This is a genomic window from Terrabacter sp. NPDC080008 (assembly GCF_040702505.1).
GTDB lineage: Bacteria > Actinomycetota > Actinomycetes > Actinomycetales > Dermatophilaceae > Terrabacter.
Window position 1 is genome coordinate 1,187,155 of sequence record NZ_JBFBLC010000001.1, and the last position, 44,592, is coordinate 1,231,746.

A 44,592-nucleotide genomic window follows, 5' to 3' on the forward strand; every position below is an offset into this window, starting at 1 on the left:
GGCTCCGTCGTGGCCGTCGGCGTCTGAGACCGGGCACCGGGAGGCCTCCGTGCGGGCGGTGCTGCAACGCGTCACCAGGGCGCAGGTCGAGGTCGACGGGCAGGTCGTCGGCGCCATCGACGAGCCGGGCCTGCTCGCGCTCGTGGGCGTCACCCACGGTGACGGAGCCGAGCACGTCGAGCGGATGGCCCGCAAGATCTCCGAGCTGCGCATCCTGCGCGACGAGCAGAGCCTGCTCGACGCGGGTGCTCCGGTGCTCGTGGTCAGCCAGTTCACGCTCTACGCCGACACCCGCAAGGGGCGCCGGCCGTCGTGGAGCGCCGCGGCGCCCGGGCCGGTGGCCGAGCCGATCGTCGACGAGCTCGTGGCCGCGCTCCGGGCGCGCGGCCTGCACGTCGAGCAGGGCCGGTTCGGCGCGATGATGGAGGTCTCCCTCGTCAACGACGGACCGGTGACGCTGGTGGTCGACGCCTGACGCCCGGACCGTCCGCCTACGCACCCGTTTGAGGCGCGCGCCCCTGATTTCCCGTCCGCCGCCCCACCGGGCTGCATCGGTGGGGCGGGTTACGCTTTCCCCATGCAGCTGTACTCGGGGTTCCAGAGCATCGTCCTCGTCGTGCTCGGCGTCGTGGCGCTCGGGTGCGAGGTCTTCTCGTTCGTCGACGCGCTGCGCCACCCCGAGGGTGCCTACGTCGCGGCCGGCAAGCGCACCCGCACCTTCTGGCTCGTGCTGCTCGGGGTCGCGCTCGCCGTCGGCTTCGTGACGCTGTTCAACCCGCTCACCATCTTCGGCCTGCTCGCCTTCGTCGGCTCGGCCGTCTACCTCGCCGACGTGCGGCCGGCCCTGCGCCAGGTGCGGGGCCTCGGGGGGCGTTCGAACAACGGCTGGTGAGGCCGACTCGCGCGGTCTGGCTCCAGGCGCTGCCCGGCTAGGGCACACTAGGGGCTCATCCACGAGGGGGAACCATGACCCAGCTGCACAGGAACGGCGCGACCGCACCGGCGCTCGAGGCCGAGCTGCACGAGCACGACGACCTGGTTCCGGCGCACACGCCCGACGACTACGACCTCGGCGACCGCAACCCGGCCGAGGACATCTTCGTCGCGGAGCGGCCCTGGGGCCAGTTCCAGCAGTTCGTGTCCAACGAGCAGGTCACCGTCAAGATCATCACCGTCCAGCCGGGGCACCGCCTGTCGCTGCAGCGTCACGACCACCGCGGTGAGATGTGGCAGGTGCTCGACGTGCCGATCGACGTGACCGTCGACGACCGCAGCTGGTCTGCCCAGCCGGGCGAGACCGTGTGGGTGCCGCGCAACGCCATCCACCGCATGGGCAACTCCGGCGACAAGCCGGGACGCCTGCTGGAGGTCGGTTTCGGCCACTTCGACGAGGCCGACATCGAGCGCCTCCAGGACGACTACGCCCGCTGCCCCGACTGAGCCGACACACCAGATCACGTATGCCGCCGGGTCCCCCCGGCGGCATACGTGCGTTCCGGGGGTGGCTCGGTGGCGAGCGGGTCAGCCGGTGGGCGCGACGGCGGCCCAGTCGACGGTGAGCTCGCCGAGGCGCCACCGCGCCGGACCGTCGAGCAGCGGCCAGCTCTCGCGCACCTCGGCCACCGTGGCGAGGAAGCGCTGCCGTGCGCCCCACGAGGAGTGGGAGGCGCTGCGGTCCCACGCGCGGTCGAGGTCGGCGAGGAAGGCGTGCACCGGCTCACCGGGGACGTTGCGGTGGATCAGTGCCTTCGGCAGCCGCTCGGCCACGGCGGACGGACGTTCGAGCCCACCCATGCGCAGCGAGATCGTCAGGCTCACCGGGCCTGTGGCGTCGACCGCCACCCACGCGGCGCGGCGGCCGATCTCGTCGCAGGTGCCGTCGACGAGCAGCCCGTCGGGGGCCAGCCGCTCCTGCACGAGGGACCAGGCGGCCTGCACCTCGTCCTCGGCGTACTGGCGCAGCACGTTGAAGGCCCGCACCACGGTCGGTCGGGCCCCCGCCTCGAGCGGGACCTCGAAACCGCCGAGCCGGAAGGTGAGGCCGTCGCGCTCGAGCGGCTTGCCCGCGGCCACGCGGGCCGGCTCGATCTCGATGCCGACGACCCGCACGTCCTGCCGCACCACCCGGAGCCGGTCGTGCAGCTCGACCGCCGTGATCGGTGAGGCGCCGTAGCCGAGGTCGACGACGACGGGCGGCCCGGGGCTGCGCCGCAGCCGCCAGGCCTGTGGACCGGCGATCCACCGGTCGCACCGGCGCAGACGGTTGGGGTTGGTCGTGCCTCGGGTCACGGTCCCCACGGGGCGCTGGCGGGAGGGCACGCGGGCAGGGTACGCGGATCGCCCCGGTTCGCGGTATTCCGCGCTCGATGCGCCGGTCGATGTGTTCCGGAGTCACCGGCGGCGCCGGAATACATCGACCGGGGGACGGGTTGTCCGGTGTTGCGAGCAGTTGGTGCAGGACGAAGGGATGCCGATGACGGCCGAGCCGAAGCGCGTGGCGATGATCAGCGTGCACACCTCGCCGCTGGAGCAGCCGGGCACCGGTGACGCCGGCGGCATGAACGTCTACGTCGCCGAGAGCGCCAGGCAGCTCGCGGCCCGCGGGGTCGAGGTCGACATCTTCACCCGCCGCACGACCGGCGAGACACCGGTCGAGGCGGAGCTGGCCCCCGGCGTCCGCGTTCGGCACGTGACCGCCGGACCCTACGAGGGACTGGCCAAGGAGGACCTGCCGGGCCAGCTCTGCGCCTTCTCGGCCGGCATCATGCACGCGGGACTGTCGGTCCCCGAGGACCACTACGACCTCGTCCATTCGCACTACTGGCTCTCCGGCCAGGTCGGCTGGCTCGCCGCCGACCGCTGGCGCGTCGCACTCGTGCACACCATGCACACCATGGCCCGCGTCAAGAACCTGCACCTGGCCGACGGCGACCGCCCCGAGCCGCGTGGCCGCGAGATCGGCGAGGTCCAGGTGGTCGAGGCTGCCGACCGCCTCGTCGCCAACACCGACGACGAGGCGCGCGAGCTCATCGAGCTGTACGCCGCGTCGCCGCGCCGGGTGTCCGTCGTGCCGCCGGGCGTCGACCTCGACACCTTCACCCCGGGTGACCGCCGCGCCGCCCGTCGTGAGCTGGGGCTGCCGATCGACGGCGAGCTGCTGCTCTTCGTCGGCCGGATCCAGCCACTCAAGGCGCCGGACGTGCTGCTGCGGGTGGCGGACGAGCTGCTCCGGCGCGACCCGGGCCGCCGCGAGCGTCTCACCGTCGCGGTGCTCGGGGGCCCGAGCGGCAGCGGCCTGGACCGGCCGGACGAGCTGGAGGAGCTGGCCCGGGCGCTCGGCATCGCCGACGTCGTCCGCTTCGTGCGGCCGGTGCCGCGACCGGTCCTCGCGCAGTGGTACCGCGCCGCCGACCTCGTCCTCGTGCCGAGCCACTCCGAGTCTTTCGGGCTCGTCGCCATCGAGGCCCAGGCCTGCGGCACGCCCGTCGTCGCCGCGCGGGTCGGCGGTCTTCCGACGGCCGTGGGGGAGGCCGGCGTGCTCGTCGACGGGCACGGGATCCCGGACTGGGCCGACGCAGTGGGGTCGCTGCTCGCCGACGAGCGTCGTCGCCTGGCGCTGGGCGCGGCCGCCGTCCGACACGCGGGGCAGTTCGGCTGGGGCGCCACTGCGGACCGCCTGCTCGACGTCTACCGTCAGGCCATGCGAGAACGCGCCCGCGCCGGCACCGAGTCGCCTCTCGACGAGGCCCGCAGCCTTGTCGGGGTCCCGACCGCGGTGATCCCGTGAGCGGCCTTCCGGAGCCGGGGCCCGAGCCGGGGAGCCAGCAGGGCACGGGCCCGGCGGCTGCTGCGGGGGCCCGCCTGACGGCATACCTGGGCTCCGTCGGCCTGGAGTGGGAGCTCGGCGGGCGGCCGGGGGAGTACGTGGTCACGCTCCCCGGGGAGAAGAAGCTCAAGACCGTGGTGTCGGTGCTCGTGCGCGACCGGACGACGAGTCTCAGCGCGTTCGTCATCCGCAACGCCGACGAGAACCACGAGGCGTTCTACCGGACCCTGCTGCGCAAGAACCTGCGGCTGCAGGGCGTCGCCTACGCGATCGACGGCGACGGGGACGTCTACCTCCGTGGTGAGCTCCCCACGGTGGCCGTGGACGCCGAGCACCTCGACCAGCTCTTCGGCGTCGTGCTGGGCGCGAGCGACGACGTCTTCAACGAGCTGCTGGCCCTGGGCTTCCTCGGCTCGATGAGGAAGGAGTGGGCGTGGCGGGTCTCGCGGGGCGAGTCGACGCGCAACCTCGACGCCTTCCGTCACCTGCTGGACGACGGCGCGGAGGCCTGAGCAGCGCTCGCTAGGCTGGCCGACATGACCTACACGCTCGTGCTCCTCCGCCACGGCGAGAGTGACTGGAACGCCAAGAACCTCTTCACCGGCTGGGTCGACGTCGACCTCAGCGACAAGGGCCGGGCCGAGGGCGTGCACGCCGGTGAGCTGCTCAAGGAGGCCGGCGTCCTGCCCGACATCGTGCACACCTCGCTGCTGCGGCGGGCCATCACGACCGCGAACGTCGCCCTCGACACCGCCGACCGCCACTGGATCCCGGTCAAGCGCGACTGGCGCCTCAACGAGCGGCACTACGGCGCGCTGCAGGGCAAGAACAAGAAGCAGACCCTCGAGCAGTTCGGCGAGGAGAAGTTCATGGAGTGGCGTCGGTCCTACGACGTGCCGCCGCCGCCCATCGAGGAGGACGACGAGTTCTCGCAGCACGGCGACCCGCGCTACCAGGGGCTCGGCCCGGCGATGCCGGCCACCGAGTGCCTCAAGGACGTTGTCGCACGCCTGATGCCGTACTGGGAGAACGAGATCCAGCAGGACCTCGCCGACGGTCTGACCGTCCTCGTCGCCGCGCACGGCAACTCGCTGCGGGCCCTCGTCAAGACGCTCGACGAGATCAGCGACGAGGACATCGCCGGCCTCAACATCCCTACCGGTATGCCGCTTGTCTACGAGCTCGACGAGTCGTTCCGTCCCGTGACGCGCGGGGGCCGCTACCTCGACCCTGAGGCTGCTCGCGCCGCCGCCGAGGCCGTCGCCAACCAGGGCCGCTGAGCGGACACCCTCACTTTCCGTCGAGAGGCCAGAGTTCGCGGGTCTCGCCACGTCGAAAGGCCACTTCTCGTCACCGAGAAGTGGCCTTTCGACTGCCCCGCACCCGCGAAGAGTGGCCTCTCGACGGTGGAGTGGGCCGTCCGCCCCCCGCGGCGGACGGGTCGCGGGGTCAGAGCGAGGGCGTCGCGCCGCTCTCGAGGCTCGCGATGACGTCGGCGTCCTCGGCGTCCTCGTGGTCGTAGCTGACCTCGGAGTCGTACTCGCCCGTGACGAGGTAGACCACGCGTCGGGCCACCGAGACGGCGTGGTCGGCGAAGCGCTCGTAGTAGCGGCCGACAAGCGTCAGGTCGAGGATCGCGCTGCGCGACCACGACGTGTTCTCGTCGAGCAGGGCGGCGAACAGCTCGCGGTGGAGGTCGTCCATCGCGTCGTCGTCCTTCTCCAGCGCGATCGCGGCCGCGACGTCCTTGCTGGCGATGATCGAGCCGCACTTGGCGACGATCGCCTCGGCGACCTGGCCCATCTGCAGGATGTGCGAGCGCAGCTCCGGGGGGACCGCCGACTCGGGGGTGCGCAGGCGGGCCACCTTGGCGACGTGGCGGGCGAGGTCGCCCATGCGCTCGAGGTCGGAGCTCATGTGCATGGCCGTCACGACGATGCGCAGGTCGGTGGCGACCGGCTGCTGGCGGGCGAGCAGGTCGATCGACAGCTCGTCCAGCTCGATGCGGATGTCGTCGAGCTTGCGGTCGGCCTCGATGACCGACTCGGCGAGGTGGACGTCGGCATCGAGCAGTGCGGTCGTCGCGCGGGAGATGGCCGACCCCGCGAGCCGGGTCAGCTCGACGAGCTGGTCCGAGATCGTGTCGAGGTCCTCGTGGAACTGGTCGCGCATGCTCTTCCTGTCGGTTGCCGGGCTGGTTGGAGTCCGCGGGCGGTCACGTGTGGGACGAGCGTGCCACCTCCCATGGTGCGCTGACGGCACACGGCGGGGACACGCGCCCGGTGTGAAGGGTCGCAGAAGTGCGTGAATGCGTGTGGACGCCAAGGTGAACACTGGGTTCGCGTCGCGCACGGCGGGGCGCCGCGTGGTCGGTGGCAGCCCGCCCCGTGCGTACGCTGAGTGTCGTGGACCCGACGACCGCGGCAACGCTCGGTGGCATCGCCGGCCTCGCCCTCGGGGGCGTGGCCATGGTTGCCGTACGCCTGTCCGACCGTTCCTCTGCGGCAGAGACGCCCGCTCCTCCCGCCCCGCCCCTGCCGCCCGGTGTCGGGGACGTCATCGCGGTGCTGCGCTCGAGCGGGATCCTCGTCGACTCCTCTGACCGGGTCGTCAACAACTCCCCGGCCGCGGTGGCGCACGGTCTCGTCCGCGGGCAGGAGCTCGTCCACCCGGAGCTGCTGCACCTGGCCCGGGCCGTCCGGCGCGACGGCGTCATCCGCGAGTCGGAGCTGACGCTGCAGAAGGGTATCGGGGAGGGACGCCTCGTCGTGGCCGCGCGCGTGGCGCCGCTGGGCGCCGACCACGTGCTGCTGCTCGTCGAGGACCGGTCCAAGGCCGCCCGCGTCGAGGAGATCCGGCGCGACTTCCTGGCCAACGTCAGCCACGAGCTGAAGACCCCGGTCGGCGGCATCTCGCTGCTCGCCGAGGCGGTCCTCGACGCCCACGACGATCCCGAGGCCGTGGCCCGCTTCGCCAAGCGCATCAGCGTCGAGTCCGCGCGGCTCACGCGCCTGGTCAAGGAGATCGTCGAGCTCTCGCGACTGCAGGGAGCCGACGTCATCAAGGACCCCGCGATCATCGACGTCGGGGCCTGCGCGCGCGACGCGACCGAGCGCAGCCGCCTCATCGCCGACGAGCACCGCATCGAGCTCGTCACCGCGATCGACGAGGGCTGCGAGGTCTGGGGCGACGCCGAGCTGGTGACGACGGCGATCAGCAACCTCGTCGGCAACGCGATCGCCTACTCCGACTCCGGCACGCGCGTCGGCGTCATGGTGCGCCGCGGCCGCGCCGGCGTCGTCGACGTGTCGGTGACCGACCAGGGCCTCGGCATCGCGCTCGAGGAGCAGCAGCGCATCTTCGAGCGCTTCTACCGTGTCGACACCGCGCGCTCGCGGGCGACCGGCGGCACCGGGCTCGGCCTGGCGATCGTCAAGCACGTCGCCGACAACCACGGCGGCAACGTGTCGGTCTGGTCCGAGGTCGGCCGCGGGTCGACGTTCACGATCGAGCTCCCTGCGGCCAACGCCTCCGCCCCGATCGAGCCGGCTGAGCCGAGCGTGCCGGCGGCGCGGTCGGCGAGCGCGGAAGGGCCCGTGACCCCGTGGTCCTCCGAGGTTGGTGAGGTTGCCGAGCAGCCGTATGCCGCCGTCCCGACCTCGGCCGGGCCGCCGGGCGGAGCGCCTGCCGAGCCGGTGCCCGAGCCGCCCTCCCGAGCCACCCATCCGGCCTGAGCGCCACCCATCCCGCCTGAGCCGCAGCCGGACCGGCTGCGGCCCGACCCCGAGAGGTCCGTCTTGAGTCGCATTCTCATCGTCGAGGACGAGGTGTCGTTCTCCGACCCGCTGTCCTACCTGCTGAAGAAGGAGGGCTACGACGTCGCGGTGGCCGAGACCGGTCCCGACGGCCTGGCCGAGTTCGACATGAACGGGGCCGACCTCGTGCTGCTCGACCTGATGCTGCCGGGGCTGTCGGGCATCGACGTATGCCGGGCCCTGCGCCAGCGCTCCTCGGTGCCGGTGATCATGCTGACCGCCAAGGACAGCGAGATCGACAAGGTCGTGGGCCTCGAGATCGGCGCCGACGACTACGTGACGAAGCCCTACTCCAGCCGCGAGCTGCTCGCCCGGGTCAAGGCGGTGCTGCGCCGGCTGGCGGAGCCGGAGGACCTGCTGCCCTCCACCCTCGAGTCAGGACCGGTACGGATGGACGTCGAGCGCCACACGGTCACCGTGGACGGCAGGTCGACGCCGTTGCCGCTCAAGGAGTTCGAGCTCCTGGAGATGCTGCTGCGCAACTCCGGCCGGGTGCTGACGCGCATGCAGCTGATCGACCGGGTCTGGGGCAGCGACTACGTGGGGGACACCAAGACGCTCGACGTCCACGTCAAGCGCCTGCGCGCGAAGATCGAGCCCGACCCGGCGAACCCGGTGCACATCGTCACGGTGCGGGGGTTGGGCTACAAGTTCGAGGCGAGCTGAGCCCGCTCGTCCGGCGGACAGCCGAGAACGGCAGACGCCCGGCCACCTCGTGGTGCCGGGCGTCTCGCGTCGGACGGGTCGCGCTGGTCTCAGCTGCCGGTCGGGGCGGGCGTGACCGTCGAGTAGTAGTCGGTCGGCGCTAGCACCGGCACCTTCACGACGACGGTGCCGCCCGTGCTGGCGGTGATCTTGACCGGGACCAGCCGGCCGGGCTTGGCACTGACTTGGTTCAGCTGCAGCCCCTTGGACTCGAGCGTGACCTGCTGCGAGGGCCCCACCTGCAACTCGGAGCCGGTAGGCGGTGTGGCGGCGTTGGGGTCGCCCTGCGCCGAGATCTGGACGGTCACGTCCTGCTGGCCGGAGTTGTACGCCGAGCCGTTGACCACCACGGTGCCGTCGCCGTTGCCGATGAGGGCGAGGTCGCGCAGCGCGAGGTTGCCGACGTTGGCGCTGATGCCGTCGGCCGGCTGGTAGGACGCCTGGGTCTGCAGGGGCGAGTTCAGCTCGCAGCCGGCCGTCACGGCGGCGAGGGCGACACCGGCGAGCGCGGCCGACACGCGGCGGACGGAGGGACGACGCGCGGGGGCCGGGGCGGGGAATCGACGCTTCACGGGGCACAGCCTACCCACGCACGTCCGCGCGCACGCCGTGGGCTGCCAACGGTGTGCCGCGCGGTTCCCGGGGGCGGCGACCGGGGCAGTTGCGGGTGGTTGCCGCCGGGTCGCCGGCTGCCGAGGCGGCATCCGGGCGGGCCCGGGAGGCCGCGGCGGGGGCCCTTCCGAGCCCTGTGGATGCATGCCGACTGCGGTTCTGTCAAGACGCCGCGGTGTCCCTTTTGCGCCGTCACTGTGGCTCTGACCTGCGCAGATGCCCGATCCTGAGATCGCTATGCACGGCTGTTCGTGATAATCTGGGGGTCGCGAAAGGGGAAAACAGCACATGGTTTTCAAGGTCGGCGAGACGGTCGTGTACCCCCACCACGGGGCTGCACTGATCGAAGAGATCAACACACGCACGATCAAGGGAGAGGACAAGCTCTACCTCAAGCTCAAGGTCGCCCAGGGTGACCTGACGATCGAAGTGCCAGCCGAGAACTGCGACCTCGTGGGTGTCCGCGACGTGGTGGGCCAAGAGGGTCTGGACCGCGTGTTCGAGGTGCTGCGCACCCCGCACACGGAGGAGCCGACCAACTGGTCCCGCCGCTACAAGGCTAACCTCGAGAAGCTCGCGTCGGGCGATGTCATCAAGGTTGCCGAGGTCGTTCGTGACCTGTGGCGCCGCGACCAGGACCGCGGCCTGTCCGCCGGCGAGAAGCGGATGCTCGCCAAGGCGCGCCAGATCCTCGTGTCCGAGCTGGCGCTCGCAGAGAAGACCGACGAGGAGAAGGCCGAGACCATCCTCGACGAGGTCCTCGCCTCCTGACTCGGGCAGTTCCCTGAACAACGAGACCGGAGCCGGTCGCGTCGGCGTCATCGTCGTCGCGGCCGGCTCCGGTTCGCGTCTGGGGGCCTCGGTGCCCAAGGCGTTCGTGCCCCTCGCGGGCGTCCCCCTGCTGGGGCACGCCCTGCGGGGGGCACTGTCGTGCCCGGCTGTCTCTGAGGCCGTCGTCGTCGCTCCTGCCGCCCACTGCGCCGAGGCGCAGTCGCTGGCCGAGGACGTATGCCGTGAGCTCGGGTCGGCAGCCACCGTGACCGTCGTCGTTGGTGGGGCCCAGCGGGGCGACTCCGTCGCGGCCGGCCTCGCAGAGCTCGGTGACGACATCGACATCGTCTTGGTCCACGACGCCGCCCGATGCCTGACCCCGGTGCAGGTCTTCGACCGGGTCGTCGCCGCCGTGCGGGCCGGGGCACCCGCGGTGGTGCCCGGTACGGCCGTCGTCGACACCGTGAAGCAGGTCGACGGCGACGGGCACGTCGTCGCGACTCCCGATCGGTCGACGCTGCGGGCCGTGCAGACGCCCCAGGGCTTCCGGCGTGACGTGCTCGAGCGGGCCCACGCCGTCTCGAGCGCGGCCACCGACGACGCGGGACTGGTCGAACGCCTCGGCGAGCGCGTGCTCGTCGTCGACGGCGACCCCCGCGCCCTCAAGATCACCACTCCGGCCGACCTCGAGGCCGCCGCCCGCCTGCTCCCCGCCCACCCCTGAACCCGGACGATGTGGGCCGCGTCATCGGAGACGCGTCAACACATCGACCGGCGCCACGGCCCTGCGCGGCGACGAGGTGGTCGGCGCGCCTATTCTCGGCAGCGTGACGAGCGAGCAGACGACAGCGCAGACCCGTGAGAACCCCGCAGGCCAGGACCGGCCCGTGGCCCTCATCACCGGTGGCGGCACCGGCATCGGTGCGGCGATCGCCCGGCGGCTGGCCCACGACGGCTTCGAGGTCGTCGTCGCCGGGCGCCGGCGCGAGAAGCTCGACGAGGTCGTGGCAGCCGTCGAGTCCGAGAGCGGCGCAGCCCGGGCCCTGGTCATGGACGTGACCGACGCCGACTCCGTGTCCGCCGGCGCGGGCGCCCTCGAGCGCTGCGACGTCCTGGTCAACAACGCCGGTGGAGCGCTCGGGGTGAGCCGCGTCGAGGACGGGGACCCCGGCGAGTGGGAGCGGATGTACGCCACCAACGTCGTCGGCACGATGCGGGTCACCCAGGCCGTGCTGCCGCTGCTGCGCCGGTCCCCGCGGGCGACGATCGTCGACATCAGCTCGATCGCCGGCGAGCGCGTCTACGAGGGCGGCGGTGGCTACGTCGCCGCCAAGCACGGCACCTCCGTCGTCTCCGAGACCCTGCGTCTCGAGCTCAACGGCGAGAACATCCGGGTCGTCGACATCCGTCCCGGCATGGTGCACACCGAGGAGTTCTCGCTGACCCGCCTGCACGGCGATCGGGCCGCGGCCGACAAGGTCTACGAGAACGTCGACCGGCCGCTCGTCGCCGACGACGTCGCCGAGTGCGTCGGCTTCGTCGTCGGCCTGCCGCAGCACGTCAACATCGACACCCTGGTGGTCAAGCCGGTCGCCCAGGCCGCGCCGCACAAGGTGCACCGCGGGCCGATCGACTGGAAGAACGGGCAGTGACCGCCGCCGCGTCCGAGTCCGAGGCGTCGGAGCCGCGAGACCCGGCGGCGACGCTGCCGCGCGTCGGCATCGGCGTGGACGTGCACGCATACGCCCCCGAGGGCTCGGGGCGCGAGCTGTGGGTCGGCGGGCTGCTCTGGCCGGGGGAGCGCGGGCTCGAGGGGCACTCGGACGCCGACGTTGCGGCGCACGCGGCGTGCGACGCCATCTTCTCGGCTGCGGGCATCGGCGACCTCGGCGCGCACTTCGGCACGTCGCGGCCCGAGCTCGCCGGCGCCTCGGGGGTCACGCTGCTCGGTGAGGCCGCCCGGCTGGTGCGGGAGGCGGGCTACGAGATCGGCAACATCGCGGTGCAGGTGGTGGGCAACCGGCCCAAGGTCGGCACCCGCCGTGGCGAGGCCGAGGCCGCGCTGTCGGCGGCCGCGGGGGCGCCGGTATCGGTCAGCGGAACGACCACCGACAGCCTCGGCCTCACCGGCCGGGGAGAGGGCGTGGCCGCCCTCGCGACCGCCCTCGTGGTGCAGCGCACCCGGCGCTGACCTGCGGCGACGCGGTTGCAGCGGGGGCCGGACGGGTACACCGACGGTGAAGCGGCGACACGCCGCCCGTCGGCACGACCAGGAGGACGGCATGACCACCAGCACCATCATCTGGATCATCGTGGCGGTGATCGTCGTGATCGCCATCATCGCCCTGGTGAGCTCGCGCAGCCGGGGACGGCACGTGGAGGCCCAGCGTGACAAGGCGGCCGAGATCCGACAGGAGGCTGCCGAGCACGACCAGCACCTGCGCGAGCGGGAGGCGAACGCTACGGAGGCCAAGGCCCGTTCGGACCTGGCACGCGCCGAGGCCGAGAAGCGCCAGCTCGAGGCCGAGCGCCTCGAGGCCGAGGCACGCGAGCACTCCGGGGACGCGGAGGCCGTCAGGCGCGAGCGCGACGAGCGCATGCGCCAGGCAGACCTGCACGACCCCGACGTGCGCACCGACAAGGAGGGCTACCGGCTCGACGAGGACGGCAACCGCCTCGAGGAGCAGCGCGCCGGCGAGGGGCTGGGCGGCGAGAACCACCTCGGGGAGAACCGGCTGGGCGAGAACCGCCTGGGCGAGCCCCGGGGGACCGAGCGGCTCGACGAGACGCAGGCGCGCGATGAGACCGGCGAGGTCACCCGCGACCGCTGAGGCAGCCACCCGGCATGCGGAATCGGCGGCTGGGGACCGACCCACTGCTGTCGCAAAGTGCCCACTCGATGTCGCAAAGTGCCCACTCGATGTCGCAAAGTGCCCACTCGATGTCGCAAAGTGCCCACTCGACTCTGAGAGTCGAGTGGGCACTTTGCTGCGCGCCGTGACCAGGCGCGAGGCCACACGACCGCTGCAGCCCACCGGCTGCCCGGTGCCTGAGCGCGTTTGGGAGGATCGGGGCGACCATACCGACGAGGCCTAAGGAGCCGTCATGCCGCAGACCGTCAAGGGTGTCATCAGCCGCGCGAAGGGGGCGCCGGTCGAGGTGGTGGATGTGGTGGTGCCGGACCCGGGGCCGGGTGAGGCAGTCGTCAAGATCGAGACGTGCGGGGTCTGCCACACCGACCTGCACTACCGCGAGGGCGGGATCAACGACGACTACCCGTTCCTGCTCGGGCACGAGGCGGCCGGCTACGTCGAGGCCGTCGGCGAGGGCGTCACCGACGTCGCGCCGGGGGACTTCGTCATCCTGAACTGGCGCGCGGTGTGCGGCCAGTGCCGGGCGTGTGCCAAGGGCAAGCCGTGGTACTGCTTCAACACCCACAACGCCACGCAGAAGATGACCTTGACCGACGGCACCGAGCTGACCCCGGCCCTCGGCATCGGCGCGTTCATCGAGAAGACCCTCGTCGCCTCCGGGCAGTGCACCAAGGTGCCCGAGGCCGACGCCGCCGCGGTCGGGCTGCTCGGCTGTGGGGTGATGGCCGGCTTCGGCGCGGCCGTCAACACCGGCGGCGTCACCCGGGGTGACTCGGTGGCCGTCATCGGCTGCGGCGGGGTGGGCAACGCCGCGATCGCGGGCGCGCAGCTGGCGGGGGCGACGACGATCATCGCGGTCGACATCAGCGACGCCAAGCTCGAGCAGGCCAAGGCGTTCGGCGCCACCCACACCGTCAACAGCAGCGACACCGACCCGGTGGAGGCGATCCGCGGCCTGACCGGCGGGAACGGCGCCGACGTCGTGGTCGAGGCGGTCGGCCGGCCGGAGACCTACGAGCAGGCCTTCTACGCCCGCGACCTGGCCGGCACCGTCGTCCTCGTCGGCGTGCCGACGCCGGACCAGCAGGTGACCCTGCCGCTGATCGAGATCTTCGGCCGCGGTGGGGCGCTCAAGTCGAGCTGGTACGGCGACTGCCTCCCGAGCCGGGACTTCCCGATGCTGGTCGAGCTGTACAAGCAGGGCCGCTTCGACCTCGACGCGTTCGTCTCCGAGCGGATCGGCCTCGGTGACATCGAGGCGGCGTTCGAGAAGATGCACCGCGGTGAGGTGCTGCGCTCGGTGGTGGAGCTGTGACGACCGACGAGACCATGCAGTCGCCGGCCTCCGACGGCGGGGTCCGGATCAACCACACGACGACCGAGGGCACCTTCAGCCTCGACGGCGGCACGTGGGAGGTCGAGAACAACGTCTGGGTCGTGGGTGACGACAACGAGTGCGTCGTCATCGACGCGCCCCACGACGCCGCCCCGATCCTCGACCTCGTCGGCGACCGGCGCCTGACGCACGTGCTGCTGACCCACGCCCACGACGACCACGTCACCGTGGTCCCCGAGCTGCTCGAGGCCCACCCGGAGGCCGTGGTGGCGCTGCACCCGGACGACCGGGTGCTGTGGGACCAGACCCACCCCGACCTCGCCCCCACGTGTGACCTCGCCGACGGCGACGTCGTGCCGGTCGGCGACGTCGAGCTGACGGTGCTGCACACCCCGGGTCACGCGCCCGGTGCGTGCTGCTTCTACGCCGCGGACCTCGGCGTCGTCTTCACCGGAGACACCCTCTTCTCGGGCGGTCCCGGGGCGACAGGGCGCTCCTTCTCCGACTTCCCGACCATCGTGGAGTCGATCCGCGAGCAGCTGCTGTCGCTGCCGCCCGAGACGGTCGTGCTCACCGGTCACGGCGACTCCACGACCATCGGGGCGGAGAAGGACGACGTGGAGGAGTGGCTCCGCCGGGGGCACTGACGCACGCGACCCGGCCACCCGGCATACGCCATCGTCGCCCGCGTGGCGGGGAGGGGCGTATGCCGCGTGGTCGGGTGCCGCGCGCCGCGCCGATAGACTGCGCCGGGTGAGCCTACGACTGTTCGACACCGCGACCCGGGAGCTGCGCGACTTCACGCCGCGCGAGGCGGGCAAGGTCGGCATCTACATCTGCGGGCTCACGACGCAGGGCGCCCCGCACATCGGGCACATCCGCTTCGCCGTCGCCTTCGACGTGCTGCGCCGCTGGCTCGAGGTCGGCCACGGCTACGACGTCACGCTCGTGCGCAACGTCACCGACATCGACGACAAGGTGCTGCGCAAGGCGGCCGACGCCGGCGAGCCGTGGTTCGCCCTCACGTACCGCAACGAGCGGCTCACCGCAAAGGCCCTCGACGCCCTCGGTGTCGAGCCGGCCACCTACGAGCCGCGCGCCACCGGGCACGTGCCCGACATGGTGACGCTGATGCAGACCCTCATCGAGAAGGGCCACGCCTACGTCGCACCCGACGGCAGCGGCGACGTCTACTTCGACGTGCGCTCCTGGCCCGACTACGGCTCGCTGACCGGCCAGTCGATCGACGACATGGCGAGCGCCGACGACGCCGACCCCCGCGGCAAGCGCGACCCGCGTGACTTCGCCCTGTGGAAGGGCCACAAGTCCGACGAGCCCGAGAGCGCCTCGTGGCCCACGCCGTTCGGCGCCGGGCGCCCGGGCTGGCACCTCGAGTGCTCGGCGATGGCACGGCGCTGGCTCGGCGACGAGTTCGACATCCACGGCGGCGGCATCGACCTGCGCTTCCCGCACCACGAGAACGAACAGGCGCAGTCGCGGGCCGCGGGCCTGGGCTTCGCGCGCTACTGGCTCCACAACGCGTGGGTCACGGTCAAGGGCCAGAAGATGGGCAAGTCGCTCGGCAACGCCCTCGAGGTGCGCCACCTGCTCGAGGACACGCGTCCGATCGTGCTGCGCTACTACCTCACGGCCGCGCACTACCGTTCGACGATCGAGTACCACCCCGGCTCCCTCGACGAGGCGGCCGCAGCGGTCGAGCGCATCGAGGGCTTCCTCGAGCGGGCCGGGCGGCGCGGCGAGATCCGCCCGGTGTCGGCCGCCGACCTGCCGGCCGACTTCGTCGAGTCGATGGACGACGACCTCGGCGTCAGCGGTGCCCTCGCGGTCGTGCACGACACGGTCCGGGCCGGCAACAGCGCCCTCGACGAGGACGACGACGAGGCGGCCCTCGCGGCCGCCGGCGCCGTCGTCGCCATGACCGAGGTGCTCGGCATCAACCCGCTGGCGACCCACTGGGGCTCGGGCACGAGCCGTGAGGACGTCGCCGCCGAGCAGGCCCTCGAGGCGCTCGTCCGGGCCCAGCTCGACGCGCGCCAGTCCGCCCGCCAGGAGCGCGACTTCGAGCGGGCCGACGAGATCCGCGACCAGCTGACCGCCGTCGGCATCGAGATCACCGACACCCCGTCCGGCGCCCAGTGGTCGCTCGCTCGTCCCGCTCGCGGCGACGTCGCGGCCGCCGCCGACGCCACCCGAACCACCGACCTCACCAGCGCGACCCCCGGGGTCGAGAAGGCACAGGGCTGACATGCCAGGCAACTCCCAGCGTCGCGGCGCCGTCCGCAAGAGCAGCAAGGGCGCGACCGTCGGCTCCGGCGGCCAGCGTCGCCGCGGGCTCGAGGGCAAGGGCCCCACTCCTAAGGCAGCCGACCGCGAGTACCACCCGGCGCACAAGCGCGCCAAGGCCGCCGCCAAGCGGTCGGGGTCGCCGTCCTCCGGCTCTCGTGGCGCCACCCGACCCCGCAGCCGCACCAAGGGCTCGAGCGAGATCGTCTACGGCCGCAACTCCGTCGTCGAGGCGCTGCGCGCCGAGGTGCCGGTGGCGACGATGTACGTCGCCACCCGCATCGACACCGACGACCGCGTGCGCGAGTCCCTCAAGCTCGCCACCGAGCGCGGCCTCGCGATCCTCGAGACCCCGCGCGGCGAGCTGGACCGGCTCACCGACGGCGGCGTCCACCAGGGCCTCGCGCTCCAGGTGCCGCCCTACGACTACGCCGAACCGGCCGACCTCATCGACCCCGAGATGCCGGGCATCCCGCTCGTCGTGGCGCTCGACGGCATCACCGACCCGCGCAACCTCGGCGCGATCGTCCGGTCCGTCGCGGCGTTCGGCGGCCACGGCGTGGTCGTGCCCGAGCGGCGCTCGGTCGGCATGACCGCGTCGGCGTGGAAGACGTCGGCCGGCGCTGCCGCCCGCATCCCGGTCGCCAAGGCCGGCAACCTGACGCGCGCGCTCGAGGAGTTCAAGAAGGCCGGCTTCTTCGTCCTCGGACTCGACATGGACGGCGACGTCGAGCTGCCCGACCTGTCGCTCGCGACCGAGCCGCTCGTCATCGTCACCGGCTCCGAGGGCAAGGGCCTCTCGCGGCTCGTGCGCGAGACGTGCGACCAGATCGTCTCGATCCCGATGAGCTCGGCCGTCGAGTCGCTCAACGCCGGCCTCGCCACGGGCGTGACCCTCTACGAGATCGCCCGGCAGCGCCGCCGCTGACGTATGCCGTCCGGTCGGCTCGCGAGCCCACCCGCCCACCGCTCACTCCCGCCACGCGCTCCTGCGAGGTCGGGAACTTCAGCGGGGTCTGCCACGCTGTTCACTGCGGTGGCAGATAGAGTGCCGTCCGAATTCCTACGCCCTGTAGTACCCCGAGGGCGCCACCCCGAGCGCTGCCGGAGGGCAGCCGGAAACGAGGGATGAACCCGTGGCGAAGAGCAACCGCGCCGAGACGGCAGCCCGGGCCGCGCAGCTGCGCGCCCAGGCCGCCCGCCAGGAACGCCAGCGCAAGCAGGTCATCGCCGCGGTGGTCGCCGTGGTCGTCGTCGTGATCGCCGTCGTGCTCGGCGTGGTGATCTCCAACCGTCCCAAGCCGGCACCGGCCGCCACGGGCGGGGCGGGCGCCACGGCGCTGGCGACGCTCGAGAAGCTCCCGGCCTCGCTCTTCGACAAGGCCCCGGCGCCGACACCGGCCCAGGCGCCGGCCAAGCTGCAGGGCGCGACCCCGCTCACCCAGGACGGCAAGCCCAAGGTGCTCTACGTCGGCGCCGAGTACTGCCCCTACTGCGCGATGGAGCGGTGGGCCCTGATCGGTGCCCTCTCCCGCTTCGGCACGTTCAGCGGCATCACCGAGACGACGAGCTCGAGCAACGACGTGCACCCCGACACCCCGACGTTCTCGTTCAAGGACGCGAAGTACACGAGCGACGTCCTGGCGTTCCAGGCCATCGAGACCCAGGACCGCAACGGCAAGCCGCTGCAGACGCTCGACGGCGAGAACCTCGCGCTCTTCCAGAAGTACAACCCCGGCGGCGGCATCCCGTGGATCGACTACGGCGGCACGCACGCCACCTCTGGTGCGACCGTCGACGCCAACGCGGTCGACGGCAAGACCTACGAGCAGATCATTACCGGCATCCAGGACCCGAGCTCCGACATCGGCAAGACGATGACCCCGGCCATGAACATGATCAGCGCGCAGATCTGCAAGGCCACCCAGGGCAAGCCGGCCAACGTCTGCACGAGCCAGGGCGTCACGGCCGCGTCCGTGCTGCTCAAGCAGTGACCGGCCATGAGCTCGCTGCGTGACGAGGCCGCCCCGGGGGCGGGCGTGGGCGCCGGTGCCGATGAGCGGGCCCGCCCCGGCTGGCTGGCACCCGTGTCGCTCGTGCTCGCCGTCGTCGGGCTCGGCGTCTCGGCCTACCTGACGTTCGAGCACTTCACGGCCAACGCGACGTTGGCCTGCAGCATCGGCGGGCTCGTCGACTGCGCCAAGGTCACGACGAGCGCCTGGAGCACGTTCCTCGGGGTGCCGGTGGCCCTGCTCGGCCTCGTCTTCTTCGTGGTGACGCTGGCCCTCTGCCTGCCGCGGGTGTGGCGGCGCACCGAGCGCTGGCTCGACGCCGTCCGTCTCGGTTGGCTCACCATCGGGCTCGGCATGGCGCTCTACCTCGTGTGGGCCGAGCTCTACCGCATCCACTCGATCTGCCTCTGGTGCACGGCCGTGCACGTCGTGACGTTCCTGCTGTGGATCACCGTCCTCTTCGGGCAGATCCTCTCCGCCCCCGCCGTGGAGCCGGCCGGGACGCGGCTCGACGTCGACGCGGACTGAGACACACGGCATACGCCCTCGGGGAGGGGTCGGTCAGTCCAGCCGGCTGATGACCGGCATCTCCTCGGTGTCGACGCCGAGGATCGCCCGCTCCTCGGGCTTGGCCGGGAGCACCGTGGCGACGTAGTCGCGCAGTGCCTCCTCGATGGGGGTGTCGTGACCGGCGCGCTCGCTCATGTACCAGCGGTGCTCGAGCACCTCGTGGAAGATCTCCGCGGGCTCGAGGCGCCCCCGCAGCTCGCGGGGCACGGCGCGCGTGATCGGCTCGTAGACGTGCGTGAGCCAGTCGTGCGCGACGATCTCCTCGTCGTCGCCCTGGCGGTCGGTCGCGGCGGCGTACGCGTCGAGGTCGTTGAGCAGGCGGCGCGCCTGGTTCTCCCCGACGTCGAGACCCGTCAGGCGCAGCAGGCGGCGGGAGTGGTGCCCGGCGTCGACGACCTTGGGCGTGATGGTGATCTCGGTGCCGCCGATGTCGGTGGCGATGGACAGCTCGTCGACGTCGAAGCCGAGCTCGTTGAGGCGCCGGATGCGCTCGTCGACGCGCCAGCGGTCCCCGCCCTCGAAGCGCTCGCTGCCGGTGAGCGCCTCCCACAGCGTGTGGTAGCGGCCGATGATCGAGGCGGAGACCTCGAACGGGTCGGCGTGCTCCTCGAGGAAGCCGCCGGCGGCGAGGTCCATCAGCTCGCCGGCGATGTTGACGCGGGCGATGTCGAGGTCGTGCTCGCGCTGTCCGTCGGACAGCTTGGCGTGCAGCTCGCCGGTCTCGGCGTCGACGAGGTAGGCCGCGAAGGCGCCGGCGTCGCGCCGGAAGAGCGTGTTCGAGAGGGAGACGTCGCCCCACCAGAAGCCCTCGAGGTGCAGGCGCACGAGGAGCAGCGCGAGGGCGTCCATGAGGCGCACGGCGGTGTCGGGCCGCAGGTTCTGGCTGTAGAGCGCGCGGTAGGGCAGGGAGAACTGCAGGTGGCGCGTGATGAGGCAGGCGTCCAGGGGCTCGCCGTCGGGACCGGTGCGGCCGTGCACCACCCCGAACGGCTCGACGCACGGCACGTCGAGGCGGCGCAGGTTGCGCAGCATGGCGTACTCGCGGTCGGCGATGTCGTCCTTGATCTCCTTGACCGCCAGGACCCGCGCGCCGCTCTTGACGAAGCGCACGACGTGGCGGGAGATGCCGCGGGGGAGCGCGGCGAGGTAGCTCTGGGGCCAGTCCTCCAGCGGGGTCGACCACGGGAGGTCGAGCAGGGCGGCCTCGGGTCGGGCGGTGGTGATGTCCAGGCTCACGCGCTCATCGTGGCACGCTGGGCCACGGGCGTCGATCCACGCCCGTGGCCCAGCGTGCCCGTGGCTGCTTGTGCCGCAACGCGACTGGGCCGGCACCCACGAGGGGTGCCGGCCCAGCGGCATACGTGCTCAGCTCCGGTCAGGAGCGCGTCAGGTCAGTCGCCGACGCGAAGGCCCGACTCGGAGTTGAAGACGTGCACGTGGCCCGGCTTCGGCTTGAGGTAGATCTTCTCGCCCTTCTCCGGGGGTCGACGACCGTCGACGCGCGCGATGAACGGCACGGCGCCGGCGTTCTCGCCGGTGGCCTCGAGCAGCTTCTGCTCGGTGGAGCCGTAGATGTACGCGTCGGCGCCGAGCTCCTCGACGACGTCGACCGTGACCGGGATGCCCGAGGCGTCGGACGACAGCTCCAGGTCCTCGGGACGGACGCCGATCGTCACGTCCTTGCCGACGCCGCCGAGGTCCTCGCGGGCGATCGGAACCGTGTGGCCGTGCAGGTCGACACCGGACTCGTTGACCGGGACGCTCATGAGGTTCATGGCGGGGGAGCCGATGAAGCCGGCGACGAAGACGTTGGCCGGGTGGTCGTACATGCGGCGCGGGCTGTCGCACTGCTGGAGGATGCCGTCCTTGAGGACCGCGACGCGGTCACCCATCGTCATGGCCTCGACCTGGTCGTGCGTGACGTAGACCGTCGTGACGCCGAGGCGGCGCTGGAGCGAGGCGATCTGCGTGCGGGTCTGGACGCGGAGCTTGGCGTCGAGGTTGGACAGCGGCTCGTCCATGAGGAACACCTGGGGCGAGCGGACGATCGCTCGGCCCATGGCGACGCGCTGGCGCTGGCCACCCGAGAGGGCCTTCGGCTTGCGGTCGAGGTACGGCGTCAGGTCGAGGATCTTGGCGGCCTCCTCGACGCGCTTGCGGATCTCGGCCTTGTCGACGCCGGCGATCTTGAGCGCGAAGCCCATGTTGTCGGCCACGGTCATGTGCGGGTAGAGCGCGTAGTTCTGGAACACCATCGCGACGTCGCGGTCCTTGGGGGACAGGTTGGTCACGTCGCGGTCGCCGATCAGGATGCGCCCGGCGTTGACCTCCTCGAGGCCGGCCAGCATGCGCAGGGAGGTGGACTTGCCACATCCGGAGGGACCGACGAGGACGAGGAACTCGCCGTCCGCGATCTCGATGTTGAGCTTGTCGACCGACGGGACCGGGTTGCCGGGGTACTGCCTCGTCGCGTTGTCGAACGTCACTGTTGCCATGGCTTCATTGCCTTCCTTCACCGGCAGGAACGTGCCGGACGATCCGTTGTAAAGGGCTGCCCGCCCGAATGGACAGGCATGGTCATCATGGCTGAGAAGTACCCGCTTCGCCAGCCCCGCCGTCCCGTGGCCGCGTTGGGGCGTGTTGGGACCTTTTGGCGGTGTCCAACGGTTGTGTCCAGAACGTTGCAAAAACTTGCAGCAAGCGGCTGGCACCCTTCTGCAACTTCTTGCTACATTCCGGGCACCGGTGGCGGCGTGTGCCACCTGGCTTCAAAGGAGAATCCATGCACAAGCGTGCGCTCGGCGCTGCTGCCGTCACGGGTGTTGCCGCCCTGGCCCTCAGCGCCTGCGGTGGGTCCAGCCCCACCACCCCGTCCAACACGGCCGCCGGCTCCAGCGCCGGCACGAGCAAGGCCGCCACGACGACGGGCACCCCCGAGACGCCGAGCGGCACCGCTGCTCCCGTCCGTGACGCGAACGTCGACCTGGTCATCTGGACCGACGCCGACCGCTCGAAGGCCGTGCAGAAGTACGCCGACCAGTTCGCCGCCGAGAACAACGTCACGGTCAAGGTCCAGATCTCGACCGACGTGCGCCAGCAGTTCAAGGACGCCACCAAGGTGGGCAAGGGCCCCGACGTCATCGTCGGCGCGCACGACTGGCTCGGCGAGCTCGTCCAGAACTCGACCGTCGCCCCCGTGAGCCTCAGCTCCGACGTCGCCGCGAAGTTCCTGCCGAGCGCCATCGCCGCCACGAAGTTCAACGGCCAGTCCTACGGCGTGCCCTACGCCGTCGAGAACATCGGCCTGATGTACAACAAGGACCTCGTCCCCAACCCGCCGAAGACCATGGACGAGCTCGTCTCCATGGGCCAGAAGCTGGTCAAGGAGGGCAAGGCCAAGCAGGTCCTGTCCCAGTTCGTCTCCAAGGTCGGCAACGCGTACTTCGCCTACCCGTACCTCTCGGCGTTCGACGGCGGTGGCATCTTCGGCACGAAGGCCAACGGCGACTACGACCCGAACAAGCTCATCGTCAACAGCGCCGGCTCGGTCAAGGGTGGCGAGGAGCTCGCCAAGCTCGGCAAGGAGAAGGTCCTGTCGACCAACGTCGACGACACGAACCAGGACGCGCTCTTCGACACGAAGGCCGCCCCGTTCATGATCTCCGGCCCGTGGAGCGTCGCGAAGGCCAAGGACGCCGGCATCAACTACGGCATCGCCCCGCTGCCGAGCATCGCGGGCGGCGGCGCCATGAAGCCGTTCCTCGGCGTGCAGATGTTCTACGTCTCGAGCAAGGCCAAGAACGCCACCCTCGCTCAGGAGTTCGTCACGAACTACATCCCGCGCAAGGACGTCCAGCTCGCCCTCTTCGAGGTCGGCAAGCGCCCGCCGGCCCTCAAGGAGGCCTACGACGAGGTCGCCGCGAGCGACCCCGACGTCAAGGCGTGGTACGAGGCCGGCGTCGAGGGCAAGCCGATGCCGAACATCCCCGCGATGAACTCGGTGTGGGGCCCCTTCGGCCAGGCCACCGCCGACATCATCGCCGGCAAGGCGGGCGCCAAGGAGCGCCTGGACGCCGCTGCCAAGGAGATCGCGGCCAACATCGCGAAGGGCTGAGCCCCACCGCTCGGCTCAGTGGCTCCGGGACCCGCCGTCACGGCGGGTCCCGGAACGCGGCCCGCACGGGTCATCAGGGGGCCTCGGGGCTCCCCTTCGTGTATCTACGGCAACGGCGCCGGACCGGCGCAAAAGGACTGTGACATGACCAAGCCCATCGCGCTCGCGATCAAGTGGGTGCTCATCCTCGCCGTGATGGCCGGCATCCTCTGGATCGCCACCCAGCTCGCCGCGGCCGGCAACACGATGGCCGTCATCATCGCGGGGCTCGTGGGGATGGGCATCCTCGCGGTCTACGCGACCCGGCGCTCCGTCCCGCTGAAGTACCTCGTGCCGGGCCTGCTCTTCATGGCCCTCTTCCAGCTGTGGCCGGTGCTCTACACCGCCAACCTCTCGCTGACGAACTACGGCGACGGGCACCTCTACAGCAAGGAGGACTCGGTCAAGGACATCGTCGCGCAGTCGGTGCGCGAGGTCCCGAACACCCCCCGCTACAAGATGTCGATCGCGGCCAAGGGCACGGGCGACCCGGCGAACGCCGACCTCGTCCTGCTCCTGACCAAGCCCGACGGCTCGATGTACGTCGGTGACAAGAAGGGCCTCGAGCCGCTGCCGGCCACCGGCATCGAGAAGACCTCCCTCGGCAAGATCACCAAGGCCCCCGGCTACACCGTCCTCACCGCCCGCCAGGCCAACCAGCGCAGCAAGGACCTCTCGACGATCGCCGTGCCGACGAGCGACGGCGGCGGCATCAAGCCCGTCGGCCTCTCCGAGGCGTACGAGGGCCGCTCCACCGTCAAGTACGACGCCGCGGCCGACAGGCTGACCGACAGCTCCACGACGCCGCCCACCGTCTACGCCCCGAAGGACGCGCGCTGGGTCAACGTCGCCGACCCGAGCCAGTCCTTCCCGCAGGGCTGGAAGGAGAACGTCGGGCTCTCGAACTACACCCGCATCTTCACCGACTCGACCCTGCGCGACGGCTTCGTCGGGATCTTCATCTGGAACGTCGTGTTCGCGGTCGTCTCGGTCCTCTCGACCTTCCTGCTCGGCATGCTCATCGCCCTCCTCTTCAACGACCCGAGGCTGCGCGGCAAGGGGATCTACCGGTCCCTGCTGATCCTCCCGTACGCCCTGCCCGGCTTCGTCACGGCGCTGGTGTGGAAGGGCATGTTCAACCAGGACTACGGCATCATCAACCAGACGCTGCACCTGGACGTCGACTGGCTCGGCACGCCGTTCGGCGCCAAGGCGGCCATCCTCATCACGAACCTGTGGCTGGGCTTCCCCTACATGTTCATCGTGTGCACCGGTGCGCTGCAGTCGATCCCGCAGGACGTGCGCGAGGCCGCGACCATCGACGGCGCCAACGCCTTCCGGACGCTGCGCTCGATCATCATGCCGCTGCTGCTCGTCGCCGTCGGCCCGCTGCTCCTCGCCTCGTTCGCCTACAACTTCAACAACTTCGGGCTGATCTACCTGCTCACCAAGGGCGGCCCGTTCAACGGCGCCGACACGAGCATCGGCTCGAGTGACCTGCTCATCACGTATGCGTACCGCCTGGCCTTCTCGGGCAGCGCGCCGAACTACGGCTTCGCAGCCGCGGTGTCCGTCGTCATCTTCCTGCTCGTGGCGCTGATGAGCATCCCGGGCTTCCGTCGCACCAAGGCCCTTGAGGAGGTCAACTGATGTCGACCCTGAACGTTCCGGTGCCGGCGGGCACCACGACTCTGGAGCCCAGCGAGGACCAGCGGGCCGGCACAACCCCTGCATCGCCCAAGCGCAAGGGCCTCGGCGGCTCGGTGTGGTGGCGCCACGCACTCGGGATCCTCGCCCTGATGTGGGCGCTCTTCCCGATCCTCTTCATCTACTCGGCCGCCACCAACCCCAGCGGCACGCTCAACACGGCGAGCCTCCTGCCGTCGGGCTTCTCGACGAAGAACTTCACCGACCTGTTCAACGACAGCTCGCGCCCGTTCTGGACCTGGTACAAGAACTCGATGATCATCTCGCTCGTCGGCGCGCTGGCGGCGGTCTTCCTCGGCGCCCTCGCGGCGTTCGCCTTCTCGCGGCTGCGGTTCAAGGGCCGTCGGCCCGGCATGATGGCGCTGCTGCTGACGACGTTCTTCCCGGCGCTGCTCGCCATCGTCGCGACCTACATCATCTTCGCGGCGATCGGTGACGTGCTGCCGGCCTTCGGCCTCAACACCACCACGGGCCTGATCCTCGCCTACCTCGGCGGCGCGCTCGGCGCCAACGTCTGGCTGCTCAAGGGCTACTTCGACACCGTGCCGCGCGAGCTCGACGAGGCGGCCATCGTCGACGGCGCCAGCCACGTGCGCATCTTCTTCACGATGACCCTGCGCCTCGTCATGCCGATCCTCGTCACCGTCTTCATGCTCGTCTTCGTCGGGCTCTATGGCGAGTTCATGCTGGCCAGCGTCTTCCTCACGGACGTCGACCAGCAGACGCTCGGCGTCGGCCTCTACGGCATGACGCTCGGCACCGACGCGAACACCCTCTTCGGGCGGTTCACGGCCGGCGCCCTGCTCGGCTCGATCCCCGTCATGCTGCTCTACCTGGCCTTCCAGAAGCAGCTCGTCGGTGGCCTGACGACGGGCTCCGTCAAGTGACCGCTGCCCCGGCCCGCCAGTCCGCCACGCCCAGCCGGCTCAGCGAGCCGCACCACGACGGGTCGGGGCGCTACGTCTCCAACCAGGCGCCGCGCCTCGGCGACCGTGTCGACGTACTCGTCCGGGTGCCGCTCGAGGCCGAGGTCGACGCGGTCCACGTGCGCACGGCGCCCGACGGTGAGGCCACCTTCGTGGCGGCCCGCAAGGTGCGCACGACTGCGGTGGACGCCTGGTGGCGTGCGACACTGACCTGCCACAACCCCGTCACGAGCTACCGCTTCCTGCTGACCGGTGGGCCGACGAAGTACGCGTGGCTCAACGGCACTGGGGTGCACCACCGCGACGTGCCCGACGCGAGCGACTTCCGCCTCGTCGCCCACGGCGCGCCGCCGCCCGCCTGGGCCCAGGGTGCGGTGGTCTACCAGATCTTCCCGGACCGCTTCGCCCGCTCGAAGGGCGCCGACAAGCGCCCCACCCCGGACTGGGCGATCCCGGCCGACTGGTCCGACCCCGTCGACATCACCCCGAAGGGCGTCGGGCGCCAGCTCTACGGCGGCGACCTCGACGGCATCACCGAGCACCTCGACCACCTGGTCGACCTCGGCGTCGACGTCGTCTACATGACGCCGTTCTTCCCGGCCCGGTCCAACCACCGCTACGACGCGTCCTCCTTCGAGGAGATCGACCCGCTCCTCGGTGGTGCTCCGGCATTGCGCCGCCTGACCGCCGCGGCCCACGAGCGGGGCCTCAAGGTCATGGGCGACTTCACGACGAACCACACGGGCGACGCGCACGAGTGGTTCCTCGCCGCCACCGGCCCGGGGGGCAAGTCCGCGCCCGAGCGCGACTACTACATCTGGGAGGACGGCACCTACGTCTCCTGGCTCGGGGTGCCCTCCCTGCCCAAGCTCAACCACCTCAACGCGGCGTTGCGCCACCGGATCTTCGAGGACCCCAAGGGAGTCGTACGCAAGTGGCTGGGTCGCTCGGGCGGCCTCGACGGGTGGCGGGTCGACGTCGCGAACATGACCGGCCGCTGGCGCGACACGGACGTCAACCACGACGTGGCCAGGCAGATGCGTGACGTCATGGGCCGGGTGGCGCCCGACGCGCTGCTCGTCGGCGAGCACTTCCACGACTACACGCCCGACGTGCCGGGCGACGGCTGGCACGGCATCATGAACTACGCCGGCTTCTGCAAGCCGGCGTGGACCTGGCTGCGGCAGGAGCCGAAGAACCCGCGCTTCCTCGGTGCGCCGGTCCCGCTGCCGCTGCTCGAGGCCGATGCGGTCGTCGAGACGATGCGCGACTTCACCTCGCGCATCGCCTGGCAGTCGCTCGTCCACTCCTTCAACCTCGTCGGCTCGCACGACGTGCCGCGCCTGCGCACGCTGGTGGGCGCCGACGCGGTCGAGGCCGCTGCGGGGCTGCTCTTCACCTTCCCGTCGATGCCGATGCTCACCTACGGTGACGAGATCGGCATGGAGGGCACCTTCGGCGAGGACGGTCGTCGTCCGATGCCCTGGGACGAGAACGCCTGGGACGCAGGCACGCTCGCGATCTACCGCGGCCTCATCGGCGCGCGGAAGCGCTCGGTTGCCCTGCGCACCGGCGGCCTCCGCTGGGTCCACGCCGAGGGCGACGCCATGGTCTACCTCCGCGAGACGCTCGACGAGGTCGCCCTGGTCCACGTCGCCCGGGCCGCCCACGAGCCGGTCGTCCTCGACGCCCGGCACCTCGCCGGGGTCGAGAACGGCTCGCCGCTCTACGGACCTGCGCCCAAGGTCGACGGCACTGCTGTCACACTGGGCGCTTCCGGGCCCGGGGTCAGCATCTGGACGTGGCGCCCGGCCGACGACGGCCCGCGGCACGTCCGACGAAGGGGGAGGTGACGTGAAGGCACGTCTGCGTGACATCGCCGACCAGGCGAATGTGTCCGAGGCGACCGTCTCGCGCGTGCTCAACGGCAAGCCCGGCGTGGCGGAGTCGACGCGCCAGGCCGTCCTCACGGCCCTCGACGTCCTCGGCTACGACCGCCCGAGTCGCCTGCGCCGCAAGAGTGCCGGGCTGGTCGGGCTCATCGTGCCCGAGCTGACGAACCCGATCTTCCCGGCCTTCGCGCAGATCATCGAGAACTCGCTGGCGCAGAACGGCTACACGCCGGTCCTCTGCACGCAGGTCGCCGGGGGAGTGCATGAGGACGACTACGTCCAGATGCTCCTCGAGCGCGGTGTCGCGGGCATCATCTTCATCTCCGGCCTGCACGCCGACACGACGAGCAAGCCCGACCGCTACATCGCGCTGCGCGAGCGCAACCTGCCGCTCGTCCTCGTCAACGGCTACATCGAGGGCGTCGACGCGCCGTTCATCAGCAACGACGACGTCGCGTCGATGGGTCTGGCGCTCGAGCACCTCGTGAGCCTGGGCCACCGCGAGATCGGCCTCGCCGTCGGGCCCGACCGCTACGTGCCGGTGATCCGCAAGATCGCCGGCTTCCGCCACTCGATGCAGGAGCTGACCGGCCGCTCCGACGTGGACGACCTCATCGAGCGCTCGCTCTTCTCGGTCGAGGGCGGCGCCTCCGCCGCGGGACGCCTGCTCGACCGCGGCGCGACGGCGGTCGTGTGCGGGTCGGACCTCATGGCGCTCGGGGCCATTCGCGAGGCGCGCAAGCGCGGGCTCAACGTGCCGCGCGACTTCTCGGTGGTCGGCTACGACGACTCGACGCTCATCGCCTTCACCGACCCCCCGCTGACGACGGTGCGCCAGGCGGTCAACGCCATGAGCGCCGCGACGGTGCGCGCGCTCCTCGACGAGATCGCCGGGCAACCCTCTCCCAGAGCGGAGTACGTCTTCCGTCCCGAGCTGGTCGTCCGTGGCTCGACGGGGGCCGTGCGGCGCCACTGACCGAGGGGACGGCAGGGCGGCATACCCGAGCGGTCGGGTCGTGGACGCGGCCCGGGGGCGTGTGCCGCCGGGCAAGCCGCGTGGCTCAGCTCGCCGGGTGGGCGGCCGAGCAGGAGTCGAGCAGCCGGGTCAGGAGCTCGGCCACGGCGGACTCGTCGTCGACGCGGTAGCGGGCCGCGGTCGAGCCGGTGCCGACCTTGACGGTGACGTCGTCGGTCCGTCGCAGGCGGGCGAACGCGTCCTCGTCGGTGACGTCGTCGCCGAGGTAGAGGCGGGCACTCGCGTCGAGGTTGCGGGCGAGCGCCGTGACGGCAGAGCCCTTGTCGGCATGGGAGACCGAGAGCTCGAGCACCGACTTGCCCTTGAGCACCTTGACCCCCGGGTGGTCGAGGGCGACGCGACGTGCGTCAGCGATGGCGGCGTCGCCGACCTCCGGCGGCAGGCCGCGGACGTGGACGACCACCGCCGCCGGCTTCAGCTCGATGTTGGCCTGTGGATGGCTCTCCTTGACGAGCGCCTCGATGTCGGAACGCAGCTCGGCGAGCGTGGCCTCGTCGTCGGGGGTGACGGACGCGGCTGCCATGGCCTCGCGCACGGCCTCGCTCGAGGACTCGGCGCCGTGGCTGCCGATGAGCACGATCGGCTCGTCCTCCTCGAGGCCGGTGAGGGTGCGCAGGGTGGCGAGGTCGCGCCCCGACACGACGGCGACGTGCACGTCGGGCAGCGCGGCGAGCGAACGCAGCGAGTCGATGACGCCGGGCACCGGAGTGGCCTGCATCGGGTCGGTGACAAGGGGCGCCAGGACGCCGTCGTAGTCGGTGGCGACGAGCACGCAAGGTGCCGCCGCAGCGCGGGTGAGGGCGTCCTCGAGCGCGGCCTGGTGGGTCACGAGCGGGCCCGGGTGCGGTTGTCGGGCTCGGGCATCCGCGGGGTCTCCTCGGCGTGGGGGACGGGATGCTCGCGCGGCTCGGGCGCCGGCAGCTCGGGCGCGGCGGCCAGCGCCGCGAGATAGCGGGCGGCCCAGCGCTGGACGTCGTGGTCGGACACCCGGCGTCGCAGCGCCTTCATGATGCGCTGCTTGTCCTTGGCCGGGGTGTTGATCGCGCGCAGGATCGTCTGCTTGAGGCCCTCGATGTCGTGTGGGTTGCACGCGAAGGCCTGGTGCAGCTCGTGCCAGGCGCCGGTGAACTCGGACAGCACCAGGGCGCCGCCGAGGTCGTGGCGGCAGGTGACGTACTCCTTGGCGACGAGGTTCATCCCGTCGCGAAGGGGGGTGACGAGCATGACGTCGGCCGCCTGGAAGAGCGCCGCCATCTCCTCGCGGGGGTAGGAGTGGTGCAGGTAGTGCACGGCCGGCGCGCCGATCTTGCCCAGCTCGCCGTTGATGCGGCCCACGGTCTGCTCGATCTCGGCGCGCAGGATGCGGTAGGCGTCGACGCGCTCACGGCTCGGTGTGGCGACCTGCACGAGGGTGACCTCGGGTGGCCCGAGGCGCCGCTCGGACAGCAGCTCCTCGTAGGCCTTGAGCCGGTGCCGGATGCCCTTGGTGTAGTCGAGCCGGTCGACGCCGAGCATGAGCACCTCGGGGTTGCCGAGGCTCTCGCGGATCTCCTTGGCGCGGGCCATCACCTCGGGCCGCTTGGCGAGCTCCTCGAGGCCCTTGAAGTCGACGGAGATCGGGATGGCGGCGGCGCGCACCTGGCGGTTCTCGCCCTCGACCGTGACGCGGTCGCGCCGGGTCGCCGCCCCGAGCAGCTGGCGGCAGGCGCGGATGAAGTTGCGGGCGTCGGCCTGGCGCTGGAAGCCGAGGAAGTCGGCGCCGAGGAGGCCGTTCAGCAGCTGGGTGCGCCACGGCAGCTGGGCGAAGAGCTCGACGGGCGGGAAGGGGATGTGGTTGAACCACCCGATGCGCACGTCGGGGCGCAGCGTGCGCAGCATCGCCGGGACGAGCTGCAGCTGGTAGTCCTGAACCCAGACGGTGGCGCCCTCGGCAGCCACCTCGGCGACCGCCTCGGCGAAGCGCTGGTTGACCCGGCGGTAGCTCGACCACCACTCGCGGTGGAAGCTCGCCGGGACGATGACGTCGTGGTAGATCGGCCAGAGGGTGTCGTTGGAGAAGCCCTCGTAGTAGTCGCGCACGTCCTCGGCCGACAGGGGGACCGGGTGCAGGTAGATGCCGTCCTCCTCGAACGGCTCGGGCGCGTCGCCGGCGTCTCCGGCCCACCCGACCCAGGCGCCCGGCTGCGAGCGCATCACCGACTCCATGGCCGTCACGAGGCCGCCGGGGCTGCGCCGCCACTCCACCTCGCCGTCGTCGGTGACGACCTTGTCGACGGGCAGGCGGTTGGCCGCGATGACGAGGTCGTAGGTCGGCCGGTCGGACGACACGCAATCAACTCCTGCACTCGAGGACGGTTGCCGCATACCCGATGGGACGGGTGCCGGTCCACGAGCACCGGCCCGCGGCACGAGGGACGCGATCGCGTCTCACTCTAACGAGCGAAGTCTGGCGGCCGGGTGCGGTGCGGCTCTAGGGTCGAGTCAGGGCATCTCCGGCGCACCTCGGCGTGTTGGGGTGGGCCGCCGGAGGCGCATCCACAAGGTGAAGGAGTCGCCGTGAAGATTTCGGACGTGCTGCGCCACAAGGGCAGCGAGGTCATCACCATCCAGCCCGATGCGAGCGTCTCGACCCTGCTCGCCCTGCTGGCCGATCACCGCATCGGCGCCGTCGTGGTGAGCACGGACGGGACGAGCATCGACGGGATCGTGAGCGAGCGCGACGTCGTGCTGCACCTCCATTCGACGGGCACCGGCGTGCTCGACGGCCCGGTCTCGCAGATCATGACGAGCGACGTCACGACCGGCTCTGCGGACGACGACGTCGCAGACCTCGCCGGGACGATGACCGAGGAGCGGGTGCGCCACGTGCCCATCGTCGATCCGGCCGGACGGCTGACGGCGATCGTCTCGATCGGCGACATCGTCAAGCACCGGCTGGCCGAGCTGCAGTCCGAGCGCGACCAGCTGCGCGACTACATCAGCCACTGACCGGCCGGAAGCCGGACACTTCGGGGCGCGCCTCGGGAGTGTCCCGGCGACCGCGCCGCAGTCGCATACCGTAGGGGCATGACTGCGTACGACCGGACCGCGCGGGTGCCGAGCCCCCGGCCCGGCACGCGCACCGGGGCGCTGCCCACCGCGGCCGCCCCGACCCGGCCCGCGTCGGCGCAGCGCATCGGCCCCTACCGCCTCATCGAGGAGATCGGCGAGGGCGGGATGGGCGTGGTGCACCTCGCCCTCGACCCGCGCGGCCGTGCCGTGGCGATCAAGGTGCTGCGCTCGCACGTGGCGCACGACGCCGACGCGCGCCAGCGGCTTTCCCGCGAGGTCGACACGCTCTCGCGCATCCGCGACGCCCGCGTCGCGAGCGTCATCGACGCCGACGTCATGGCGCCGCGGCCCTACCTCGTGACCCGCTACGTGCCCGGTCCTGCCCTCGACGAGGTCGTCGAGGACCACGGCCCCCTGCCACCGGCCGACCTGCTGCGGCTCGCGCGCGGCATCGCCGAGGCGATCCGGTCGATCCACGCCTGCGGCGTCGTGCACCGCGACATCAAGCCCGGCAACGTCCTGCTCGAGGACGGCGACCCCGTCCTCATCGACTTCGGCATCGCCCACCTGCAGGACGACGTGCGCCACACCGTCGGCGGTCTCGTCATGGGCACGCCCGGCTACCTCTCACCCGAGCTCGTGGAGGGCGCGGCCATCACCGACGCCACCGACTGGTGGGGCTGGGCCGCGACGATCACGTATGCCGCGTCGGGTCGTCCGCCGTTCGGGCGCGGGCGCATGGATGCCGTGCTCGCCCGCGTCCGGGCCGGCGAGGTGGACCTCGACGGGGTCGACCCCCGCCTCGTGCCGCTGCTGCGCGCCTCGCTGTCGCCCGACCCGCGCCAGCGCCCCCACGCGGACGAGGTCATCGCCGCCCTCGAGGCGTATGCCGCGGGCCAGGCGGCCATCGTGCCGACGCCCCGGGGTGGACTGTGGGACGACGGGCGGTCCGCCACGCCGGGTGACACACAGGTGGTCGAGGGCGCCGGCACGGCCGTCATGCCCTGGGTGCACACCGCCGTCCAGCCGGCGCTCGACCCGGTCGCCGCGCAGCTCCCGCCCGCGCCGTCTCGGTGGGCGCCCCCGACGACCCGGCCGCGGGTGCCCGCTCCGGTGCCGCCGCCGTCCCACGAGCGCGGCTGGGACGACGACGCCGGCCCCAACGGTCCGTGGGACGACGAGGACGGCTGGGAGGACCAGGAGCCCGTCCAGCGCGAGGGGGACCCGCGCATCGGGCTGCCCACTCGCACCGGGCTGCTCGCTGCCGTGGCGGTCGCCTGGGTGGGCACGCTGATGGCGTGGCCCGGGGTGGCGCTCGTCTCGATCGCCATGCTGTCTGCCCTGGCCCGTGCCACCGACCGGTCGGTGACCGCCCTGGTGCTGCGGCGCTACGACTTCGGCCGGCGCCGCAGCGACGTGCCGTTCGCCGTGGTCTCGAGCCCCTGGCACCTCGTCGTCGGTGCGGTCGCGACGGTCGTGGGACTGCTGCTGCCGGTCGCCGTGGCGCTCGCCGGCGTCTTCGCAACAGCGCTGATGCTCGCGGGAGCCCAGGGTGGTGACCTCGGGCCCGGCTCTCCCGCAACGCTGGCCGTCGGTGGCGCCATCGGCCTGCTGATGCTCTGGTGGGGCCCCGGTGGGGCGTCGCTGCGGCGAGGGTCTCGCTCGATGGCGCGGACGATCGTGCCGAGCGGCGTCGCGGGACAGGTCGTCTCGGGTGTGCTCGTGGTCTTCGGCGCGGTGGCGGCGCTGACGGCGCTGCGGCACGGCATGAGCTTCACCTGGACCCCCTTCAGCGCCAGCCCGTTCGGGCGCTGACCGGTCGGACAGGCACGGCCTGCACGGGAGCCCGAGCGGGCTGAGTGGGCCCTTCGATGGCGCGCTCCACGCGTACGCCCCCTGTGTGTCGCTCGTGAGCGGGCCGTGGGCCTCGTGTGGGCGTACCGCATCACCCCAGACCGGTGGGCGACGAAAAGATCACGAAATTGTCTCGACTCGGCTTGTGTGGCGTTGAAACCTCACGTACCGTCAGTGCTCGGCGGCACCCGGCTCTTGGGCCGGAAGGGGGGGATCGACTCGTCGTCCCGTTCCGCTTCGTCGCGTCCGGCTTGGGCCGGCCGCTCCCCACAACTTCACATGGACACCCAAAAATCCGTTCCCTGAGCGCGCCGAGCCTCGCCAGCCAGGGATGTAGCCCACACCCGTGGGCCGGGCGAGGACGGGGGACCCAGTGCGGTCAGAGCACACTCACGCGAAGAAGCGCGAGGTGGCATCTGGCCTGGGGGTGAAGTCGCTTCTGCGACAGGGCACCTGACGCCCCAACCCGACAGCTAACCCCGCAGGCGCACGTCAGGAAGGAAACACCCAACCATGCAGTACCTGTCCAAGCATGCTGCGGCGAAGAAGATCTCTGTGAAGCAGCGCCTTGCGGGCGTCGGCATCGCCGGAGCGGCCACCATCGTCGGGGGCCTCGCCACCGCAGGTTCGGCCAAGGCGTCCTCGGTCTGGGACGCGGTCGCCGCGTGCGAGTCCGGCGGCAACTGGCACATCAACACCGGCAACGGCTTCTACGGCGGCCTGCAGTTCACCAAGAGCACGTGGCTCGGCTACGGCGGCGGCGCCTACGCCTCGCGCGCCGACTTCGCCTCGCGTGACGCGCAGATCGCCGTGGCGCAGCGCGTGCTCGCCGGCCAGGGCCCCGGCGCCTGGCCCGTCTGCTCGGTGCGTGCCGGCCTCAGCCGCTCCAACGGCGGTGCGACCTCGAGCAACATCAGCGTCTCCCGCTCCACGCAGCGTGCGCCGCTGACCACCAAGAAGTCGACCGTCCAGAAGTCGACCGTCAAGAAGTCCGTCAGCAAGAAGAAGACGTACGCCGCCGCCCCGACGGTCACGAACACGGCCAGGAACACCGCCACGGGCCGGCAGATCACCGTCCGCAGCGGCGACACCCTCGGCCAGCTGGCCGAGCGCTACCACGTGCGCGGTGGCTGGAAGACGCTGTGGAAGGCGAACGGGGCCCGGGTCACCAACCCGAACCTCATCTTCGTCGGCCAGGTGCTCCGCCTTCCCTGACCTGCTGGTAGAACTGAGCCGGACGGCCCCGCGCGACCAACCCCTGGGTTGCGCGGGGCCGTTCTTCTGTCCCCGGCCGGCCCGCGCCCGCCGGCGGCCGTCGTTTGGGCGTATGCCGCGGGGCTCCGTTACGCTTTCGCCCGTCCGCAGGCTCGTGCCGCGGGCGTGCTGGCGTGGCGCAATCGGTAGCGCACCTGTCTTGTAAACAGGGGGTTAGGGGTTCGAGTCCCCTCGCCAGCTCTCTGACCAGCACAAACATGCAGGAAGGTCTCCTGCTCGCCGGTTCAGCCACTTCTTTGCCCACCTTTTTCGGCTGAGGGCAGGACCCCGAGCGGGTCGGCGGACTCCAGCGCAGCGAGTACCCGCGGGTCAGCGAGACCGCGACCGAGATAGACGTCCAGCGACATCGACACCCGCGTGTGCCCGAGCTGGTCGGCGATCATGCGGCCGGTCGCACCCATCTCGTCGAGGACCGTGGCAGTCGTCTTGCGCCAGACGTGCGCCGTAACCCAGTCCAGGCCCACCGCCTCCCGCGCCTCCTTGAGGAAGCGGCTGACGTTGCGAGGATCTCGGAAGTCACCATCGATGGTGCCGAAGACCGGTCGTTCGGGGTCGTAGAGCGTCTGAGCCCGCCGCTGGAGCATGGCGACGCACCAGCCCGGCAGGCGCAGGCGCCTCTGACCCGCCTCCGACTTCGTCCCCTTGCGTAGGAGGCCTCGCCCGGTGACGCGGATGAGGGTGGACGAGACCGCGATCGTGGCCGTGTCGAAGTCGACCTCGGACCAGGTGACCGCCAACGCTTCCCCGATGCGCAGGCCGGTTGCGAGGAGGAACGCGGACAGGTCGAGCAGGTCGCGCTCCATGGCCTTCTTGTTGCCAGCCACACCGACGAACCACTGCGTTCGCTCCTCGACCGTCAGCGCACGAGGCTGTCGCTGCGGCCTGACACGAAGGCGTTCGATTTCCCGGGCCGGGTTGCTCGCCACCGCACCGTGACGCACCGCCCTGCCCATGATCCCCGAGACGATCGAACGGCACGTGCGCGCGGTCGAGGGGCCCACCCGTGTGTGGATGTCGACGATGACCCGGTTGACCGTGGGTGTGGTCACCTGACTCAGCCGCAGAGCACCCACGGCTGGCAGGACGTGGCCATCGAGAGCCCGTCGATACGTCTCCAGGGTGCTGGGGGAGCGCTGACCGGCCTCGACGAGCTGCGCCATCTCGTCAAACCACTGCTTCGCCGCGAGCTCGAACGGGTCCGAACGTGCGAGGCCGCTGCCACCGCCGAGACGGGCGAGCTCCTCGAGGGCGTCGGTCAGGGCCTCGACCGCGGCACGACGAGTGCGACCGTGGCGCTCGATGACGCGCTTCGTCCCGTCCTCCCCTCGGAACCGGGCCCGGCCCCTATGGCGGACCGGATCGGCGGACACCCGCGAAGTGGTGATCTCACCCCACTCGCCAGGCCTCAGCCGTTCGCGAGGCATCTCAGGCAGCCGTCTGGTCGTCCAGCCAGGCCTCGACATCCTCACGCCTGTAGCGCAGGTGCCGTCCGACCTTGACCGCCTTCGGCCCGCGGTGGCGCATTCGCCAGTCGTAGAGGGTCTGGACCGGGACGCCCAAGTACTCGGCCACCTCCCTCACTTTGAGCAACGGCACGAACGTCTTCTCCATCTCAGTCGCCTTCTCTCTCATTCCGATCGAATTGATCAATGCATGGGGTCTTCCGGGCTCTCGCTCTCTCCTGGGCGTACTCGCGGGCGCGGGCAGCGGCGGCTTTGGCGAGCTCGGTGTCGCCGTCGGTGTCCCAGCCGGTCCCGGCGTAGGTCCAGTGCCCGATGACGAGGGTGGTCTCCTCGGTCTCGTCCTGCAGGAGGTCGTCGAGGTCGCGGACGTCGAGGGTCCGACCCTCCCGGTTCGCGGCGGCCAGGGCCCGTTCGTACCGGACCCGGCGCCGGCGCAACTGCCCGAGCGTGACCGAGTAGCGGCGGGACTTGGTGGAGAAGTGGCCGCGGAAGCCGAGCATGTGCCGCCACTTGAACAGCAGCCCGTAGGGGTGCTCCGCCATCGGCTGGTCGTTCGCGGCCGCCTCGGCCCGCTGCCGGTCGACGATCGCGACGATGGTGGCGCGCAGCCGCCGAGCGTGGGGACTGTCGGTGTTCGCGCTGTCGGTGGCGGACTTCGTCGCGTACTTCGCCAGGTAGCCGGCGACCTGCTCCGGGGTCAGCGCCCGGTCCGGGTCATCGGTGCGGCGGGCGGCGGCGATCGGGCGGGCGTCGAGCTGGGCGCCGAACCGCAGCCGACGGGTCACGTCGCCCTGATGCAGCGGAGGCGCGTCGAACGAGACCCCGGCGGCCGCCTGCTCCACGAGCCGGGCCAGCAGCGCTGCGGTCAGCCCGGCCGGGGCGGGCGCAAACCCCGCGTCCGTTTTGGGCCCGTCGAGGCGGATCAGAGCGTGGAAGTGCACGATCCCGCGCAGCTGGTACTCGGCGACCTTCGCGTACTGCACCGTCACCAGCTCCGCGAGCCTCGACGCGGGCACGCCGAGCTGCTTCGCCAAGGTCCGGCGCAGGTCGATGGTGAACCGGCGCCACAGCTCCGGCGCCCACCACTGCCACACCAGGTGGCTCTCGTAGTCGTAGCAGTCCCGGCACAACGGCTGCCCCAACAGCTCGTCCCCGTCCGCGTGCTTGGTGTGACAGACCGTCGGCCGCCCGTGCTCACACACCCGGTGCTGTCCCTTGGTGGTGAAGGGGCGGCAGGCACGGCCGCCGCGGGTGCCGTGCACGAGCCCGAACGACGGCGCGGTCAAGGTCGCGAACACCAGCGGGTTCTCACCCACCTGCTCAGGGACGCCCTTGCCGCCGATGACCCCGGCCCGGATCAGGTGGAACGTGTCCGCCGCATACAACCTCGAGCACGACGGGCACTCCGACCCCCGGCGATTCCCGCAGCGCACGTGCAGCACCCCGAGCGGGCTGTCGGCCGAGGAGAAGCTCGAGAGCACCTCACCGGTCCGGGCGTCGACGGTCTGCGACGACCCGTGCAGCCGGATCGGTCTGGCACAGTGCCCGACCCGGGAAGCGGCCTCGGACCACGCGTCGAAGTCCCGCGACAGGAGCCGGGCAAGCACCTGCGCCTCCGTCGCGGGGTCGAGGTGGCCGAGATCCAGCGGGTGGCCCTCACCGGCTGGCCGCTCACCCGCCTGCTCAATCGAGCGGAGGGGGACGGCGTCCCAGACGCGGTCTCGTGTTGCCCGGGTCATCGGCGGCCACCCCCTTCCCTGGTCCGGGTGGGTGTGCCGTGCAGCTGATGCAACCCCGCGCTGCACGACACACCCGGTCCGAAAGGGCGGCCCCGAAAAGCGTTGTCCGAGAAGGAGATGCCGGCGCCGCGGGGGTTGCTCACACGCCGACCACGTCAAGAGATCACGAAGAAGATGGCGGACCAGAAAAGAGGTGTGTGGTGTGTGACGGCAATTCGTGTGTATGGCCTCTGGCCGGGGTGGGGAGCCGACCCCCAGGGCATCAAGCCCGCAGTTTTTGTCAGTTCAGGTCATGTATGTGGTGTATGTCCGCCCTCCCCACGATCCACACCCCAGGGGCTGGGAGACGAAGAAACACGCCGAAAGTCGTACAGGAGGTTCTAGTCGTGACCGGCTGGACCGGCTCCGGGAAGGAGAGAGGGCTTGCTCATAGCTCTGCAAGGACGGCGTGGTCCCCGTATGCGTCACGGACGATCCTGCGCGTCATCTTCCGTCATGGGGCCTGCTTCCTCCCCTTCAGTCAGGGCCTTACGGTCGTCCCTGGATGCCGTGCGGTCGCCCTTCGCGTGTTCGCGGTCAAGCTGGGCGTCGCGTCGCCGGGGCCAGTCGGCCCCGTATTCGCTTGTCAAGTCAAGCATTTCGGCGCGGTCGTGAACTTCCTCCCGCTTCTCTGCGACAGTGTCCCGGGCGTCGGAGACGGCGTCACGCTCGTCCGCAGCAGCCATGATCGCTTGAGCGGCCGCCACTCGCTCAAGGTGGGCACTCTCGCGCGCCTCCACCGCGTGCTCGCGTGCCTCCACCGCGTGCTCGCGCGCCTCCACCGCGTGCTCGCGCGCCTCTACCGCGTGCTCCCGTGCTTGCGCGGCGGCTGCCCAGCGGCGTGCATGGCCTGCCTGCCACGGATCGCCACCCTCCTCGCGTCCGTCGGCGGCGTCGTACTGACTCCCGTCCTTCGAGCCCACAGGTCGAAGTGAACCACCGGCGGGGCCTCGATGGCGAGGTTCACGTGGTTGCTCGACGCGCAAGAACTGGCCTCGAGGTGTTGTCGACCCCCTTCAGGTGGCGAACGGCGGCGCCCTCACCCCCATCCTTGGCGATTCCGGTCCGGCATCACGCCACGGTGACCCGAAGTCCCTGCTGGACTTCACTGAACGATGAGCGCCACCCATCCGAGCAGCCTTTCGCCGGCTCGCCGATCTCTGGGACACCGCACGGTCGCAGTTCCTACCCTTGAGGTGTGAGGCGACGGCAGGAGCCGAGTAACGGTAGTCCGACAACGCCACTCTCCTCGTCTCGGACATGGAGTGCGGGCTCGATGGCTGCACTGGCCTCGGGGCACTCAATCCACCAGGGAGCATCTCGTCTGCCGTGTGACCGCGACCTGATCGATGGCGTGCTGCTCGAGGAGATCCTGCTGCTGACGGACGTCATCGCGGCCGTCCGGACCGCCGAGTCTCACCTGACGCCCCCGCAGCTCGACTCCCTGCTCGGAGTGACTCCCGAAAGTCTCCACCAGGCGACGTCGCCGCTTGGCAACGATCACCTGGATCAAGCCATAGCCGGCGAGACAGGGCCTGGCTGGAGCGAGTGCGGCTCGGCGGTCGACACATAGCGGCAATCGCGTTGCCTCGTCCACACCGACACTTCCGGGCCCTCCGAATGGAGTCGGGAAGGCGCCGGAATCGAAGTCAGCGCTTCGGGATCAGCCCTTACGCCCTATCCCCGTTCGGGGCATCGTCGTCCGCCAACGGGTGTCCGAGCTCGGCGCTCCTAACGACGAGGTATGCGGTGAGCTCGAGCGTCTCACCCCGCCCGATGGCCAGGTCGAGAAGTTCGTCGAACGCCTCGTCTGAACCGACGGTGCCGTGTTGCATGAGGACTCCGGTGGCGAGACAGATGAGGTCGTACCCTTCGTGTCGAGCATCGTGTAGGTCCATCGATACCTTCCTGCGAGACGGCCGCGGATGGTGGGTCGAGGCGGTCGATTGAGCGACCGAGCGCCTCACCATTCCCGCGGCCGACTGCCTCCTGACCGGATGTCTCGTCCGAGCGGCGTCGCCTCGTCCTCTCAGGCTCCGGCCGACTCCAGCATGCTGCGGGCGATGTCCCCGTCGGTGTCCGGTGGCACCACCACGAGGACCAGCTGCTGGTAGCTGCCCAAGGAGAGCATGACGTGGTCGGGGTAACGACTGTGCTCGAACCAGCCAAGATGGGTCACACCCAGAGGCGTGCGAAGCCGGTTCGGCGCGTCGTTCCACCGATTGCGTTCGTAGGCGACGCGGGCGATTCTGGCGCGCGTCAGGTCGTGAATCGCCACGTCGAGCGGGGGCACTTCCAGTCGGAGCTCGGACGTGCGCGGCCACCACACGCCATCAGCGGCCTCCACCCCTTGACGTGGTGACAACGCGATGCGGCTTGCGAGCCCGGTCGGCTCGGTCGTGCCGTCGCTGTGCACGGCACCGGCGGGGGGCGCTGGATCCAATGGGGGGATACGGGTAGGCGGGTTGCTTGCAGTGGCGTTCACAGGGGCTCCTGAGGAGGCAGGTCGTGACTGAATGGACCACGGCTCCGTCGTCACTTCCCACCTCGGGGGCCGACACCGCGCCAGGATCGGACCCTCTGCCATCTACCGACGCCATAGCCCCTTGCGGGTGATCACGTCTCTCTGTCAGGGTACGCCCGCGACTGCCGCTCTGGGCGCTGTCGACATGGTCGACAGTTACATTGGGCGCCGGAGGGCGCCGCCGCAGGTTGACCGACATGTGTACAGCCGGGCCAAACGAGCTCCGCGCAGAGGCCTAGGTACTGGGACGGTTCTGCAACCTGGGCGTCTGCCGTCCAAGGCAGTCATGAACCCTCCGACCCTGGGGTTCGTCACCCTTCTCCACCCTCATCGGGGTCGTCATCCTCATCGTGCCGCTCGTCCTCAAAATCGCGGACAAAACTCCACGCGCGCGCGTCGCGCCCAGCGATGTCGTCGTCTTCTCGATCATTCATCGCCTGCGCCAGAGCCCACTCCGGAGGACGATCCGTTTCCGAGTCCGGGCCGGAGTTCGTGGTCATAACCTGAACTCTCCGATCAGCTGAGTGGCCGCACCCCTCGTCCCACCAGTATGGACCCTGCGCGTGTGGCGTCGCATGTGTGAGCCTCTACGCGACGGTGGTTGGGGCGGCCAGATCGAAGAGGCTCCAACGCGGAGCCGTGCTCCCGAGCGTAGGCTTCGAGACGAGGCCGACGCGATGCGCCGACAGATCGGAGTTCGTCATGGGAAGCGATCTGTCGAGTCCGCTGCCTGGTCCACGGGTCCGTGAGTTGATGTGCATCGTCCTCGCGGCTCGGCGAAGGGTTGACCGTCTACGGGCAGGCAGAGTGGACCCGGCCCTCCTCCTGAAGGCTCGCGGCACGTTGCTGGAAGCCATGGAGAACTACGCTGCGGAACTGCGCAGATATGGTCTGCCCACACCGCCCGCCCTCCGCGACGACCTGCGTCTGCAGCGCGGCATAGCCGGCAGCACAGGGAAGCGGTCGGCGTCTTGAGACCCCGAACGCCGGCAGCCTTGGCCCCCGAGACGTGTCATGGCTGCCCCTCGCGTGCTTGATGCCCGTGCCAGCATCCCGGACATCGCGGCGTGTCCTGCGACGCACGCCCTCGCTGCCCAAGTGCTTGGGATTCAGGACCATGCTCGTGCCGATGTCTCGCGAGGCTCTGTCCGAGGGCGTCGGCCATGGTTTGGACCTCGGGCTGCGGTTGGCAGAGCTTCAGGTCGTGGAGCACGTCGGTGGTGGCCAACAGGATTCTCGCGCTCCAACGTCCGGCTTGATCATCAGCAGACTGCGGCCTTCGCGTCGAGAAACCCGCAGCAGGTGGCCTTCAGCTCGGCGGGGACGGCCACGACCTCGAGGCGTTTGCCGACCAGCCCGGAGGCAGGCACGAACGGCCGGCGTACTCATGAGCCGGCGCTCCCGCTGTCGATGCCGCTCAAGTCGAGCACTCGGCCGACCACGGCTTCGGCAATGTCATCGAGAGCAGTGCCCTGCGCAAAGGCATGCGCACGGAGCAGGACCAGGGCGTCACCAGTGTCGATGCCCAGCTGTGCGACGACCATGCCGGTGGCTTGATGGATGCGGGACCTGCTCGCCCACGGGCTTCGGTAGTCGTCGGTCTCGGTCTCGTGAGCCTCCGGGTCGCGTAGGAGCGCCACGCCCACGGCGTCCGCAAGGAACTGGACCATACGTGGGCTGAGGAGCAGTTCGTTCGCCGGTGGCAGGTGGCAGGTGAGCACCCCGAGTGTCCTGTGATCTGGTCGAATCGGGATGGCGTGTACCCCAAGCTTGCCGAATGCCTCGGACGCCGATGCGTCGAACTGGGGCCAGCGCGCATCCCCGGCTCCGACGATGGCCAGCACTTGCGTGCCGGTGCGGTAGGCGGTGTGGCCGGGACCCTCGCCCAGGACATCCTGCAGATCCTCGAGACGAGCCGCGCTGCCGTCCGTCACGCAGAGCGTCACCCGATCTTCACTGGAGTAGGCGATGGTGATGGCTCCGCCGTCGGCCCCCAGCACCAGCGTCGCAGACCGGCACAGGCGGTGGGGCAGCGGATCCGTCTGCGACTGGCGGGCCATGGCTTGAGCCAGGCTCAAGAGAACACCGGTCCTGTCGTCCATGAGGCCTCCTCGCTAACCGGGCGCCTCGGTGACGTCTGCGATCCACACTACGCTCCGCCGCAACTTCGTCGGCGGCTGTGACCGGGGGCAGGGTGACCGGTGGGTACAGGGTCCGTATGAAACCAGTTCCAGAGAGCCAGGAGGCGCTCAGCTTGCTGACGCGGCTCGGCAAAGACCACTTGCGCGCGGAGATCGAGCAGACGGCGGATGCGCTGACGCTTCTGGTTCCCGGGATCGCCGCCGTCAGCGTCGGAGCACGACACATGGGCATCACGCTGACCTACGTCGCGACGGCATGGGACGCTGCTCGGCTGGACGCTGTCCAATACCTCGACGACGGGCCGTGCGAGCAGGCATCGAGGACGGCGGAGCTGGTCGTCACGGAGCACACCAGCCTGCTGGACGAGGGCCGCTGGCAGCTGTTCGCGCGCGCCAGCGCAGCGGCGGGCATCCTCAGCTCCCTCTCACTCCCCGTGGTCTCGGAGGACGCGGTCGTGGGCGGGATCAACCTCTACGGGCGGGCGCTCGACACGTTCGATGGCCACCACGAGCAGATCGCCGAAATGCTCGGTGCCTGGGCACCGGGGGCGGTCACCAACGCCGACCTCGAGTTCACGACGAGGACGGAGGCGGCGGCGGCGCCGAGGCGACTCCAGGAACTGCACACCGTGCGTTGCGCCGTGCGCATGCTGGCGGCCAGGAGTGGGGTCCAGTCCCGGACGGTGGAGACGCAGCTCTACGAGGCTGCTGCGCGGGCCGGCATACCGGTGGTGGCGCTGGCGCACATGGTCATCGGCGAAGGCGACCACGACGCGAGCTGAGTGCTCGGGATGGGGGCGCGGGCTCAGCGACGTGGCGCGCATACGCAGGTAGGACTTGACTTGAGCGACTGGCGAGGCTGGGCGCTACTGCAGCGCAGAGCTTACTCATGCGTGACCGGTCACCACCCCCGGCAGCTGCCGGCTCCGTCATGTGTCTTCCAGCGTCGCGGGGTGGTAGTCAAAAGGGATCAACCATGGAAGACATCACCAGGGATCGGCGGGTGGCCGAGGACCTGCGACGGGTGGCGCAGGACTTCCAGCGCCTGGGGAACGAGCTGTCGACATCAGCCAATCCCAACCCCTTCCAAACGGTTGCCACGCTCGCCCTCGAGCGCATGCCCACGGCCTACGCCGCCAGCATCACGACGCACAGCCACGGCCGGTTCATGACCGCTGCGGCCACCGACGAGGTCGCCCGCCGGGCGGACGCCCTCCAGTACGAGCTGGGCTCTGGGCCCTGCCTCGACGCGATCGTCGACGATGCCATCTACCAGCCGAAGACCTTGCTGTCGACGAGCGTTGGCCCGAGTACGGCCGTCGCGTCGTGGCGGAGCTGGGGCTGCGCAGCATGCTGTCGTACCGGATGCACCTCGAGGCCGCCGGAATCATCGGGGGGCTGAACATCTACGCCGAGAAAACTAGGGCATTCGGTGAGCGTGATCTGGCGGAAGGGCTGCTCCTCGTGACCCACGCAGCGCAAGCCCTCGCCGCATCCCACCTACGCGGCGGAGCCCACAATCTCGAGCGCGCCCTTGCATCCAACCGGGACATCGGAACAGCCATCGGCGTACTGATGGCCCCGCACAAACTGGGTCGGGAGCAGGCGTTCGACCTGCTGCGAATCGCGAGCCAGAACACCAACCGCAAGTTGAACGAGGTCGCCCGGGACGTCATCGACACCGGCACCATCGACGTCACGCCTGGCCACCGCAGCTGAATATCCGCGCCTCCGGCACCAAACGGGTCCTGAGGACTGGAAGAGCCTCTGGTGCCGCGCAGGTCGGGCTCCACGTGTGGCGAGCGGAGCCGGCGTCAAGCATCAGCTGACACACGACTGTCAAGCATCACCCGAGACAGGACAGATGTGGGTCTGAACCGCCCCGGCATGTCCGGAGACTTACTGGTTTGAGAACTCCAGCTCCTGCTGGGCCTCGTTTTGAGCGTAGTAGGCGGCTTCGAGCTCGGC

47 protein-coding genes, 1 tRNA gene and 1 riboswitch (1 of these 49 only partly in view) are annotated in these 44,592 nt (G+C 70.7%); of the genes, 33 read left to right on the top strand and 15 right to left on the bottom strand.

Annotated features, from left to right (window positions below):
* From AB0316_RS05590 to AB0316_RS05605, 4 genes are all read left to right on the top strand, one after another.
* On the top strand, nt 1-27 hold the end of the coding sequence (locus AB0316_RS05590) for an asparaginase (protein ID WP_366271177.1). The gene continues 993 nt to the left of window position 1, outside the view; the window shows 27 of its 1,020 coding nt (coding positions 994-1,020); its start codon lies off the left edge, out of view; its stop codon occupies nt 25-27.
* Between the two features lie 22 nt (nt 28-49).
* Nucleotides 50-475 carry a D-aminoacyl-tRNA deacylase gene (gene dtd, locus AB0316_RS05595; protein WP_366271178.1) on the top strand — a complete coding sequence of 142 codons (426 nt, stop codon included), beginning with the start codon at nt 50-52 and terminating at the stop codon, nt 473-475.
* Between the two features lie 102 nt (nt 476-577).
* Nucleotides 578-892 (top strand): DUF2516 family protein, encoded by a 315-nt coding sequence (locus AB0316_RS05600; RefSeq protein WP_366271179.1) that lies wholly within the window; start codon nt 578-580, stop codon nt 890-892.
* A 74-nt stretch (nt 893-966) separates the two neighbouring features.
* Nucleotides 967-1,440 (top strand): phosphomannose isomerase type II C-terminal cupin domain, encoded by a 474-nt coding sequence (locus AB0316_RS05605; RefSeq protein ID WP_366271181.1) that lies wholly within the window; start codon nt 967-969, stop codon nt 1,438-1,440.
* A gap of 81 nt (nt 1,441-1,521) precedes the next feature.
* On the opposite strand, the gene AB0316_RS05610 is transcribed toward AB0316_RS05605, so the two are convergent.
* Nucleotides 1,522-2,319: a class I SAM-dependent methyltransferase gene (locus tag AB0316_RS05610; protein WP_366271182.1), complete on the bottom strand. Its 798-nt coding sequence runs from the start codon at nt 2,317-2,319 to the stop codon at nt 1,522-1,524.
* 154 nt (nt 2,320-2,473) lie between these two features.
* On the opposite strand from AB0316_RS05610, the gene mshA reads away from it, so the two are divergent.
* The 3 genes from mshA to AB0316_RS05625 are packed head-to-tail and all read left to right on the top strand — an operon-like array spanning nt 2,474 to nt 5,106.
* Nucleotides 2,474-3,787 (top strand): D-inositol-3-phosphate glycosyltransferase, encoded by a 1,314-nt coding sequence (gene mshA, locus AB0316_RS05615; RefSeq protein WP_366271184.1) that lies wholly within the window; start codon nt 2,474-2,476, stop codon nt 3,785-3,787.
* Nucleotides 3,784-4,338 carry a YbjN domain-containing protein gene (locus AB0316_RS05620; protein WP_366271187.1) on the top strand — a complete coding sequence of 185 codons (555 nt, stop codon included), beginning with the start codon at nt 3,784-3,786 and terminating at the stop codon, nt 4,336-4,338. The genes mshA and AB0316_RS05620 overlap by 4 nt, the downstream gene beginning before the upstream one ends.
* Nucleotides 4,339-4,362: 24 nt before the next feature.
* Nucleotides 4,363-5,106 carry a phosphoglyceromutase gene (locus AB0316_RS05625; protein WP_366271188.1) on the top strand — a complete coding sequence of 248 codons (744 nt, stop codon included), beginning with the start codon at nt 4,363-4,365 and terminating at the stop codon, nt 5,104-5,106.
* 169 nt (nt 5,107-5,275) lie between these two features.
* On the opposite strand, the gene phoU is transcribed toward AB0316_RS05625, so the two are convergent.
* Nucleotides 5,276-5,998: a phosphate signaling complex protein PhoU gene (gene phoU, locus AB0316_RS05630; protein WP_366271189.1), complete on the bottom strand. Its 723-nt coding sequence runs from the start codon at nt 5,996-5,998 to the stop codon at nt 5,276-5,278.
* Between the two features lie 233 nt (nt 5,999-6,231).
* Here phoU and AB0316_RS05635 point away from each other — a divergent pair, with 233 nt between their 5' ends.
* Nucleotides 6,232-7,560, top strand: coding sequence for an ATP-binding protein (locus tag AB0316_RS05635; RefSeq protein WP_366271191.1), 1,329 nt, complete (start codon nt 6,232-6,234; stop codon nt 7,558-7,560).
* Nucleotides 7,561-7,623: 63 nt separating this feature from the next.
* A complete protein-coding gene (locus tag AB0316_RS05640) occupies nt 7,624-8,307 on the top strand; it encodes a response regulator transcription factor (RefSeq protein ID WP_366271192.1) in 684 nt (227 codons plus the stop codon).
* A gap of 89 nt (nt 8,308-8,396) precedes the next feature.
* Here AB0316_RS05640 and AB0316_RS05645 read toward each other — a convergent pair whose 3' ends face one another.
* A complete protein-coding gene (locus tag AB0316_RS05645; protein WP_366271193.1) occupies nt 8,397-8,918 on the bottom strand; it encodes a hypothetical protein in 522 nt (173 codons plus the stop codon).
* Nucleotides 8,919-9,246: 328 nt separating this feature from the next.
* Here AB0316_RS05645 and AB0316_RS05650 point away from each other — a divergent pair, with 328 nt between their 5' ends.
* The 11 genes from AB0316_RS05650 (at nt 9,247) to AB0316_RS05700 (ending at nt 18,782) form a co-directional block, all read left to right on the top strand.
* Nucleotides 9,247-9,729 carry a CarD family transcriptional regulator gene (locus AB0316_RS05650; RefSeq protein ID WP_030199704.1) on the top strand — a complete coding sequence of 161 codons (483 nt, stop codon included), beginning with the start codon at nt 9,247-9,249 and terminating at the stop codon, nt 9,727-9,729.
* Between the two features lie 49 nt (nt 9,730-9,778).
* Nucleotides 9,779-10,453 carry a 2-C-methyl-D-erythritol 4-phosphate cytidylyltransferase gene (ispD, locus tag AB0316_RS05655; protein ID WP_366271306.1) on the top strand — a complete coding sequence of 225 codons (675 nt, stop codon included), beginning with the start codon at nt 9,779-9,781 and terminating at the stop codon, nt 10,451-10,453.
* A 103-nt stretch (nt 10,454-10,556) separates the two neighbouring features.
* Nucleotides 10,557-11,381: an SDR family NAD(P)-dependent oxidoreductase gene (locus AB0316_RS05660; protein ID WP_366271195.1), complete on the top strand. Its 825-nt coding sequence runs from the start codon at nt 10,557-10,559 to the stop codon at nt 11,379-11,381.
* A complete protein-coding gene (gene ispF, locus AB0316_RS05665; RefSeq protein WP_366271196.1) occupies nt 11,378-11,920 on the top strand; it encodes a 2-C-methyl-D-erythritol 2,4-cyclodiphosphate synthase in 543 nt (180 codons plus the stop codon). The genes AB0316_RS05660 and ispF overlap by 4 nt, the downstream gene beginning before the upstream one ends.
* 91 nt (nt 11,921-12,011) lie before the next feature.
* Nucleotides 12,012-12,560 carry a hypothetical protein gene (locus AB0316_RS05670; protein ID WP_366271198.1) on the top strand — a complete coding sequence of 183 codons (549 nt, stop codon included), beginning with the start codon at nt 12,012-12,014 and terminating at the stop codon, nt 12,558-12,560.
* A gap of 274 nt (nt 12,561-12,834) precedes the next feature.
* Complete coding sequence (locus tag AB0316_RS05675; RefSeq protein WP_366271200.1) at nt 12,835-13,917, top strand: S-(hydroxymethyl)mycothiol dehydrogenase; 1,083 nt, start codon at nt 12,835-12,837, stop codon at nt 13,915-13,917.
* A 14-nt stretch (nt 13,918-13,931) separates the two neighbouring features.
* Nucleotides 13,932-14,585 (top strand): MBL fold metallo-hydrolase, encoded by a 654-nt coding sequence (locus AB0316_RS05680; RefSeq protein WP_366271308.1) that lies wholly within the window; start codon nt 13,932-13,934, stop codon nt 14,583-14,585.
* Nucleotides 14,586-14,691: 106 nt separating this feature from the next.
* Nucleotides 14,692-16,203, top strand: coding sequence for a cysteine--tRNA ligase (gene cysS, locus AB0316_RS05685; RefSeq protein ID WP_366271202.1), 1,512 nt, complete (start codon nt 14,692-14,694; stop codon nt 16,201-16,203).
* Between the two features lies 1 nt (nt 16,204).
* Nucleotides 16,205-17,170, top strand: a complete 966-nt coding sequence (gene rlmB / locus AB0316_RS05690; protein WP_366271204.1) for a 23S rRNA (guanosine(2251)-2'-O)-methyltransferase RlmB — start codon at nt 16,205-16,207, stop codon at nt 17,168-17,170.
* A 208-nt stretch (nt 17,171-17,378) separates the two neighbouring features.
* Entirely contained in the window at nt 17,379-18,236 is an 858-nt protein-coding gene (locus tag AB0316_RS05695) for a DUF929 family protein (protein ID WP_366271206.1), read from the top strand.
* A gap of 6 nt (nt 18,237-18,242) precedes the next feature.
* Nucleotides 18,243-18,782, top strand: a complete 540-nt coding sequence (locus AB0316_RS05700; RefSeq protein WP_366271208.1) for a vitamin K epoxide reductase family protein — start codon at nt 18,243-18,245, stop codon at nt 18,780-18,782.
* A gap of 33 nt (nt 18,783-18,815) precedes the next feature.
* Here AB0316_RS05700 and AB0316_RS05705 read toward each other — a convergent pair whose 3' ends face one another.
* Both AB0316_RS05705 and ugpC read right to left on the bottom strand, forming a co-directional pair.
* Nucleotides 18,816-20,060, bottom strand: a complete 1,245-nt coding sequence (locus AB0316_RS05705) for a DUF4032 domain-containing protein (RefSeq protein WP_366271210.1) — start codon at nt 20,058-20,060, stop codon at nt 18,816-18,818.
* 155 nt (nt 20,061-20,215) lie between these two features.
* Nucleotides 20,216-21,319 (bottom strand): sn-glycerol-3-phosphate ABC transporter ATP-binding protein UgpC, encoded by a 1,104-nt coding sequence (ugpC, locus tag AB0316_RS05710; protein ID WP_366271212.1) that lies wholly within the window; start codon nt 21,317-21,319, stop codon nt 20,216-20,218.
* A 287-nt stretch (nt 21,320-21,606) separates the two neighbouring features.
* Between ugpC and AB0316_RS05715 the strand changes: the two genes are divergently transcribed.
* The 5 genes from AB0316_RS05715 (at nt 21,607) to AB0316_RS05735 (ending at nt 28,478) form a co-directional block, all read left to right on the top strand.
* Nucleotides 21,607-22,938: a maltose ABC transporter substrate-binding protein gene (locus AB0316_RS05715; protein WP_366271214.1), complete on the top strand. Its 1,332-nt coding sequence runs from the start codon at nt 21,607-21,609 to the stop codon at nt 22,936-22,938.
* Between the two features lie 144 nt (nt 22,939-23,082).
* Nucleotides 23,083-24,627: an ABC transporter permease subunit gene (locus AB0316_RS05720; RefSeq protein ID WP_366271217.1), complete on the top strand. Its 1,545-nt coding sequence runs from the start codon at nt 23,083-23,085 to the stop codon at nt 24,625-24,627.
* Nucleotides 24,627-25,571, top strand: a complete 945-nt coding sequence (locus AB0316_RS05725; RefSeq protein ID WP_366271220.1) for a sugar ABC transporter permease — start codon at nt 24,627-24,629, stop codon at nt 25,569-25,571. The genes AB0316_RS05720 and AB0316_RS05725 overlap by 1 nt, the downstream gene beginning before the upstream one ends.
* Nucleotides 25,568-27,463, top strand: coding sequence for a glycoside hydrolase family 13 protein (locus AB0316_RS05730; RefSeq protein WP_366271222.1), 1,896 nt, complete (start codon nt 25,568-25,570; stop codon nt 27,461-27,463). Before AB0316_RS05725 ends, AB0316_RS05730 begins: the two co-directional genes overlap by 4 nt.
* A gap of 1 nt (nt 27,464) precedes the next feature.
* Nucleotides 27,465-28,478 carry a LacI family DNA-binding transcriptional regulator gene (locus tag AB0316_RS05735; protein ID WP_366271224.1) on the top strand — a complete coding sequence of 338 codons (1,014 nt, stop codon included), beginning with the start codon at nt 27,465-27,467 and terminating at the stop codon, nt 28,476-28,478.
* Nucleotides 28,479-28,563: 85 nt separating this feature from the next.
* Here AB0316_RS05735 and otsB read toward each other — a convergent pair whose 3' ends face one another.
* Nucleotides 28,564-29,367, bottom strand: a complete 804-nt coding sequence (gene otsB, locus AB0316_RS05740) for a trehalose-phosphatase (protein ID WP_366271226.1) — start codon at nt 29,365-29,367, stop codon at nt 28,564-28,566.
* Nucleotides 29,364-30,866 (bottom strand): trehalose-6-phosphate synthase, encoded by a 1,503-nt coding sequence (locus AB0316_RS05745; protein ID WP_366271229.1) that lies wholly within the window; start codon nt 30,864-30,866, stop codon nt 29,364-29,366. Before AB0316_RS05745 ends, otsB begins: the two co-directional genes overlap by 4 nt.
* A gap of 228 nt (nt 30,867-31,094) precedes the next feature.
* Here AB0316_RS05745 and AB0316_RS05750 point away from each other — a divergent pair, with 228 nt between their 5' ends.
* The 4 genes from AB0316_RS05750 to AB0316_RS05765 all read left to right on the top strand — a co-directional run bounded on the left by AB0316_RS05750 (nt 31,095) and on the right by AB0316_RS05765 (nt 34,898).
* On the top strand, nt 31,095-31,526 hold the full coding sequence (locus AB0316_RS05750) for a CBS domain-containing protein (RefSeq protein WP_366271231.1): 432 nt from the start codon (nt 31,095-31,097) through the stop codon (nt 31,524-31,526).
* A 78-nt stretch (nt 31,527-31,604) separates the two neighbouring features.
* Entirely contained in the window at nt 31,605-33,404 is a 1,800-nt protein-coding gene (locus tag AB0316_RS05755; RefSeq protein WP_366271233.1) for a serine/threonine-protein kinase, read from the top strand.
* A 338-nt stretch (nt 33,405-33,742) separates the two neighbouring features.
* A riboswitch (cyclic di-AMP (ydaO/yuaA leader) is annotated at nt 33,743-33,948 on the top strand.
* Nucleotides 33,949-33,956: 8 nt separating this feature from the next.
* A complete protein-coding gene (locus tag AB0316_RS05760) occupies nt 33,957-34,658 on the top strand; it encodes a transglycosylase family protein (RefSeq protein WP_366271235.1) in 702 nt (233 codons plus the stop codon).
* Between the two features lie 167 nt (nt 34,659-34,825).
* Nucleotides 34,826-34,898: transfer RNA gene (locus tag AB0316_RS05765), tRNA-Thr, on the top strand.
* Between the two features lie 44 nt (nt 34,899-34,942).
* Here the strand turns inward: AB0316_RS05765 and AB0316_RS05770 are convergent.
* The 4 genes from AB0316_RS05770 to AB0316_RS05785 form a co-directional block, all read right to left on the bottom strand.
* Nucleotides 34,943-36,088: a tyrosine-type recombinase/integrase gene (locus AB0316_RS05770; protein ID WP_366271237.1), complete on the bottom strand. Its 1,146-nt coding sequence runs from the start codon at nt 36,086-36,088 to the stop codon at nt 34,943-34,945.
* Between the two features lie 55 nt (nt 36,089-36,143).
* Nucleotides 36,144-36,329 carry a helix-turn-helix domain-containing protein gene (locus AB0316_RS05775; RefSeq protein WP_366271239.1) on the bottom strand — a complete coding sequence of 62 codons (186 nt, stop codon included), beginning with the start codon at nt 36,327-36,329 and terminating at the stop codon, nt 36,144-36,146.
* A gap of 1 nt (nt 36,330) precedes the next feature.
* Nucleotides 36,331-37,920 (bottom strand): replication initiator, encoded by a 1,590-nt coding sequence (locus AB0316_RS05780; protein ID WP_366271241.1) that lies wholly within the window; start codon nt 37,918-37,920, stop codon nt 36,331-36,333.
* Nucleotides 37,921-38,384: 464 nt separating this feature from the next.
* Complete coding sequence (locus tag AB0316_RS05785; protein WP_366271243.1) at nt 38,385-38,882, bottom strand: hypothetical protein; 498 nt, start codon at nt 38,880-38,882, stop codon at nt 38,385-38,387.
* Nucleotides 38,883-39,235: 353 nt separating this feature from the next.
* Between AB0316_RS05785 and AB0316_RS05790 the strand changes: the two genes are divergently transcribed.
* A complete protein-coding gene (locus tag AB0316_RS05790) occupies nt 39,236-39,532 on the top strand; it encodes a hypothetical protein (protein WP_366271245.1) in 297 nt (98 codons plus the stop codon).
* Nucleotides 39,533-39,629: 97 nt separating this feature from the next.
* Here AB0316_RS05790 and AB0316_RS05795 read toward each other — a convergent pair whose 3' ends face one another.
* The 4 genes from AB0316_RS05795 to AB0316_RS05810 form a co-directional block, all read right to left on the bottom strand.
* Nucleotides 39,630-39,857: an ANTAR domain-containing protein gene (locus tag AB0316_RS05795; RefSeq protein WP_366271247.1), complete on the bottom strand. Its 228-nt coding sequence runs from the start codon at nt 39,855-39,857 to the stop codon at nt 39,630-39,632.
* A gap of 131 nt (nt 39,858-39,988) precedes the next feature.
* The gene (locus AB0316_RS05800) at nt 39,989-40,444 is read right to left on the bottom strand and encodes a DUF5994 family protein (RefSeq protein WP_366271249.1); all 456 of its coding nucleotides are present in this window, start codon (nt 40,442-40,444) and stop codon (nt 39,989-39,991) included.
* A gap of 350 nt (nt 40,445-40,794) precedes the next feature.
* On the bottom strand, nt 40,795-40,983 hold the full coding sequence (locus AB0316_RS05805; protein WP_366271251.1) for a hypothetical protein: 189 nt from the start codon (nt 40,981-40,983) through the stop codon (nt 40,795-40,797).
* A gap of 885 nt (nt 40,984-41,868) precedes the next feature.
* Nucleotides 41,869-42,585 carry a GAF and ANTAR domain-containing protein gene (locus AB0316_RS05810; protein WP_366271253.1) on the bottom strand — a complete coding sequence of 239 codons (717 nt, stop codon included), beginning with the start codon at nt 42,583-42,585 and terminating at the stop codon, nt 41,869-41,871.
* Between the two features lie 152 nt (nt 42,586-42,737).
* Here AB0316_RS05810 and AB0316_RS05815 point away from each other — a divergent pair, with 152 nt between their 5' ends.
* The 3 genes from AB0316_RS05815 to AB0316_RS05825 all read left to right on the top strand — a co-directional run bounded on the left by AB0316_RS05815 (nt 42,738) and on the right by AB0316_RS05825 (nt 44,343).
* Nucleotides 42,738-43,406 carry a GAF domain-containing protein gene (locus AB0316_RS05815; RefSeq protein ID WP_366271254.1) on the top strand — a complete coding sequence of 223 codons (669 nt, stop codon included), beginning with the start codon at nt 42,738-42,740 and terminating at the stop codon, nt 43,404-43,406.
* Nucleotides 43,407-43,600: 194 nt separating this feature from the next.
* Complete coding sequence (locus tag AB0316_RS05820; RefSeq protein WP_366271256.1) at nt 43,601-44,026, top strand: hypothetical protein; 426 nt, start codon at nt 43,601-43,603, stop codon at nt 44,024-44,026.
* Nucleotides 43,975-44,343, top strand: a complete 369-nt coding sequence (locus AB0316_RS05825; RefSeq protein WP_366271258.1) for an ANTAR domain-containing protein — start codon at nt 43,975-43,977, stop codon at nt 44,341-44,343. Before AB0316_RS05820 ends, AB0316_RS05825 begins: the two co-directional genes overlap by 52 nt.
* Nucleotides 44,344-44,592: the final 249 nt, after the last annotated feature.

Excerpts from the sequence above, each read along its gene's own strand:
- AB0316_RS05720 (WP_366271217.1), top strand. The coding sequence starts at position 23,083 with ATGACCAAGCCCATCGCGCTCGCGATCAAGTGGGTGCTCATCCTCGCC.
- rlmB (WP_366271204.1), top strand. The coding sequence starts at position 16,205 with ATGCCAGGCAACTCCCAGCGTCGCGGCGCCGTCCGCAAGAGCAGCAAG.
- AB0316_RS05650 (WP_030199704.1), top strand. The coding sequence starts at position 9,247 with ATGGTTTTCAAGGTCGGCGAGACGGTCGTGTACCCCCACCACGGGGCT.
- AB0316_RS05670 (WP_366271198.1), top strand. The coding sequence starts at position 12,012 with ATGACCACCAGCACCATCATCTGGATCATCGTGGCGGTGATCGTCGTG.
- mshA (WP_366271184.1), top strand. The coding sequence starts at position 2,474 with ATGACGGCCGAGCCGAAGCGCGTGGCGATGATCAGCGTGCACACCTCG.
- AB0316_RS05625 (WP_366271188.1), top strand. The coding sequence starts at position 4,363 with ATGACCTACACGCTCGTGCTCCTCCGCCACGGCGAGAGTGACTGGAAC.
- AB0316_RS05795 (WP_366271247.1), bottom strand. The coding sequence starts at position 39,857 with ATGGACCTACACGATGCTCGACACGAAGGGTACGACCTCATCTGTCTC.
- AB0316_RS05600 (WP_366271179.1), top strand. The coding sequence starts at position 578 with ATGCAGCTGTACTCGGGGTTCCAGAGCATCGTCCTCGTCGTGCTCGGC.
- phoU (WP_366271189.1), bottom strand. The coding sequence starts at position 5,998 with ATGCGCGACCAGTTCCACGAGGACCTCGACACGATCTCGGACCAGCTC.
- AB0316_RS05760 (WP_366271235.1), top strand. The coding sequence starts at position 33,957 with ATGCAGTACCTGTCCAAGCATGCTGCGGCGAAGAAGATCTCTGTGAAG.
- AB0316_RS05755 (WP_366271233.1), top strand. The coding sequence starts at position 31,605 with ATGACTGCGTACGACCGGACCGCGCGGGTGCCGAGCCCCCGGCCCGGC.
- AB0316_RS05605 (WP_366271181.1), top strand. The coding sequence starts at position 967 with ATGACCCAGCTGCACAGGAACGGCGCGACCGCACCGGCGCTCGAGGCC.
- AB0316_RS05675 (WP_366271200.1), top strand. The coding sequence starts at position 12,835 with ATGCCGCAGACCGTCAAGGGTGTCATCAGCCGCGCGAAGGGGGCGCCG.
- AB0316_RS05700 (WP_366271208.1), top strand. The coding sequence starts at position 18,243 with ATGAGCTCGCTGCGTGACGAGGCCGCCCCGGGGGCGGGCGTGGGCGCC.
- AB0316_RS05775 (WP_366271239.1), bottom strand. The coding sequence starts at position 36,329 with ATGGAGAAGACGTTCGTGCCGTTGCTCAAAGTGAGGGAGGTGGCCGAG.
- AB0316_RS05825 (WP_366271258.1), top strand. The coding sequence starts at position 43,975 with ATGCTGTCGTACCGGATGCACCTCGAGGCCGCCGGAATCATCGGGGGG.
- AB0316_RS05805 (WP_366271251.1), bottom strand. The coding sequence starts at position 40,983 with ATGACCACGAACTCCGGCCCGGACTCGGAAACGGATCGTCCTCCGGAG.
- AB0316_RS05820 (WP_366271256.1), top strand. The coding sequence starts at position 43,601 with ATGGAAGACATCACCAGGGATCGGCGGGTGGCCGAGGACCTGCGACGG.
- ugpC (WP_366271212.1), bottom strand. The coding sequence starts at position 21,319 with ATGGCAACAGTGACGTTCGACAACGCGACGAGGCAGTACCCCGGCAAC.
- AB0316_RS05810 (WP_366271253.1), bottom strand. The coding sequence starts at position 42,585 with ATGGACGACAGGACCGGTGTTCTCTTGAGCCTGGCTCAAGCCATGGCC.
- AB0316_RS05715 (WP_366271214.1), top strand. The coding sequence starts at position 21,607 with ATGCACAAGCGTGCGCTCGGCGCTGCTGCCGTCACGGGTGTTGCCGCC.
- AB0316_RS05780 (WP_366271241.1), bottom strand. The coding sequence starts at position 37,920 with ATGACCCGGGCAACACGAGACCGCGTCTGGGACGCCGTCCCCCTCCGC.
- AB0316_RS05790 (WP_366271245.1), top strand. The coding sequence starts at position 39,236 with ATGGCTGCACTGGCCTCGGGGCACTCAATCCACCAGGGAGCATCTCGT.
- AB0316_RS05725 (WP_366271220.1), top strand. The coding sequence starts at position 24,627 with ATGTCGACCCTGAACGTTCCGGTGCCGGCGGGCACCACGACTCTGGAG.
- AB0316_RS05680 (WP_366271308.1), top strand. The coding sequence starts at position 13,932 with ATGCAGTCGCCGGCCTCCGACGGCGGGGTCCGGATCAACCACACGACG.